This window comes from Enterobacter sp. kpr-6 (assembly GCF_900116015.1).
In the GTDB taxonomy this organism is placed as follows: Bacteria; Pseudomonadota; Gammaproteobacteria; order Enterobacterales; family Enterobacteriaceae; genus Enterobacter_D.
Genome location: NZ_FOYH01000001.1, coordinates 575441 through 617443, shown reverse-complemented (window position 1 = coordinate 617443; position 42003 = coordinate 575441). Strand labels below are relative to the sequence as shown.

General features: G+C 53.7%; 40 protein-coding genes, 1 tRNA gene, 1 other RNA gene and 1 pseudogene (1 of these 43 running past the window's edge). 27 read left to right on the top strand and 16 right to left on the bottom strand.

Features of this window, described 5'->3' with window-relative positions; genetic code table 11:
- Positions 1–239: hypothetical protein (locus BM373_RS21640; RefSeq protein ID WP_218159460.1), on the top strand; the 239-nt coding region annotated here is incomplete at its 5' end.
- Here the strand turns inward: BM373_RS21640 and BM373_RS02825 are convergent.
- Together BM373_RS02825 and BM373_RS02820 are read right to left on the bottom strand one after the other, a co-directional pair.
- Complete coding sequence (locus BM373_RS02825) at positions 231–710, bottom strand: transposase (protein ID WP_371261076.1); 480 nt, start codon at positions 708–710, stop codon at positions 231–233. The two genes, BM373_RS21640 and BM373_RS02825, sit on opposite strands and share 9 nt — an antisense overlap.
- A gap of 333 nt (positions 711–1043) precedes the next feature.
- On the bottom strand, positions 1044–1376 hold the full coding sequence (locus BM373_RS02820) for an EmrE family multidrug efflux SMR transporter (RefSeq protein WP_090459191.1): 333 nt from the start codon (positions 1374–1376) through the stop codon (positions 1044–1046).
- Between the two features lie 301 nt (positions 1377–1677).
- Here BM373_RS02820 and BM373_RS02815 point away from each other — a divergent pair.
- Together BM373_RS02815 and BM373_RS02810 are read left to right on the top strand one after the other, a co-directional pair.
- Positions 1678–1765: transfer RNA gene (locus BM373_RS02815), tRNA-Ser, on the top strand.
- Between the two features lie 213 nt (positions 1766–1978).
- Positions 1979–2113, top strand: a non-coding RNA gene (locus BM373_RS02810) — RtT sRNA.
- 71 nt (positions 2114–2184) lie between these two features.
- Here the strand turns inward: BM373_RS02810 and BM373_RS02805 are convergent.
- Positions 2185–3114 carry a LysR family transcriptional regulator gene (locus BM373_RS02805; RefSeq protein ID WP_090459189.1) on the bottom strand — a complete coding sequence of 310 codons (930 nt, stop codon included), beginning with the start codon at positions 3112–3114 and terminating at the stop codon, positions 2185–2187.
- A 232-nt stretch (positions 3115–3346) separates the two neighbouring features.
- On the opposite strand from BM373_RS02805, the gene BM373_RS02800 reads away from it, so the two are divergent.
- The 3 genes from BM373_RS02800 to BM373_RS02790 all read left to right on the top strand — a co-directional run bounded on the left by BM373_RS02800 (position 3347) and on the right by BM373_RS02790 (position 7893).
- Positions 3347–5008: a glycoside hydrolase family 13 protein gene (locus tag BM373_RS02800; RefSeq protein WP_090459186.1), complete on the top strand. Its 1662-nt coding sequence runs from the start codon at positions 3347–3349 to the stop codon at positions 5006–5008.
- Positions 4995–6410, top strand: coding sequence for a PTS transporter subunit EIIC (locus tag BM373_RS02795; protein WP_090459184.1), 1416 nt, complete (start codon positions 4995–4997; stop codon positions 6408–6410). The genes BM373_RS02800 and BM373_RS02795 overlap by 14 nt, the downstream gene beginning before the upstream one ends.
- A gap of 70 nt (positions 6411–6480) precedes the next feature.
- Positions 6481–7893 (top strand): sucrose-6-phosphate hydrolase, encoded by a 1413-nt coding sequence (locus BM373_RS02790; protein ID WP_090459181.1) that lies wholly within the window; start codon positions 6481–6483, stop codon positions 7891–7893.
- Between the two features lie 70 nt (positions 7894–7963).
- Here the strand turns inward: BM373_RS02790 and phoH are convergent, their stop codons facing one another.
- From phoH to putP, 5 genes are all read right to left on the bottom strand, one after another.
- Positions 7964–8752, bottom strand: a complete 789-nt coding sequence (gene phoH, locus BM373_RS02785; RefSeq protein ID WP_177220114.1) for a phosphate starvation-inducible protein PhoH — start codon at positions 8750–8752, stop codon at positions 7964–7966.
- 542 nt (positions 8753–9294) lie between these two features.
- Complete coding sequence (efeB, locus tag BM373_RS02780) at positions 9295–10578, bottom strand: iron uptake transporter deferrochelatase/peroxidase subunit (RefSeq protein WP_090459176.1); 1284 nt, start codon at positions 10576–10578, stop codon at positions 9295–9297.
- Between the two features lie 4 nt (positions 10579–10582).
- A complete protein-coding gene (efeO, locus tag BM373_RS02775) occupies positions 10583–11710 on the bottom strand; it encodes an iron uptake system protein EfeO (RefSeq protein ID WP_090459173.1) in 1128 nt (375 codons plus the stop codon).
- 55 nt (positions 11711–11765) lie between these two features.
- Positions 11766–12599: an iron uptake transporter permease EfeU gene (efeU, locus tag BM373_RS02770; protein ID WP_090459170.1), complete on the bottom strand. Its 834-nt coding sequence runs from the start codon at positions 12597–12599 to the stop codon at positions 11766–11768.
- A gap of 229 nt (positions 12600–12828) precedes the next feature.
- Positions 12829–14337 carry a sodium/proline symporter PutP gene (gene putP / locus BM373_RS02765; RefSeq protein ID WP_090459168.1) on the bottom strand — a complete coding sequence of 503 codons (1509 nt, stop codon included), beginning with the start codon at positions 14335–14337 and terminating at the stop codon, positions 12829–12831.
- 417 nt (positions 14338–14754) lie between these two features.
- On the opposite strand from putP, the gene putA reads away from it, so the two are divergent.
- Both putA and BM373_RS02750 read left to right on the top strand, forming a co-directional pair.
- On the top strand, positions 14755–18702 hold the full coding sequence (putA, locus tag BM373_RS02755) for a trifunctional transcriptional regulator/proline dehydrogenase/L-glutamate gamma-semialdehyde dehydrogenase (protein WP_090459163.1): 3948 nt from the start codon (positions 14755–14757) through the stop codon (positions 18700–18702).
- Positions 18703–18788: 86 nt separating this feature from the next.
- Positions 18789–19184: a lysozyme inhibitor LprI family protein gene (locus BM373_RS02750; protein ID WP_090459162.1), complete on the top strand. Its 396-nt coding sequence runs from the start codon at positions 18789–18791 to the stop codon at positions 19182–19184.
- Here the strand turns inward: BM373_RS02750 and rutR are convergent.
- On the bottom strand, positions 19181–19819 hold the full coding sequence (gene rutR / locus BM373_RS02745) for an HTH-type transcriptional regulator RutR (RefSeq protein WP_090459159.1): 639 nt from the start codon (positions 19817–19819) through the stop codon (positions 19181–19183). The genes BM373_RS02750 and rutR overlap by 4 nt on opposite strands.
- A 277-nt stretch (positions 19820–20096) precedes the next feature.
- Between rutR and rutA the strand changes: the two genes are divergently transcribed.
- From rutA to rutF, 6 genes are read left to right on the top strand one after another with little or no spacing between them, the layout of a single operon-like run.
- The gene (gene rutA, locus BM373_RS02735; protein ID WP_090459158.1) at positions 20097–21188 is read left to right on the top strand and encodes a pyrimidine utilization protein A; all 1092 of its coding nucleotides are present in this window, start codon (positions 20097–20099) and stop codon (positions 21186–21188) included.
- On the top strand, positions 21188–21886 hold the full coding sequence (gene rutB, locus BM373_RS02730) for a pyrimidine utilization protein B (RefSeq protein ID WP_090459156.1): 699 nt from the start codon (positions 21188–21190) through the stop codon (positions 21884–21886). The genes rutA and rutB overlap by 1 nt, the downstream gene beginning before the upstream one ends.
- Positions 21887–21889: 3 nt before the next feature.
- The gene (gene rutC / locus BM373_RS02725) at positions 21890–22276 is read left to right on the top strand and encodes a pyrimidine utilization protein C (protein ID WP_090459154.1); all 387 of its coding nucleotides are present in this window, start codon (positions 21890–21892) and stop codon (positions 22274–22276) included.
- A gap of 4 nt (positions 22277–22280) precedes the next feature.
- Positions 22281–23096: a pyrimidine utilization protein D gene (rutD, locus tag BM373_RS02720; RefSeq protein WP_143102611.1), complete on the top strand. Its 816-nt coding sequence runs from the start codon at positions 22281–22283 to the stop codon at positions 23094–23096.
- A complete protein-coding gene (locus tag BM373_RS02715; protein WP_090459152.1) occupies positions 23093–23683 on the top strand; it encodes a malonic semialdehyde reductase in 591 nt (196 codons plus the stop codon). Before rutD ends, BM373_RS02715 begins: the two co-directional genes overlap by 4 nt.
- 9 nt (positions 23684–23692) lie before the next feature.
- A complete protein-coding gene (rutF, locus tag BM373_RS02710) occupies positions 23693–24193 on the top strand; it encodes an NADH-dependent FMN reductase RutF (RefSeq protein WP_090459150.1) in 501 nt (166 codons plus the stop codon).
- Here the strand turns inward: rutF and BM373_RS02705 are convergent.
- The 4 genes from BM373_RS02705 to BM373_RS02690 form a co-directional block, all read right to left on the bottom strand.
- Positions 24190–25116 carry a DMT family transporter gene (locus tag BM373_RS02705; RefSeq protein WP_090459148.1) on the bottom strand — a complete coding sequence of 309 codons (927 nt, stop codon included), beginning with the start codon at positions 25114–25116 and terminating at the stop codon, positions 24190–24192. The genes rutF and BM373_RS02705 overlap by 4 nt on opposite strands.
- A gap of 146 nt (positions 25117–25262) precedes the next feature.
- Positions 25263–27401: a lysine decarboxylase LdcC gene (locus tag BM373_RS02700; RefSeq protein WP_090459146.1), complete on the bottom strand. Its 2139-nt coding sequence runs from the start codon at positions 27399–27401 to the stop codon at positions 25263–25265.
- Between the two features lie 3 nt (positions 27402–27404).
- Complete coding sequence (potE, locus tag BM373_RS02695) at positions 27405–28730, bottom strand: putrescine-ornithine antiporter (protein ID WP_090459144.1); 1326 nt, start codon at positions 28728–28730, stop codon at positions 27405–27407.
- Between the two features lie 91 nt (positions 28731–28821).
- The gene (locus BM373_RS02690; RefSeq protein WP_090459142.1) at positions 28822–29088 is read right to left on the bottom strand and encodes a helix-turn-helix domain-containing protein; all 267 of its coding nucleotides are present in this window, start codon (positions 29086–29088) and stop codon (positions 28822–28824) included.
- 193 nt (positions 29089–29281) lie between these two features.
- Here BM373_RS02690 and BM373_RS02685 point away from each other — a divergent pair, with 193 nt between their 5' ends.
- The 3 genes from BM373_RS02685 (at position 29282) to BM373_RS02675 (ending at position 31730) form a co-directional block, all read left to right on the top strand.
- Positions 29282–29827 (top strand): helix-turn-helix domain-containing protein, encoded by a 546-nt coding sequence (locus tag BM373_RS02685; RefSeq protein WP_090459139.1) that lies wholly within the window; start codon positions 29282–29284, stop codon positions 29825–29827.
- A gap of 115 nt (positions 29828–29942) precedes the next feature.
- Positions 29943–31445, top strand: a complete 1503-nt coding sequence (gene lysS, locus BM373_RS02680) for a lysine--tRNA ligase (protein ID WP_090459137.1) — start codon at positions 29943–29945, stop codon at positions 31443–31445.
- Positions 31446–31466: 21 nt separating this feature from the next.
- Positions 31467–31730: a hypothetical protein gene (locus BM373_RS02675; protein ID WP_090459134.1), complete on the top strand. Its 264-nt coding sequence runs from the start codon at positions 31467–31469 to the stop codon at positions 31728–31730.
- A 103-nt stretch (positions 31731–31833) separates the two neighbouring features.
- Here BM373_RS02675 and BM373_RS02670 read toward each other — a convergent pair whose 3' ends face one another.
- Both BM373_RS02670 and BM373_RS02665 read right to left on the bottom strand, forming a co-directional pair.
- Positions 31834–32010, bottom strand: coding sequence for a con-10 family general stress protein (locus tag BM373_RS02670; protein WP_090459133.1), 177 nt, complete (start codon positions 32008–32010; stop codon positions 31834–31836).
- A 254-nt stretch (positions 32011–32264) separates the two neighbouring features.
- Positions 32265–32783 carry a 2-oxo-tetronate isomerase gene (locus tag BM373_RS02665; RefSeq protein WP_090459131.1) on the bottom strand — a complete coding sequence of 173 codons (519 nt, stop codon included), beginning with the start codon at positions 32781–32783 and terminating at the stop codon, positions 32265–32267.
- Positions 32784–33055: 272 nt separating this feature from the next.
- Here BM373_RS02665 and BM373_RS02660 point away from each other — a divergent pair, with 272 nt between their 5' ends.
- From BM373_RS02660 to BM373_RS02645, 4 genes are all read left to right on the top strand, one after another.
- Entirely contained in the window at positions 33056–33952 is an 897-nt protein-coding gene (locus BM373_RS02660) for an SDR family oxidoreductase (RefSeq protein WP_090459129.1), read from the top strand.
- Between the two features lie 112 nt (positions 33953–34064).
- The gene (locus BM373_RS02655) at positions 34065–35258 is read left to right on the top strand and encodes a zinc-dependent alcohol dehydrogenase (RefSeq protein ID WP_090459126.1); all 1194 of its coding nucleotides are present in this window, start codon (positions 34065–34067) and stop codon (positions 35256–35258) included.
- 89 nt (positions 35259–35347) lie between these two features.
- On the top strand, positions 35348–35965 hold the full coding sequence (gene wrbA, locus BM373_RS02650) for an NAD(P)H:quinone oxidoreductase (RefSeq protein ID WP_090459124.1): 618 nt from the start codon (positions 35348–35350) through the stop codon (positions 35963–35965).
- Positions 35966–35983: 18 nt separating this feature from the next.
- On the top strand, positions 35984–36211 hold the full coding sequence (locus BM373_RS02645) for a YccJ family protein (RefSeq protein ID WP_090459122.1): 228 nt from the start codon (positions 35984–35986) through the stop codon (positions 36209–36211).
- Positions 36212–36247: 36 nt separating this feature from the next.
- Here the strand turns inward: BM373_RS02645 and agp are convergent, their stop codons facing one another.
- The gene (agp, locus tag BM373_RS02640; protein WP_090459120.1) at positions 36248–37489 is read right to left on the bottom strand and encodes a bifunctional glucose-1-phosphatase/inositol phosphatase; all 1242 of its coding nucleotides are present in this window, start codon (positions 37487–37489) and stop codon (positions 36248–36250) included.
- A gap of 175 nt (positions 37490–37664) precedes the next feature.
- On the opposite strand from agp, the gene BM373_RS02635 reads away from it, so the two are divergent.
- The 6 genes and pseudogenes from BM373_RS02635 to BM373_RS02610 form a co-directional block, all read left to right on the top strand.
- Positions 37665–37904, top strand: coding sequence for a DinI family protein (locus BM373_RS02635; protein ID WP_090459118.1), 240 nt, complete (start codon positions 37665–37667; stop codon positions 37902–37904).
- Between the two features lie 176 nt (positions 37905–38080).
- Positions 38081–39691, top strand: coding sequence for an FAD-NAD(P)-binding protein (locus BM373_RS02630; protein ID WP_090459116.1), 1611 nt, complete (start codon positions 38081–38083; stop codon positions 39689–39691).
- Between the two features lie 240 nt (positions 39692–39931).
- Entirely contained in the window at positions 39932–40261 is a 330-nt protein-coding gene (locus BM373_RS02625) for a hypothetical protein (RefSeq protein WP_090459114.1), read from the top strand.
- A 32-nt stretch (positions 40262–40293) separates the two neighbouring features.
- A pseudogene (locus BM373_RS02620) lies at positions 40294–40740 on the top strand (HpcH/HpaI aldolase/citrate lyase family protein); the annotation flags it as partial.
- 234 nt (positions 40741–40974) lie between these two features.
- A complete protein-coding gene (locus tag BM373_RS02615; RefSeq protein WP_090459971.1) occupies positions 40975–41778 on the top strand; it encodes an ABC transporter ATP-binding protein in 804 nt (267 codons plus the stop codon).
- A gap of 19 nt (positions 41779–41797) precedes the next feature.
- Positions 41798–42003: the 5' end (the start) of an ABC transporter substrate-binding protein gene (locus tag BM373_RS02610; protein ID WP_090459113.1), read on the top strand. The gene runs 751 nt beyond the window's last position; the window shows 206 of its 957 coding nt (coding positions 1–206); its start codon is at positions 41798–41800; its stop codon lies off the right edge, out of view.

Below are 42003 nucleotides of genomic sequence, written 5' to 3'. Positions count from 1 at the left end.
AGGGCGAGCGAAGCGAGTCAATCCCCTCCTCACCGCCATATTTAGAGAAGAGCCCGCATGAAAATGCGGGCTTTTTTGCATCTGCGCTCAGGGGGGATGAGAAGCCCCGACCGGGGTTTGACAAAATCATCACACTTATTTTTCAGTACAATTATTATTTATTGTCAAATCAAAAAAACATCAGCACTATGATTCCTTATCATATACATAGCGTGATGACAAATTATCAGTTAAGTTAAAATAGCATATACAATGGAGGAAAGAATTATAAAAACAAACACCCAACTCAATCTATAAAATACATTATTTGCTCCACGCCCTGACCGGGAAAGAAAAACATTATCACTTGATATAAATTTTCCAGACACCTTACGATAACGAACAATATAATAAATACAATGACCCGGCATGAGCAATGTGAATAGCACACCAGCGGCCTTATGCGAAAAAATCGTCAGCAACAAACTCGCGATGATAATACCCAGATAGACTATTGCAGCCGTAGATTCCATTTTTTCTAGTTGATTTCTAACGACATTATCATGTAACTCTTTCCAGCGACGAAGTGTGCTAACACTAAACCCATATTTTTCGCACAGTTTTTTATTAGGCACGCCATCTTTAGCTTGCCGAAGAAATTCTGTAATTTGTTCATCTGTAAAGCGCTTTCTACTCATTGACGTCATTCCTTCGCAATCAATCTTTAACATTTTCTGTAATACTCTTTATTTTTAGCGTAATAGAGTTTGATGCCTGTTGCTCTGTGTTTTTCACCGTGGAACGCTTTCCTGAGGTATTTTGGCCAAAAACGATGCGATATTACCGTTCCATCGGATATGCGCTAAGCTCTTTTCATCCCGCATTGGAAACTCTTATTGATTTTTTGTTTAGCCTTTGCAGTTGCCGGACTGCACGGTGTTTTAACAAATCAACAGGGGTTTTGATAACTGGCTCAAAGTTGAAAGCTTTCCGAAACCTCCAGTCTCGCTGGAGGTTTTCTATAGACAAAAGCCCGTATAAAAATACCGGCAAAATTACACTTTTTAATGCGCCGAACTCTTCGACCAGAGATTAATCACCAGTACGCCGGCGCAGATCAGCGTCATACCCACAATGGCGGGAAGATCCAGTTTTTGCCCGCTTAAAAGCCAGGCCGCAAGGCTAATCAGCACAATTCCCGCTCCCGACCAGATAGCGTAGGCCACCCCGGTGGGAATATGGGAAAGCGTCTGGGAGAGCAGATAAAACGCCGCGCAGTAACACACGATAGTCACGACGGAAGGCCACAGCCGGGTAAACCCTTCCGAGTATTTCATCACCGTTGTACCGACGACTTCAGCGACGATCGCGGCACCTAAATAGATATATGGATTCATAGCTCTCCCCTGAATACGCATAACTTATTATTTTTCATGGTCATAATAAGTTAGCTTCACGACGAATAAATGACAGTTCAGAATGCATTTTTCTGACGATAAGGTCAAAGGCAGGTGTGGATAGCGGGCTTATCCCCTCACCCCAGCCCTCTCCCCAGGGGAGAGGGAGCGGTCCGTGCTCTGCTGATTGTTCATTGCGTAACCGAACGCGCAAGGACGCATAAAATCTGCTTGACCGTTTTAGCTCAACTCCCTATAGTAGCGCCCCGTTGCCCCCTACGGGACGGCAGCAAAACAATATGGTGAGGTGTCCGAGTGGCTGAAGGAGCACGCCTGGAAAGTGTGTATACGGCAACGTATCGGGGGTTCGAATCCCCCCCTCACCGCCATATTTAAAGAAGAGCCTGCTTGAAAATGCGGGCTTTTTTGCATCTGCGCTCAGGGGGGATGAGAAGCCCCGACCGGGGTTCGACAAATGCGCCCGCGCATTTGGACAGCTGACGAGCCTGCGAGGAAGCTGCCCGCAGGGCGAGCGAAGCGAGTCAATCCCCCCCTCACCGCCATATTTAAAGAAGAGCCCGCATGAAAATGCGGGCTCTTTTTGCATCTGCGCTCAGGGGGGATGAGAAGCCCCGACCGGGGTTCGACAAATGCGCCCGCGCATTTGGACAGCTGACGAGCCTGCGAGGAAGCTGCCCGCAGGGCGAGCGAAGCGAGTCAATCCCCCCTCACCGCCATATTTAGAGAAGAGCCCGCATGAAAATGCGGGCTTTTTTGCATCTGTGCTATTAATACATTCACCAATAATTTAAATGATATTTTTATTTTCAAGCTGCTGAAGCATCATTTTTTGCACTTGTATTACGTGAGGGGCATCTATTTTCTCGCGTAAAATATATACGCCCACGATATTTTTCTGTCCTTGTTGTGTGCCTTTTAACGGGATGATGTGGTGAGCGGCAAAATAATCCGCCATACATGCCGGGTATGACTGCAGCACGGCGTCCGAATGATTCAGCATATCAATTGCCGAGACTAACGAGTTGGTCGACCAGACCACCTGCTCTGTCAGATGCAGCCGGTTTCTGCTCAATTTCTGTTGCTGTACATCCTCGACAATTTGCCGGTAGCGTTTCTCATCCGGTGTTAACTTCAGGTGAGGGAAATCCAGTAGTGCTTCCGGCGTCACCTTCTGCCCGCATAACGGATGCCCGTCTCGCGCGAACATGCTGTCCGTAACGGTGAAAAGGGGATGAAAATGAATCCCGACTCGTGGGTTAAGCCCGTGGATTTCATGACCGATAAATAAATCGATATCCCCACTTAACAGGAGATCGATAAGCCGGAGATGATTTCCCAGGTCGATATGAATGTTTACTTCCGGATGGAGCATTCGGTAGCGGTTAAAACAGTCGCTAACAAACAGATGCCACCAGGCATGGCCGGTGCCGATGCGTAAATTATGCGTTTGCCTTTCCTTAAAGGATTCCAGTTTTATCAGGGTATTGCTGTAAATGCGCTGCATCATCTGCGCCTGTTCAAGCAGCAGATCGCCATACTCCGTCGTTGTCACTCCGCTGGCCGTCCGTTCAAACAACGGTATGCCCAGCCTTGCCTCCAGTTTTTTCATGTTTTGCGTCAGTGTGGGCTGGCTCAGATGCAATTTTTTTGCTGCATGACTCACATTTTTAAGCAAAGCGACTTCGATGAACTGCGCAAGAATTTTATCCACGGTCACAATTCTCCCCAATGATATAGGTTTTGCCTATATCGTAAGGCAGAAAATCAATTTCCAGCAATGCCCAACATTCGATAATGTACGCAGCAGATCCCCTCATCTGTCTTTTACCGCTATATCAACAGGGACAGATCGCCAAATAACTATTCATACAGTGATTAGTTTAGCCGCTAACAGGACTTTAGCGTGCAACCAGAAAGATAGTTTTAATTTAAGAGTGCCGGTGGTATACATGAAACCCAATAAATGGTGGTCAGAAAGCGTTATCTATCAAATTTATCCTAAGAGCTTTTATGACTCTGATGCTGATGGCGTGGGTGATATTCGGGGGATAATCCAGAAACTGGATTACATTAAAATGCTAGGCACCGACATTATCTGGTTATCCCCAATAAACACGTCGCCTTTTATAGATAATGGTTATGATATTAGCGATTATTACTCCATCTCTCCCGTTTTCGGTTCGATGAGTGATTTTGATGAATTGCTCGCCGAGGCAAACAAGAGACAAATCGCCATAATGCTTGATATCGTTGTTAATCACACGTCAGATCAGCATTACTGGTTTCAGGAAGCCAAAAAATCACGTCATAATAAATATCGTAATTATTATATCTGGCGGGATGGTGTTAATAATGGTGCGCCTAACGATTTGAGTTCTAACTTTGGTGGTTCTGCCTGGGAGTATGATGAGACAACCGGACAGTATTACCTTCACTTTTATAGTAAACAACAGCCCGACTTAAACTGGGAAAACCCTGAAGTCAGAAAAGAAATATGGGCAATGATGAATTTCTGGATCAACAAAGGGGTGAAAGGATTCAGATTAGATGTTATTGATCTTATAGGAAAAATACCCGATCTGGAAATTAAAGAAAATGGTCCGCAGTTGCATGCCTATTTACAGGAAATGCACCAGAACGTGCTGGACGGTAAGGATATTGTCACCGTTGGTGAAACGTGGGGGGCTACGGTGGATAACGCCAGCCTTTATTGCGATCCGCGACGTAAAGAACTGGATATGATTTTTCAGTTTGAACATATGCAACTGGACAAAATTGCGGGTAAAAGTCGCTGGGACATCAAACCCCTTGACCTGTACGAACTTAAAGATGTGATGAGCCGCTGGCAACGTGCACTGCAAGTTAATGGCTGGAATAGTTTATTCTGGAATAACCATGACTTACCGCGCATTGTGTCCCGCTGGGGGAATGACGCTGACTGCCGCATTGCAAGTGCTAAAATGCTGGCGACATTGCTCCACGGCATGAAGGGCACCCCCTATATCTATCAGGGGGAAGAAATTGGAATGACAAATTTCAGACCTCGCACGCGTAAAGATTATATTGATGTTGAAACAAAAGGAATTATTCGCGAACGCCTGGCGTCTGGCTTTGATGAAGCAGCGCTTGATCACGCATTATATTTGAAAGCGCGTGACAACGCGCGAACCCCTGTGCAATGGGATGCCTCGCCTAACGCGGGTTTCACCGCCGGAATACCATGGATGAAACTCAATGAAAACTATCCATTTATTAATGTTCAGCAGTGCCTGGACGACAAAAACTCTGTCTTTTATCACTATCAAAAATTGATCGCCTTACGAAAAACGGAGCCGTTATTTATTACCGGCGAGTATGAACTGATATATGAAGATGACCCGGATATTTTTGCCTACTACCGAAATGGCACCGATGAATCTTTATTAATCATTTGTAATTTTCATAATGTCACTACACAGTTCTCTCTTACAGACAATAACATTCACGAATGCTCTTGCCTGTTAAGTAACTATAAAAAACCAGAGGGCGACGTTTCCCGTTTAACGCTACGCCCTTATGAAGCCATTATTTATAAAATCAAATATAATGGAGTAAACGATGTCCAGTCATGACGTACTTAAAACAACTCAGGCATTAGTTTCTTTTCTGGGAGGTAAGGAAAACATTATCGAGGCTTCTCACTGTGCAACGCGACTGCGCCTGGTACTGAAAGATGAGTCTATTGTTAACACAGAGGAGATCACCCAATTACCTCTGGTAAAAGGTCAGTTCAGCAATGCCGGGCAATACCAGATAATTATAGGCACAGGTACAGTAAATCAGGTTTATAAAGAGTTTATCAGGGTGACAGGACTCGCCACCAGCACGACTGGCGATGTAAAGAAAGCATCGTTACAGAAATTAAATCTCTTCCAGCGGCTAATTAAAGCCATTTCAGATGTTTTTGTGCCTATTATTCCGGCACTGGTGGCGGCAGGTTTGCTGTTAGGTATAAATAATATTCTCACGGCACAGGGTATTTTTTATCAGGATGAATCGTTAGTTCAGCATTTTCCCGCGATAACCGGACTCGCTGATATGGTTAACACCTTCTCAAGCGCGGCGTATATTTTCTTACCCATACTCATCGGATTTTCTGCCACTGCATCCTTTGGTGGCAATCCTTATCTGGGTGCCGTCGTGGGGATGATTATGGTTCATCCCGCATTATTAAATGCGTATTCCTACGGAGAAGCTTTACTCAGCCATAATGTCCCCTTCTGGTCCATTCAGGCATTACATATTGAAAAGGTGGGCTATCAGGGAACGATTTTCCCTGTTCTGGCGGCATCATGGATTTTGGCTACTCTGGAAACGCAAATAAGAAAAGTGATCCCTGAGATTCTGGACAGCATCCTGACGCCCCTTTTATCCGTTTTCATCACTGCTTTCCTGGTGTTCTCTGTCGTGGGCGGCGCGTTACGCGCGGCGGGAGACAGTTTAGCGCATGGCCTGATTTGGTTATTTGAATTTACGGGTGTGATTGGCGGTGGCTTATATGGTTTTGTGCTTTCACTGGTTAATATGACCGGATTACATCACAGCCTGTTGCCTGTCGATATCCAGATGATCGCCGCCGGAGGATCGTTATTGCTGGCCCTGGCCGCCTGTAATAACGTCGCTCATGGCGGTGCCGCGTTAAGTGTGATGCTCCTGACGCGTGATAAAAAACTCAAAGGCATGGCATTATCATCAGGCGTCTCCGCTTTCCTCGGCATCAGTGAACCGGCGATGTTTGGGGTTAACCTTAAACTACGCTTCCCTTTCCTGTGTGCGATGATCGGATCGGCACTGGGATGCGCTTATTCTATCCATAAACATATTATTAATATCGCCCCCGGCCCGGCAGGTTATATTGGATTTTTATCAATAAAGCCTGTTGATATGGTTAATTTCTTTGTGGCTACCACTATTTCACTGATTGCCACCTTTACGCTTTGTTTTATTATCGGCAAATACAAGAAGCTCGAATAATCACGACAGCGAACGGTACCGCAAACTCCCTTTTAGTGGGCAATCTGGATTAATGACACGCGGATTCTGAATGATAAATTCACAAATATCGTTGCCCGCTATTTTGTTAGCGGTTATGCGGGGGCAACCCAAAGCGCAACAGGATGCGCACTATCCTGGCTGGCATCTGGCCCCGGTCACGGGGTTAATGAACGATCCGAACGGATTTATTCATTTTAATGGCCGGTACCATTTGTTTTATCAATGGAATCCGCTGAGTTGCCAGCATCAACATAAATGCTGGGGCCACTGGAGTTCAGAGGATTTGCTCCACTGGCAACATGAGCCTCTGGCGCTGATGCCGGATTCCGACTATGACCGAAACGGCTGTTATTCAGGCAGCGCAATAGACGATCATGGCCGGTTAACGCTCTGCTATACCGGTAATGTGAAATTTGATGAGGGTACGCGTACCGCCTTCCAGTGCCTTGCCGTGCAAAATGCGGAGGGCCGGTTCGAAAAGCAGGGCCCGGTTATCGCCCTGCCGGAAGGCTATACCGGTCATGTGCGCGATCCTAAATTGTGGCGTTGCGGACAACACTGGTACATGGTGTTAGGTGCCCAGGATCTTGGGCGACGGGGAAAGGTTTTGTTATTTCGTTCAGCGGATCTCAGGGAGTGGGAGAACATGGGCGAGATAGCGGGCAGCGATACTGGCGGCCTGGGAGCCGCGGGCTATATGTGGGAATGCCCGGATTTATTTACGCTTGGCCATCATACTTATTTACTCTGCTGCCCGCAGGGCCTGCCACAGGAACCGCAGCGCTTCCTTAATACTTATTCCAGCGCCTACCTTAGCGGCAAGTTTGACGAGCAAACGCTCACTTTCCAGCACGGCCCGCTGCATGAGCTGGATGCCGGTTTTGAATTTTATGCGCCTCAGACAACCCTGACGGCAGACGGAAGACGGTTACTGGTCGGCTGGATGGGCGTCCCGGATGGCGAAGAGATGAGTCAGCCTACAATTGGTTATGGCTGGCTCCACCAGATGACCTGCCTGCGTGAACTTTCCTCACGTAATGGAAAACTTTATCAGCAGCCGATTGTGGAATTACAGGCACTGCGGGGCGACATGCAGACGTATGAAGGGAGTGCAAACGCCGCACCGTGGTTATCTGCACAACGTCTTGAACTTAGGGTGGAGAGCAGTGGCGGAATAACGTTGAACTTTGCCGACACGCTGATTCTGGAATGGCAGCAGGACCAGCTACGGCTTGCCCGGCGTAGTCTGCATACCGGTGAATGGCTAGTTCGCTACTGGACAGGCGCGGTACGCGGACTTCACATACTTTGCGATCATTCCAGCGTGGAGATTTTTATAAACGATGGCGAAGGAGTGATGAGCAGTCGCTATTTCCCGACGCAGCCAGCGCTGCTCACTTTTAGCGGAGATAACCCTCTGCGCGCCCGCTACTGGTCACTGCGTGCCTGCCCCGTTGAATAATCTTGCCTGAACGCCCGGTGAATAAAACCAAAGCCCGGTTTCCCGGGCTTTGTCATCATGTTTATTACGTTCAATAGTACGCTTGCAGCGTGCGCTGGCAAAGAGCCGAACGCACGCAGTCATCTTTGGTAAAGCGTACAACACCAATCATCTCATCTTCCTCAAAACGTGCCAGCGCATCGCTCAGGCCGGACTGGACGCCCGACGGCAGATCGCACTGGGTGATGTCACCATTTACGATGACGGTCACGTTCTCCCCGAGGCGAGTCAAAAACATCTTCATTTGCGCAGCGGTCACGTTCTGAGCCTCGTCAAGAATGACGACCGCATTTTCAAATGTACGTCCGCGCATATAGGCGAACGGCGCGATTTCCACCTTACCGATCTCTGGTCGCAGGCAGTATTGCATAAAGGACGCGCCCAGCCGTTTCAACAGCACGTCATAGACGGGCCGGAAATAGGGAGCGAACTTCTCCGAGATATCACCGGGCAAGAAGCCGAGATCTTCGTCGGCTTGCAGGACCGGTCGGGTGACTATGATCCTCTCCACGTCCTTATGGATCAGAGCCTCCGCCGCTTTCGCTGCGCTGATCCAGGTCTTACCGCATCCGGCTTCACCGGTTGCAAAGATAAGCTGTTTACTCTCAATTGCATTCAGGTAGTGCGCCTGAGCTTCGTTACGCGCTGCGACTGGAGAGGTATCCCGGCTGTCCCGCGCCATGCCAATTGCTTCTACGCCACTCATCTGCACAAGCGAGGTGACCGACTCTTCTTCACGTTGTTTGTGACTGCGTGAATCCCGTCTCAGCACACGTTTTGCTTCACGACGAGCTTTGATCACTGCTTTTTGTCTTCCCATGGATCGCACCTTGAGTTGTTGGTTTACATCACACGCGTCACTGTCGACGCGATTATGCGCACGAACGTCTGAGGTTTGGCTTCCTTGTAAGCCATGACTTGCCTGACAAAATGACGCAACAAAACGACCGCCAATGTCATCTGCTGCATCGGTATACACAAGAATTGTTGGGGAGGAGGAAAATTTAACGGCGAGGAAATCGCTGGCGGTAGAAGAGTTACCGCACCGGGCTTTGCGGGATGTTTCAATGCGTTGTCCAGTACAGGACGTTACCATTCGCGATCTCCATTGTGAAACTCATCACTGCCGGGAACTACGACTGCTGCTTTAATTACAACAAAAATTATCAAAAATGCAACATCATATTTACGAAAAAGTAACGCAATACCTCACCCTTTTACTTAGGGAAGTTTCTGACATTTATATTACAGAAATATAACAAGGGCTTGCCCATACAAAAAAATGATGGTTAAAAGCGCGAAAAAGTGTGAGCAAATACATCAGGCGCGTACACCCTGCCGTTGCCGGCAGAGTGTGACGATTCAGGCTTCAAGCAGGGATTGCGCGAGGTAGTGTTTTTCGTCCACCACGCCCGGTAAAACAAAGAAATAACCGCCGCCGATGGGCTTGATGTACTCCTCCAGCGCCTCGCCGTTGAGCCGTTTTTGCACCGTCAGAAAACCCTTTTCCAGATCGTGCTGATAACAGACAAACAGCAATCCCATATCCAGCTGCCCGGCGTTGGTGACGCCCAGCGAATAGCTGTAGCCACGACGCATCATCAGGCTGGACTGCGTCTGCGGCGTGCGCGGATTCGCCAGCCGGATATGGCTGTCGAGAGCGATCACATCGCCATCCGGGTCGCTGGCATAATCCGGCACGTCGTGCTCTTTCAGCATCCCCAGCGGCGCACCGCTGTGCTTGTTGCGCCCGAAAATCGTCTGCTGCTCTTTCAGCGGCGTGCGATCCCAGAACTCAACGTGAAACTGAATGATGCGCACTGCCTGATAGCTGCCGCCACGGGTCCACGCCGGTTCATTCTGATCGGCACTGACCCAGACCACCTCCTGCATCAGCTTATCATCGCGGCTGTCCGGGTTGCCGGTGCCATCTTTGAAGCCAAGCAGATTGATCGGCGTCTCTTTGCCTTTGCTGCGCGCGGCGTGATCGGAGATAAACCCTTCGCGCTTCCAGCGCACGCTGAGCAGATCGGGCGTGTACTTGATGATGTCGCGCAGCGCATGGATCACCGTATCGCCAGTGTTGGCGCAGATCTGCAACAGCACGTCGCCATGACAAAGCGCCGCGTCCAGCGAATCATTTGGAAAGCGCGTCATCTTTTCGAGTTTTACTGGCGCATGGGCGCTTAAACCAAAGCGCTCATCAAACAGCGATTTGCCGAGCGAAACGGTAATGGTGAGATTATCCGGGGCAATGAATTCCCCCAGGATGCCGGAATCCATTGGCGGCATACGCGGATTAGGCGTGTCCGGCGCGGGGCCGCCCGCGGTCAGAAACGCAATGCGCTGCGTGAGCAGACGGAAAAGACGCTCCAGTTCGGCTTTATCGCTGGCCAGCACATCGAACGCCACCAGCATCATTGACGCCTGTTGCGGCGTCAGCACGCCCGCCTGATGAGGACCGTAAAACGGCTGCTTTTCCATTCGCGCGTCAGGTGAAACGGTCCCCGGTGCACTGACCGGTTTTGCCGCATGCGCGACCGGGCAGCCCCCGGTGAGCGCCAGCGCGCCTCCCAGCGCGCCAATACTTTTCAGCAAACGACGACGCGAGGGTTCACTCACGCCGTATTCTTCATCTTTTTTCATTCATCTAGTCCAGACCGAGCACGCCACGCAGTTGCGCCAGATCTTCTGCCAGGGTAGTAATCGGCCCTTTAAGCGCATTACGGTCAGCGTCGGTCAGCTTGTCATAGGTTTCGAAGCCCTCTTTAGTGCGATATTTCGCCAGAATGGTATCGACCTTTTTAAAGTTGGCATCCACTTTCGCCAGTAACTCGCTGTTGTTCTTTTGCAGTTGCGGACGCAGTAAATCCACGATCTTTTGCGCGCCGTCAACGTTAGCCTGGAAGTCCCACAGATCGGTGTGGCTGTAGCGATCTTCTTCGCCGCTGATTTTGCTGGCGGCGACTTCTTCAATCAGGCCCGCCGCGCCACCCACCACTTTAGACGGCGGGAAAGCCAGCTCGCTGATGCGTTTTTGCAGTTCCAGCACATCGGTGTTGAGCTGTGCGGCGTACTGTTCCATGCCTTTGGTGGAGTTGTCGCCAAACAGCGCTTTCTCCAGGCGGTGGAAACCGGTGAATTTCGGATCGGCCGCTTTCTGCTCATAATCATCTTCGCGGGCGTCAATGCTGCCGTCGAGATCGGAGAAGAGTTCAGCAATCGGCTCAATGCGCTCGTAGTGCTGGCGCGTCGGCGCGTATAGCGATTTGGCTTTTTCGATATCGCCCGCTTTCACCGCGTCGGTAAAGGCTTTGGTGCCGGAAACCAGCCCTTCCATCTCTTTGGTGACATAAGCTTTATAATCGGTAATGGGTCCGGTCAGGCTTAAGAGAGCGTTGCCCTGCGCGGCATCGCCCGTCGCATCGCCTTTGACGATCAGCTTGCCTTTCGGGTTGGTCAGCAGGCCACAGGTCATGTCATATTCACCTGGCTGCAAGTTGGCGGTCAGTTTTTGACTAAAACCAGGGGCGATGTTCTCGCGCTCTTCCACCACCATTACGCCTTTGAGGATCTCCCACTCCAGCGCTTTCTGGCTGTGGTTGAGGATCACAAACTGGGTTTTACCGGCGTTGACCGTGACGGTCATCGGTTCACACTGTTTGTCTGTCACGGTGACTTTAACCTGAGGAATATCCGCAGCCCCGGCGCTCATCGCGCAGGAGAATAAGGCTGCGATACCAGCCTGCAAAGCAGTACGACGATATTGTATGGCCATGACCTTCCCTTTAATGAGTATGTTGTAACTAAGAAAGACAAATTTCCCGTCAATGCTAAGGCGTCATGCGCGATGGCTGAACGCCCGAACGCGGCGGCAGCGCGAACAGCACCAGCGCCGGGATCAAATAGATAAACCACACCGCCACTTCGCTGACGCTTGGCGTTTCCTGATAGCCGAAAATCCCCTCCAGCAGCGTACCCAGCAGGGTGTGCGTGCTGAGGGTATTGCTCATATCAAACGCCACGTTCTGGAAATAGTTCCACAGGCCCGCTTCATGGAAAGCGCGGATCGCACCGGCGGCAAGGCCTGCTGCAACCAGTAAAATAAACAGGCTGGTCCATTTGAAAAAGGCCGCCATGTTCAGACGCACGCCGCCCCAGTAAATCAGAAAGCCCAGCACGACCGCCGTGGCGAGGCCTGCCATTGCCCCCACTGGCGGCCAGATGCCCACATCCTGCTGAAACGCCGCCAGCAGGAAGAACACCGATTCCAGCCCTTCACGCGCGACAGCGAAAAACACCATGCCGATCAGCGCCCAGCCGTGGTGATTGCCTTTTTGCAGAGCGTTATCCACCGCCTGCTCCAGTTGCACCTTCACGTTGCGCGAGACTTTACGCATCCAGAACACCATCCACGTCAGGATCACCACCGCGATGACCGCGACGATACCTTCGAACAGCTCCTGCTCTTTTTGCGGGAATTCACCGGTGGTTTCGTTGATCAGAATGCCCAGTCCGAGGCAAAGCGCGGCGGCGAGAAATACCCCGATCCACATCACGCCCAGCCAGCGCCCGCGCCGGGTGCGTTTCAGGTAGCTGGCGATCAGGCTGACAATCAGCGCTGCCTCAAGTCCTTCACGTAACATAATGAGAAATGGCACAAACATGCGTAAAAAACCCTTAAATGTTAATCGCTGTCAACGGATGCAAAGAAACGTAAAAATAGAATGATAGTGATTATCATTACGACGAGACGAAACACAAGGAAAATCTGATTCGAATAATCACAGGATGTAAACGGTTAGCGGGGTAAGGAAAAGCAGGTGCGAGATGGCTGGACAATAAAACGGCGGGTTGCCCCGCCGTGAGTCAGAGTGAAACGTGGATCAGCGAAGGTTATTTCGCTTCTAACGCCGTTTCAGATTTGTTGTTGTAATGCGCATCAGCATCAGCAAAACGCTGCTGCATCGCCGCTGACGGCGCTTTACCCAGCAGGCTGAAGACCACAATACCGATGCTGCCGAAAATAAAGCCCGGAATGATTTCATACAGGCCAAGCAGTGCATAATGCTTCCAGACGATCACGGTTACCGCACCGATAATCATCCCGGCCAGCGCGCCATTGCGGGTCATCCGCGACCACAGCACGGAGAACAGGACCACCGGGCCAAACGCTGCGCCGAAGCCTGCCCAAGCATAGCTCACCAGACCAAGCACACGGTTTTCCGGATTTGCCGCCAGCGCAATCGCCACCAGCGCGACCACCAGCACCATCACACGCCCAACCCAGACCAGTTCCGTCTGACTTGCGCCTTTACGCAGAAACGCCTTATACAAATCTTCGGTGATCGCGCTGGAGCACACCAGCAACTGACAGCTCAGGGTGGACATCACCGCCGCCAGAATTGCCGACAGTAAAATCCCGGCGATCCACGGGTTAAACAGGATTTGCGCCAGTTCGATAAACACGCGCTCGGCGTTCTGGTTCACCGCGCCCGCCTCTGCCGGGTTGTTATTGAAGTACGCAATGCCGAAGAAGCCGACTGCCACCGCACCTGCAAGACAGAGGATCATCCAGGTCATGCTGATACGACGCGCATGGACGATGGTGTGGTGGGAATCCGCCGCCATAAAACGCGCCAGAATATGCGGCTGACCAAAGTAGCCCAGCCCCCAGCCCATCAGCGACACGATGGCAACGAAGTTCAGCCCTTTCAGCATATCCACGTTTTCGATGCTTTTTAGCTTGATCACTTCCAGCGAATCACCAAACCCGCCAACCGAAATAATCACCATCACCGGCGTCAGGATCAGGGCGAAAATCATCAGGCTCGCCTGCACCGTATCCGTCCAGCTCACGGCCAAAAAGCCGCCGATAAAGGTATAAGCGATGGTGGCTGCCGCCCCCGCCCAGAGTGCGGTTTCGTAGCTCATGCCAAAGGTGCTTTCAAACAGACGCGCACCGGCAACGATGCCGGAGGCACAGTAGATGGTAAAGAACAGCAGGATCACCAGCGCGGAAATAATGCGCAACAGGCGGCTTTTATCTTCAAAACGCCCGGTGAAATAATCCGGTAACGTCAGCGCGTTATTGTTGTACTCGGTATGTACACGCAGACGGCCCGCGACCAGCTTCCAGTTGATCCATGCGCCCAGCGTCAGGCCGATGGCAATCCAGCTTTCAGAAATCCCGGAGATGAAAATCGCGCCAGGCAGCCCCATCAGCAGCCAGCCGCTCATATCAGAAGCCCCTGCCGACAGCGCGGTCACAAAGGGACCCAGGCTGCGCCCGCCAAGAATATAATCGTCAAAGTTTTTCGTCGAACGCCACGCGACAAAACCTATCAGGATCATGCCAAAAATATAAATTAAAAACGTCACCATCATTGGTGTGCTAATTGCCATTCAAAGATCTCCAGAATTATTTATCGGCAAAAATACTTGCCGCGTGCGCCCTTTCCGGAACGGGGAAAAGCGTCACTCTTTATGGGGCGACCGTATCCTGCCGCAAGCGTTGCTGAACCACAATCGATTTAACACAGCATTTACATCAAATTCATCCCTGATTTCTGCATGTTTTCCTGGAGGTTGCACTCGCTCACATTTTTTTTGGTTGCACCTTAAAAAACTGTTAAGCGCCGCATAATTCCTGGCGCTCCGCATAACGGGTGATTCCTTTTTCGGCGTTACCTGTCATTAACAATTCAGACATTTTTGAGCTTGCAAGCCAGGTCACATTTAACATGGTTGCACAAAGTTGCAACATGCTGGATAGTCGGCTAATCAAAAAAGTAATCCAACAGAATAAAGGGAGTACGGAAGATGGCTGCCACCACCATGGGGGTTAAACTTGACGATGCCACGCGCGAAAGAATTAAATCAGCGGCGACGCGAATTGACCGCACGCCGCACTGGTTAATTAAACAGGCCATTTTTAATTATCTGGAAAGACTCGAAAATGACGAGCCGCTGGCAGAGATTGCGGCAAGTGGTGAGATCGAAGAGACGACCGCGCCGGTTGAAGAAAACCACCAGCCGTTCCTCGACTTTGCTGAACATATTCTGCCGCAGTCGGTGACCCGCGCCACCATCACCGCGGCGTATCGCCGCCCGGAAACCGATGCGGTGCCGATGCTGCTGGAGCAGGCGCGCCTGCCGGAGCCGGTGGCCAGCGCCGCGCATAATCTGGCGTACCAGCTTGCCGAAAAATTGCGTAACCAGAAAACCGCCACCGGGCGTGCTGGCATGGTGCAAAGCCTTTTGCAGGAGTTCTCCCTCTCCTCGCAGGAAGGCGTTGCGCTGATGTGTCTGGCGGAAGCGCTGCTGCGTATTCCCGATAAAGCCACCCGCGATGCGTTAATCCGCGACAAAATCAGCAACGGCAACTGGCAGTCGCACATTGGCCGCAGCCCGTCGCTGTTCGTTAACGCCGCCACCTGGGGCCTGCTGTTTACCGGGCGTCTGGTCTCCACCCATAATGAAGCCAGTCTCTCCCGTTCACTGAACCGGATTATCGGCAAGAGTGGCGAACCGCTGATCCGCAAAGGGGTGGACATGGCGATGCGCCTGATGGGTGAGCAGTTCGTCACCGGGGAAACCATCGCCGAAGCGCTGGCTAACGCCCGCAAGCTGGAAGAGAAAGGCTTCCGCTATTCCTACGATATGCTCGGTGAAGCGGCCCTGACGCAGGCCGATGCCCAGGCCTACATGATCTCCTATCAACAGGCGATCCATGCCATCGGCAAAGCCTCCAACGGTCGCGGCATTTATGAAGGACCGGGGATCTCCATTAAGCTGTCGGCGCTGCACCCGCGCTACAGCCGCGCCCAGTACGAGCGCGTGATGGAAGAACTTTACCCGCGTCTGAAATCCTTAACCCTGCTGGCGCGCCAGTACGACATCGGCATTAACATCGACGCTGAAGAAGCCGACCGGCTGGAGATCTCCCTCGACCTGCTGGAAAAACTCTGCTTCGAGCCAGAACTGGCGGGCTGGAACGGCATTGGCTTCGTGATCCAGGCTTACATGAAGCGCTGTCCGTTCGTGATCGATTACTTGATCGATCTCGCGACCCGCAGCCGTCGCCGCCTGATGATCCGCCTGGTAAAAGGCGCGTACTGGGACAGCGAAATCAAGCGCGCGCAAATGGAAGGCCTGGAAGGGTATCCGGTTTACACCCGCAAGGTGTACACCGACGTTTCTTACCTCGCCTGCGCCAAAAAACTGCTGGGCGTGCCGAATTTGATCTACCCGCAGTTCGCCACCCACAACGCCCACACCCTGGCGGCGATTTATCAGCTTGCCGGGCAGAACTATTATCCGGGGCAATATGAATTCCAGTGCCTGCACGGTATGGGCGAGCCGCTCTACGAGCAGGTGGTAGGCAAAATCGCCGACGGCAAACTCAACCGTCCGTGCCGCATTTATGCCCCGGTCGGCACCCATGAAACGCTGCTGGCTTACCTGGTGCGTCGCCTGCTGGAAAACGGCGCGAACACCTCGTTCGTTAACCGCATCGCGGACACCACGCTGCCGCTCGACGAACTGGTGGCCGATCCGGTTGCCGCCGTCGAAGCGCTGGCAGCGAAAGAAGGCGCAGCCGGGCTGCCGCATCCGAAAATCCCGCTGCCGCGTGAACTGTACGGCAACGATCGCCTGAACTCTGCGGGTCTGGATCTGGCGAACGAGCACCGCCTCGCCTCTCTCTCCTCCGCCCTGCTCAACAGCGCCCTGCAAAAATGGCAGGCCACGCCGATGCTGGAAGCGCCGGTGGCTGACGGCGAACTGACGCCGGTGATCAACCCCGCCGAGCCGAAAGACATTGTGGGATATGTGCGTGAAGCCACCGCTGACGAAGTGGATCAGGCGCTGGAAAGTGCCGTCAACGCCGCGCCGATCTGGTTTGCCACCCCGCCGCAGGAGCGGGCCGCGATCCTCGAACGTGCCGCGATGCTGATGGAAAACCAGATGCAGCAACTGATTGGCATTCTGGTGCGTGAAGCCGGGAAAACCTTCAGCAACGCGATTGCCGAAGTGCGCGAAGCGGTCGATTTCCTGCACTACTACGCCGGTCAGGTACAGCACGATTTTGATAACGAAACGCACCGCCCGCTGGGTCCGGTGGTCTGCATCAGCCCGTGGAACTTCCCGCTGGCGATCTTTACCGGACAGATTGCCGCCGCGCTCGCCGCAGGCAACAGCGTGCTGGCGAAACCCGCCGAGCAGACGCCGCTGATTGCCGCGCAGGGCATTGCGATTTTACGTGAAGCAGGCGTGCCGCCGGGCGTGGTGCAGCTTCTGCCCGGCCTCGGTGAGACGGTGGGCGCGCAGCTTACCACCGACGATCGCGTGCGCGGCGTGATGTTTACCGGCTCCACCGCCGTGGCGACGCTGCTGCAACGTAACCTCGCCACCCGCCTCGATGCGCAGGGTCGCCCGACGCCGCTGATTGCGGAAACCGGCGGCATGAACGCCATGATCGTGGACTCCTCCGCGCTCACCGAACAAGTGGTGGTGGACGTCATGGCCTCGGCGTTTGACAGCGCAGGCCAGCGCTGCTCGGCGCTGCGTATTCTCTGCTTACAGGATGACGTGGCCGATCACACGCTGACGATGCTCAGAGGCGCAATGGCCGAATGCCGGATGGGGAACCCCGGACGACTTTCGACCGACATCGGCCCGGTGATCGACGCGGAAGCCAAAGCCAGCATCGAAAAACATATTCAGGCGATGCGCGCCAAAGGCCGCAAGGTGTTCCAGGCGGTGCGCGATAACCGCGAGGATGCACGGGAATGGCAGAGCGGCACCTTTATCGCGCCGACGCTGATTGAGCTTGAGAGCGTCGATGAGCTGGAAAAAGAGGTCTTTGGCCCGGTGCTGCACGTGGTGCGTTACCGCCGCGATACCCTCGGTCAGCTTATCGACAGGATCAATGCGTCCGGTTACGGCCTGACGCTGGGCGTGCACACCCGCATCGATGAAACCATCGCGCAGGTCACCGGCAACGCGCACGTCGGCAATCTGTACGTGAACCGCAATATGGTTGGCGCAGTGGTGGGCGTACAGCCGTTTGGTGGCGAGGGGCTTTCCGGCACCGGACCGAAAGCGGGCGGGCCGCTCTATCTCTATCGCCTGCTGGCGAACCGTCCGGAGAATGCGCTCGCGGTGACGCTCGCCCGTCAGGACGGCGGTAACGCAGTGGACGGGCAGCTGAAAACCCTGCTGACGCAGCCGCTGACGGCGCTGACCGACTGGGCGCAGAACCGCCCGGAACTGCACGCCCTGTGCCAGCAGTATGCGCAGCAGTCGCAAAGCGGAACGCAGCGTTTACTGCCCGGACCGACCGGGGAGCGCAACACCTGGACGCTGATGCCGCGCGAGCGGGTCGCCTGTATCGCGGATAACGAGCAGGACGCCCTCACCCAACTGGCGGCGGTGCTGGCCGTGGGCAGCGAAGTACTGTGGCCGGACGATGCGCTGCATCGCGATCTGGTCAAACTTCTGCCGCAGACGGTCGCCGCGCGTATTCAGCTTGCGAACCCGGAGACGTTAGCGACGCAGCCGATGGACGCGGTGATTTTCCACGGCGATTCCGACAAGCTGCGCGTCTGGTGCGAACAGATTGCCGCCCGCGACGGGGCGATAGTTTCGGTACAGGGCTTTGCCCGCGGGGAGACCAATATCCTGCTGGAACGGCTGTACATCGAGCGCTCGCTCAGCGTGAACACCGCAGCGGCAGGCGGCAACGCCAGTCTGATGACCATCGGCTAACCCGCTGAAAACACGCCCGGCGGCGCACGCTTGCCGGGCACATCAGATCCCTGTAGGCTTTTGTTTTAACCTGTGTGGGAGACACTATGAAACGCTCAACCTTCCTTCTCGCCACCCTGCTGCTCAGCGCGCCCGCTCTTGCCGATGAGTGCGACAACGCCACGACCCAGTCCGACCTTAATCAATGCACCGCCAGCCAGTATCAGGCCGCCGATAAAAAACTTAATGACACCTACCAGACGGCGATAAAGCGGGCGAATAAACCGCAGCGCGACCTGCTGCAAAAAGCGCAACAGGCGTGGATCACCCTGCGCGATGCAGACTGCGAGTTTGTCAGTTCAGCCACCGAAGGGGGCAGCGTGCAGCCGATGGTTCATAACCAGTGCCTGCACGACAAAGCCGTGGAGCGCGAAGCCTGGCTCGCCTCGCTGTTGCAGTGTGAAGAAGGCGACCTCAGTTGCCCGCTGCCGCCGGGGAATTAACGTACGCGAATGCCTTCGACGATCATCCGCTGGACGTTATCGACCGTGCGCGCAAAGAAGGCCTCATCGGCCAGCGTCGCGCCGGTGACCGCCTCCACCTGAGTGGCGAAATCGGCGTAGTGCTGGGTGGTGGCCCAGATCATAAAAATCAGATGATGGGGATCGACGTCCGCCAGTTTACCGCTGGCGACCCATCCGGCGATGATCGCCGACTTCTCATCCACCAGCGTTTTTAAATCCCCCGTCAGTTCAGCTTTCAGCAGCGGCGCACCCTGCAACATTTCCAGGCAAAACAGCCGGGAAGCCTGCGGGTGATCCCGTGACACAGTTAACTTCAGGCGGATGTACTCTTTGATGGCGACCAGCGGCGTAAAGTCTTCACGAAAGGCTTTCAGCGGCGCAAGCCAGATGTCGAGGATCTGGCGCAACACGGCAATATAGAGCGCCTCTTTTGACGGGTAGTAATAGAGCAAATTGGTTTTTGATACCCCGGCCTGCTCCGCCACCTGCTCGATGCGCGTGCCGTGAATACCAAACTGTGAGAACAAACTCAGCGCTGCCGTCAGGATCGCGGCTCTTTTTTCACTGACCGCCTGCGAGCGCTTACCGGTTTTCTTCCCCGTATCCTGCTTCATCTATTCACTCCCTTTATCAATGCCCAGAGCATAGCAAATCTCCCTGCCCCACACGACGGAATGCTCTCTGAGCGTGCATAAGCGCCTGCTTTTTGTGCACTGAATTTGACCAGACAGTCCACATTTTAGCGCCAAAAAAGCCAACCTTTAATTAACACGTTAATAACATTGCAGTTTTCAAACCTGGCATCGCCTTTGCAAATTCCTCCTGCGAGGCTTACGGAAATGCAGGATGCAGCGCCACGACTGATTCTCCCTAATTGATGCGAGGTACGTGATGAAAATTGGTGTTTTCGTTCCGATTGGCAACAACGGCTGGTTGATCTCCACCCATGCGCCGCAGTACAAGCCAACCTTTGAGTTGAACAAAGCCATTGTGCAGAAGGCCGAGCACTATCACTTCGATTTTGCGCTGTCGATGATCAAACTGCGCGGCTTCGGCGGCAAAACCGAGTTCTGGGATCATAACCTGGAGTCGTTCACCCTGATGGCGGGGCTGGCGGCGGTGACCTCGCGGATCCAGATTTACGCCACGGCCGCCACGCTGACGCTACCCCCGGCGATCGTGGCGCGGATGGCCTCCACCATCGACTCAATTTCCGGTGGTCGCTTTGGCGTCAACCTGGTGACCGGCTGGCAAAAGCCGGAATATGAGCAGATGGGCCTGTGGCCGGGCGATGACTATTTCAGCAAGCGCTACGATTACCTGACTGAATATGTGCAGGTGCTGCGCGATCTGTGGGGCACCGGCAAGAGCGATTTCAAAGGCGAGTTCTTTACCATGAACGACTGCCGCGTCAGCCCGGTTCCCGCCTCGCCGATGAAGGTGATCTGCGCCGGACAAAGCGACGCCGGAATGGAATTTTCCGCGAAATACGCCGACTTCAACTTCTGCTTTGGCAAAGGGGTTAACACGCCCGCCGCCTTCGCACCGACCGCCGCACGCATGAAAACCGCCGCCGAAAAAGCCGGACGCGATGTGGGTTCGTATGTGCTGTTTATGGTGATCGCCGATGAAACCGACGAAGCCGCCCGCGCGAAATGGGAACACTACAAAGCGGGTGCCGACGAAGAAGCCCTCTCCTGGCTGACCGAACAAAGCCAGAAAGATACCCGCTCCGGCAGCGACACCAACGTGCGCCAGATGGCCGATCCCACGTCTGCGGTCAATATCAATATGGGTACGCTGGTCGGCTCTTACGCCACCGTTGCCCGCCTGCTGGATGAGGTCGCCACCGTCCCCGGCACCGAGGGCGTGCTGTTAACCTTTGATGATTTCCTGGAAGGCATTGAAGCCTTTGGCGAGCGCATTCAGCCGCTGATGCAGTGCCGCGCCGCGATCCCTGCTCCGACGCGGGAGGTGGCCTGATGATTACTTTTTCTGCCCGCCCGGAAGCCGTGACCTTAAAGCCGGAACAGAGCGCCCTGATCGTGATCGACATGCAGAACGCCTACGCCAGTCCCGGCGGCTATCTCGATCTCGCCGGGTTTGATGTCTCCGCCACCCGTCCGGTGATTGAAAATATCAAAACCGCCGTCAGCGCCGCGCGCGAAGCGGGCATGACGATTATCTGGTTCCAGAACGGCTGGGACGATCGCTACGTTGAAGCGGGCGGCCCCGGCTCGCCCAACTATTACAAATCCAATGCGCTGAAAACCATGCGCAAGCGCCCGGAACTTCAGGGCACGCTGCTGGCGAAAGGCGGCTGGGATTACGAACTGGTGGCGGAACTGACGCCGCAGCCCGACGACATCGTGCTGCCCAAATCGCGCTACAGCGGCTTTTTCAATACCCCACTCGACAGCATTTTACGCAGCCGGGGCATTCGCCATCTGGTGTTTACCGGCATCGCCACTAACGTCTGCGTGGAATCCACCCTGCGCGACGGCTTTTTCCTCGAATACTTCGGCGTGGTGCTGGAAGACGCCACCCATCAGGCTGGTCCGGCGTTTGCGCAACAGGCGGCGCTGTTCAACATTGAAACGTTCTTTGGCTGGGTGAGCGACGTCAGCACCTTCTGCCAGGCCCTGCAACCCGCCACCACTCACCTTGTGACTGAGGAATAACCTATGCCAAAACAGGTCATTATCCCACCGGGCACCACCACGCCCATCGCCCCGTTTGTGCCCGGAACGCTCGCTGACGGCGTGGTGTATGTCTCCGGCACCCTGCCCTTTGATAAGCAGAACAACGTGGTGTTTGTTGACGACCCAAAGGCGCAAACCCGTCACGTGCTGGAAACCATCAGGAGCGTGATCGAGACGGCGGGTGGCACCATGGAGGACGTGACGTTCAACAGCATTTTTATCACCGACTGGAAAAACTACGCCGCGATTAACGAAGTGTACGCCGAGTTTTTCCCCGGCGATAAACCGGCCCGCTTCTGCATTCAGTGCGGGCTGGTGAAACCGGAAGCGCTGGTGGAAATCGCCAGCGTCGCCCATATCGCTAAGTGAGGTCATGATGCAGCTTTCCATTGCCGACGCCCCCTTTCCCGACGCGCCCGTGGTGGTGCTGATCGCCGGACTGGGCGGCGCGGGCCACTACTGGCAGCCGCAAATCCCCGCGCTCTCTGCCCGTTATCAGGTGGTGAGCTACGACCAGCGCGGCACCGGCAACAATCCGGCGGTGCTACCGGCGGATTACAGCATGGCGGCGATGGCTGCCGAACTGCATACCGCGCTGGCTGAGGCGGGCATTACGCGCTATTGCGCGATCGGTCATGCGCTGGGGGCGCTAATGGGGCTGCAACTGGCGCTGGATTATCCGCAGTCGGTCAGCGGGCTGGTGCTGGTCAACGGCTGGCTGACGCTGAACGCCCATACCCGACGCTGTTTTCGTACCCGCGAGCGGTTACTCCATGCGGGCGGCGCACAGGCGTGGGTCGATGCGCAGCCGCTGTTTTTATACCCGGCACAGTGGATGGCCGAGCGCGCGCCGCGTCTGGAAGCCGAAGATGCGCTGGCACTGGCGCATTTTCAGGGCAAAGACAATCTGCTGCGCCGCCTGAGCGCCCTGACGCAGGCGGATTTCTCCCGCCGTGCCGGGGACGTGACCTGCCCGGCGCTGATCCTCTGCTCACGCGACGATCTGCTGGTGCCCTGGCAGTGCTCCCGCGAGCTTGGTGAGGCCCTGCCTGACAGTGAACTGGTGGTCATGGACTGGGGCGGCCACGCCTGCAACGTGACCGACAGCGATACCTTTAACACCCTGTTAATCGACGGGCTGGCAACGATGCTGCCCGTTAGCCAATCCGCAGTGAAGGAGATGATATGAGAGACGCGGTCAATCCCGACGCGCTGGCTGCGCTGTTCACCCAGGCCCGCACCCATAACGGCTGGCTGGCAAAGTCAGTCAGCGACGAGACGCTAAAGGCGATTTACGATCTGCTGAAAATGGGGCCGACGTCGGCGAACTGCTCGCCTGCGCGGATTGTGTTTGTGCGCACCCATGAGGGGAAAGAAAAACTGTGCCCGGCGCTCTCCAGCGGCAATCTGGATAAGAGCATGACTGCGCCGGTGACGGCAATTGTGGCCTGGGACCCGCTGTTTTACGACAAACTGCCCGCGCTGTTCCCCCACGGCGATGCGCGAAGCTGGTTTACCCAAAGCCCGCAACTGGCGGAGGAAACGGCTTTTCGCAACAGCTCCATGCAGGCGGCGTATCTGATTTTTGCCTGCCGTAGTCTGGGGCTGGATACCGGGCCGATGTCCGGCTTTGACCGCAATAAAGTGGATGCCGCCTTTTTTGCCGACAGCGGCTGGAGGAGCAATCTGCTGATTAACATTGGCTACGGCGACGCGGAAAAGCTGTATGACCGCCTGCCGCGCCTGGACTTTGACGACGCCTGCACGCTGGCCTGAGGAGGCACAATGGCAATTCCCGATAAACAGACGTTTCGAGATGCGATGGCCTGCGTGGGCGCGGCGGTGAATATCATCACCACGGAAGGTCCGGGCGGTCGCGCCGGGTTTACCGCCAGCGCTGTGTGCAGCGTCACCGACTCGCCGCCCACGTTGCTGGTGTGCCTCAACCGCTCGGCTTCCGTGTGGCCGGTATTTAACGCCAATCAAACCCTGTGCGTGAACACGCTGGCGGCAGGTCAGGAATCGCTGTCCAACCTGTTTGGCGGTAAAACGGCGATGGCAGAACGCTTTAGCGCGGCGCAGTGGACAAGCGGAGAAACCGGCAGTCCGATGCTTATTGGCGCGCTGGTTAACTTCGACTGCCGCATCAGTCAGGTGGTCAGCGTGGGGACGCATGACATTCTCTTCTGCGACATTGTGACGATTGCCCGCGACGCGACGCCGGAGGGACTGGTGTGGTTTAACCGGGGCTATCACGCGCTGGCGCACCCCGCTCCCCGGCTTTAATCCGGCTGGTTTTCCGGTTTATCAGGCACCTGTGAGGGTGCCTGTTTCTTTTTGAATTTAAGCTCGCTCACCAGCACGCCCAGCACGATAAACGCGCCGCCAAGGAGCGCCAGCAACGGCAGGCGTTCTCCGGCAAGGCGACCAAAAATGCCCGCCCAGACCGGCTCGCCGGTGTAAATAATGGTCGCACGTGTAGGTGACACGCTGCGCTGCGCCCAGTTCATCACCACCTGAATAATCGCGCTGAAAATGCCCAGGCCCACCGCTACAAACAGCAGCCCGTTCGAGATGGGCGGTATGGGCTCGCCGGCGGGCAGCATGGCAAAAAATGCCACCAGCGAGGCGGTTGCCAGTTGGATCACCGTGACGCGGCGAATATCCACTTTCCCGGCCCAGGCGCTGATGAGGATAATCTCTGCGGCCACCGCCACCGCACACGCCAGGGTGATAAGCTCGCCTTTGCCCAGCGCCAGCAAATTGCCTTCCGGCCCGGCGAGTAAAATCAGCCCGGTAAATGCCAGCACAATCCCGATGCAGGACATCAATCCCGGCATTCTGCCCAGGCACAGCCATTGTAGTAAGGGCACCAGCGGCACGTACATGGCGGTGATAAACGCCGATTTACTGCTGGAGATGGACTGTAATCCCCAGGTCTGCATCCCGTAGCCTAGGGCTATCGAAACGCCGATAGCCACGCCCGCTTTGATTTCAAGCCAGGTCACACCGCGCAGCACCCTGATCGACATCAGCCCCACGGCCAGCGCCGCCATCGCAAAACGCAACCCGACAAAGAAAAACGGGCCGCTGAGGGTAACGGCATACTGGACCGCCAGAAAGGTGCCGCCCCAGAACATGGTGATCAAAATAAGCAGCGCTTCCTGCGGCTTGACGGAGAAGGCATAGCGGGAGAAAAAAGAGGCCATGTGACAACCTGTTAAGAAAAGAGGGTTGTAGTCTGCGGTGATGTCCGCTCAGGTTCAACTCGTCAGGCAAAAAAAACCGCCGGGCGATACCGGCGGCGGCACGAGGTGCCATTAAATATCACAACGGAGCAAAAGAGTGAGAGGGTTTAGTCTTTAATCACCTTCACCGTATAGCGTCCATCTGCCTGACGATATGCGCCGTGGATGTCGGTTTCAAAACCGGGATACCAGGCCCCGATTTCACACAGCATTTGCAGAAACTCAAGCGTGGGCCGGTTCTCTTCCGCCAGCATTTCGCCTGGCATAACCAGCGGCACACCGGGCGGGTACGGCAGGATCATGTTGGCGCTGACGCGACCAATCATCTCCTCCAGATAGACCTCCTCGATCTCGCCATGCAGCTCTTTCTGGAAGGCATGATGCGGGTTCATCACCATTGCCGGCAGCGTTTCAAAGGCGCGGAACATCAGCTCAGGTAAATCATGCTGACGGATCAGCGTATGGATACCCTGAGCCAGTTCCTGAATGCGCATGTTTTCATAAAACGCGGGCTGGCAATGGTATACATCCGGCAGCATCTCTTTCACCGTGGCGTTACGGTCATAGTCGCGCTTGAAATGATTCAGCGCGCGCAGCAGCCCCAGCGCTTTGGTTTTATTGATGCCGATGCTGAATAAAAACAGCAAATTATACGGGCCGGTTTTTTCCACAATGATGCCGTGCTGATCCAGGTATTTCGCGACGATAGACGCCGGGATCCCCTGCTCTTCCATTTCACCGTGGCGATTCATCCCCGGCGTCAGCAGCGTGACCTTTATCGGATCGAGATACATGTGGTTATCATCGATGGCGTCAAAGCCGTGCCATTTCGCGCCTGGCTTCAGGTTCCAGCACTCTGGCGCAAGTTCGGCCTCGTCCGGCTGCCAGACGTCAAAGAACCAGCCCTCAACGCCCTCGCGAATACGTTTGACCTCGTGGCGGAAACGCAGCGCGCGCTGGATGGCGTTGTTGATCAGGCGCTTCCCGGCGTTGCCTTTCATCATCGCCGCAGAGGTTTCAATTGAGGCGACGATACCGTAATGCGGCGAGGTGGAGGTGTGCATCATAAAGGCTTCATTAAAGGTTTCTTCTTCCACCTCCCCTTTAATGTGGATCATCGACGCCTGCGAGAACGCCGCCAGCAGTTTGTGCGTCGACTGCGTTTCGTAAATCACCTTTCCGGGAACGCGATCGCCGCTCATCCCGCACAGTCCTTTATAAATCGGACTGAAATTGGTGTAAGGAACCCAGGCGGAATCAAAATGGATCGACTTCACGTCGAGCGTCTGTTTGATGTAGTCCGTGTTATAGAGCAGGCCGTCGTAGGTGGAGTTGGTGATCACCGCATGCACCGGCCAGCTTGCCCCCGGCGTCTGCTTCACTTTTTGCGCGATGGTTTCTTTCTGGAATTCACTGCGCGGAATACCGCCGAGAATGCCCCATGCATTGCGCGTCGGGCGTAAGTAGAGCGGCGTAATATCGCTCATGATCATCAGGTGGGTGAGCGACTTGTGACAGTTACGATCAACCAGAATGGTGCTGCCGACCGGCGCGGCATACATACCGACAATTTTGTTAGCGGTGGAGGTGCCGTTGGTCACCATATAGCTGCGTTCGGCATTAAAGGTTTCGGCAATATAGCGCTCGGCTTCCCGGTGCGGCCCGGAGTGATCCAGCAACGACCCCAGTTCACCCACGGAGACCGAGATATCTGACTTCATGGTGTTGGCACCGAAAAAGTCATAAAACAGGCTACCTACCGGGCTTTTCTGGAATGCGGTGCCCCCCATGTGCCCCGGCGTACAGAAGGTGTATTTCCCTTGTTCGACGTAATTAAATAGCGCTTTGGTAAAGGGCGGTAAAATCGCGTCGAAATAGGCTTCCGTACCGCGCTTGATCCGGTCGGCAATTTCACTGCCGGCGTAGAGTTCATACTCGAAAAAATTCACCGCCAGGCCGAGATCGTGAATATCGATATTTTTTAATGCGTGCCTGTCGGCAAATGCATACATCGGCAGCTTTTCATTAAGCGCGGTAATTTGTTTGGTCAACTGGAGATTGTATTTCGCCCAGTCGAAAATAACGCCGCAGACCTGAGCATTGTTTTCAATAAGCTCCAGCAAATCGTCGGTGTCATGAGGATAAATCACGCGGTAGTCCTGCGCTTCCAGCGTATTTTGCAGCTCGTGAATGGGTGCTTCTTTAAACAAGACATCCATATGATTCATGATGGCTATCGTTTTCATATCTTATCCCTGATAAATGTTTTCCGCGGTCTTGTCTTGTTTCTGAATAAACATGCCCCAGAAGGTCCAGCCGGAGAACGTGACGAGTGCGCCAAGCATCATGGCTTCTTCACCGGAGGCGTAGAGGGCGTAGAAGCTGTACACCGTACCAACGAAGGCAATCAGCACATTGGCTTTTGCCTGCCCGATATGCACCCCGGCGAGACGCTGCATCGGTACCAGTGCCGCCATGGAGAGCACGTAAGGCACCAGGTTGGTGACCACGGCGAGATTGACGAGGCTGTTAAATTGCTTGTTGAGTGACGGGCTGATGGTCATCAGAGCCAGTAAGGTCTGGATGATACCGAGGATCACCATCCCCACCAGCGGCGCGTCTTGTTTCGTGACCTTTGAGAAAATCTTCGGGAAATAACCGATATCGGAGGAGGACTTGAAGACCTGAGCGACCGTGAACTGCCAGCCTAACAGCGACCCGATACAGGCCAGCGCCATCAGGAACATCACCACATTGCCGACCGTAGGGGTAAACATGGTGGCGTACGCCAGACCGAAAGGCGCGGTGGAGTGCAGCAGATCCAGGTTAGGCACAATACCGGCAATGACGTTCGTGGAGAGCACATAAATAACGGCGCATACCAGCGTGCCGCCGAAGACGGCGATCGGCACGTTTTTCTGCGGGTTTTCCACCGCGTCCATGTTAGCGCAGGCGGATTCCAGACCGAGGAAGGCCCACAGCGTCATGGAGATGGAGGTAGAAATCGCCGAGAAGAAGTCAAGATTATTGGGATTCCAGGCGCTGATATAGAGTGAAGGACTAAACCAGAACCAGCCGATCACGCACAGTCCAACCACGGGGATAATGACGCCCCACACCGTGACCGAGCCAATTTGCCCGGTGATTTTAGCGCCGCCGAAATTACAGACGGTGGTGATCCACAGCACGACAATGGTGGCGAGACACACGCCTACGGGCGAGAGATTTGCGCCAAATAATACGCTGCCATAACCGACGGCGGAAATGGCAATTGCGATATTGGCAATTAACAGACTGATGGCGTAAGTGTAATTGGCAATAAAGTTTCCTGATTTACCAAACGCATATTCGGCGTACCCGCCCATGCCCCCGCTTTTGGTGCTAAATAATCCACATTTTGAAAAAGCCCAGGCTAATGCCAGTGAACCCAGCGCGGTAACCAGCCAGGAGAGAATTGACATTGTTCCAACTTCAGCAAGTTTGGTGGGAAGCATAATAATGCCTGACCCCAACATATTAACGGCAGTTAATATAGTCAGGTGCATAACTCCCATTTTATTTCCGGGATTGCTCATAGTTCCATCTCTTAATAATGAAGAATGACTCTCTGTAATTTTTCTAAAACCAACGGATGATATTTTTTAACGCCAGGACATCAGAGACTCCTTACTGATTGACGGTATTTGCGGGATGAGAGGTTGAAGCGCGCTGCGCATTGAGATAACGGCTGGGCCAGATCTTTTCCGGGGCGACGCCAAGCGCGTCTGCGATGATGCGTTCGGCTTTGGGATAGGCGCGGGACAGCGCATTTTTGAGCGTGTCGGGCTTCAAACCAGAGCGAACCGACAAGGCGCGAATGGAGACTCCCCGTTTATGCAAGGCCGCAACGATATCGATGCGGTTCCAGTCAGCAGGCACTTCATTTGTGGTCATAATTCAATTAACCTCATTATTTACCCCATGGGATTACGCCATGGAGTGAATTCAATGTGATAACAGCGGCGCTAGAATTGATCTCTTTTGAGATAATAAAAAGCCCCTGATTACTAAAATGCGGCTTCTTTCGCATTTTTCCTGATCCCAATGTAAATCAATTGCATTGTTGTACGACTCTGGATGGAAGACGATGAACAACGAAAATCAGTCTGTGGATGGGGGTGAGCAGGATGGGTTACTTGCCGATCGATTACGGACGCTGATTGGTTCCCGCAGCACGCGGGCAGCGGCTAAGGCATGGGATCTCTCTTACTCGACGTTGAATAATTACCTCAACCGTGGCACTGAACCTTCACTGAGCGTGGCCCGGCAAATTGCAGAACGTGAAGGGGTTTCGGTGGAGTGGCTGGCCTGCGGCGACAGTAAGGAGACGCCCATCGCGCTTGATGAAGAAAGAGCGCAGTGGCATGTGAAATCTCAGCCCGCCCCTGTCTCTGACCCGCTGGAGTTCGCCTGGTCAATGGTGTTTAGCTCGCTGGATAAGAGCGAGAAAGAAGCGCTGCTTAAGCTCATTCATAAAGAAGGGATTCAGGGGATTTTGTATCAGTCCCGGCTGCGCGCCGATTTTGTCCAGCAACTCAACATGTTGACCCCTGCCGAACGCGAGCTTTTTTATACGCAGGCCAGCGGCCTGATGAGCGCCATTCAGCAGGCCAGTCGCGCCTCAGAGGATTAAGCTGAGAAGGTATGGAGATCATTTTGATCTCCATTAAGATCATTTTCTTGCTTTATTGCGTACACTGGACGTAAAGTGGCTGTCAGCTATCACTGTCAAAGAGGCTGATAAAAGTATGGAAACTCCACATAACGAGCAGACGCTGGGCGATGAGTTCAGCGTGCGTATGCAGAAACTGGCGCTGTTAAGCCGTAACGGTAATGCTTTCCCCAATGATTTCCGCCGCGATACCACTTCCGATCGTTTGCATCAGCTTTACGATGATTTCAGTTCTGATGCGCTGCGTTCGCATAATATTACCGTGCGCGTGGCGGGCAGGATGATGACCCGCCGGGTCATGGGTAAGGCCTCGTTTATTACGCTCCAGGACATGGGCGGGAAGATCCAGCTTTATGTCACCGCGAAAGGGATAGGCGAGCAGGCTTACGAAGAGCATCTGAAGATGTTCGATCAGGGCGATATCGTTGGTGCCTCAGGGGTGTTATTTAAAACCCAGACTGGCGAGTTGACCGTTGAATGCAAAGAACTTCGCCTGCTGACCAAAGCAGTGAAGCCGCTGCCGGATAAATTCCACGGCCTTACCGATCAGGAACGGCGCTACCGTCAGCGCTATCTGGATCTCATTGCGAATGAGAAAACGCGCGACACCTTCCGTATCCGCTCGAAAATCATGTCGGTGATCCGTACCTTCATGCAGGCACGGCAGTTTATGGAAGTCGAAACGCCGATGATGCAACTCATCCCCGGCGGCGCGTCTGCCCGGCCGTTTATTACCCGCCACAATGCGCTCGATCAGGATATGTTTTTGCGTATTTCGCCGGAGCTGTACCTCAAGCGGCTGGTGGTGGGCGGCTTTGAGCGGGTCTTTGAGATCAACCGTAATTTCCGCAATGAAGGGATTTCCCCGCGTCATAATCCTGAGTTCACCATGATGGAACTCTATATGGCCTATGCGGATTACAACGATTTGATTGACCTGACCGAATCGCTGTTCCGCCAGGTCGCGCTGGAGGTGACCGGCGGCACTCAGATTGTCTACGGTGACTGGGCGTTTGACTTCGGAAAACCGTTTGAGCGCCTGACGATGAAAGAGGCCATTGTTAAGCATGGCAAAGGCATCACGATGGAGGAACTTGGCTCGCCGGCACTGACCACGGCGCTTGCGGAGCGGCTGGGGATCGTGATTGAGGCAAGCTGGGGGCACGGGCGCATTATCACCGAGATTTTCGATGCCGTGGCGGAAAGCGAGCTTATCCAGCCGACGTTTATTACCGAATACCCGGCGGAAGTCTCTCCCCTCGCCCGCCGCAGCGACGCAAATCCTGAATTTACCGATCGCTTTGAATTCTTCATCGGTAGCCGGGAGATCGGCAACGGTTTCTCCGAACTGAACGATGCAGAAGATCAGGCGGAGCGCTTCCAGGAGCAGGTGGCCTCGCGAGATGCCGGTGATGATGAAGCGATGTACTACGACGCGGATTATGTCACCGCGCTGGAGTACGGATTAGCGCCTACCGCCGGGCTGGGCATTGGCATCGACCGGATGGTGATGCTGTTTACCAATTCGCCTACGATCCGCGATGTCATCCTGTTTCCGACGCTGCGTCCGGTTAACTGAGCAGCAAACAGGGGGCGCGCTTTGTGCCATGTCATTCTGCATTTCAGCCGCAAAACAGGCTGCATGTGCAGCCTGAATGAACACGGTGAGTTCATCATTGCGCTGGTGCTTTCAGCATGTACTGCCAATGAGGGTGATTTACTGGTCGGGGACAGCAGTTGTGCCGGGATGGGCGAACTCTTTAACGCCGCGCAGGATGTCATGCTGAATGTGGATATCCTCTACCGGACGCGTTCGGAAGTGTATGCGAGAACACTGCTGCGCAACTTACTGGCGAATCATTGAGACGCAAATTTTGGGCAAAAAAAACCGCCGGAGCGATCCGGCGGTGGGACTGTTGTGACGGGAATAGATGACTATTGCGCCATCACACTACCATGCAGCTACGCTAGCTGTTACGGCTGCTGCCATGGCTGTTTTTGCCCCCTTTTTTACCCGCTTCGGATGCGCGCTGCGGGTCATTTTTAAAATTGCCCCCACTTTGCTGGCCACCTTTACGACCTGCTTCTGATGCTCGATCACGGTTTTCAGCGAAATTACCTGAACCACCACGATGGTTTGCCATTTCTGACCTCCAGAATTGTTAAACATTAGACATCATACTGCATTAAGTAAAAGAGGTTCCTTTCACTTCACGGCGTTGATGAAAGAACCTGTATTGCCGCCGCGTGAAATTAAGCTTAGTAAAATCTGGTTATCCGGCCAGTCAACCGCAATATTCTGCAACAGGAAATCAGCCAAACGGGTGATATTTTTACACTGTAATTAATAAGCCCTTCTTATGACTGAGAAAAATATCGCGGTTGAAAATGTGACATTTTACGACATTAATTTATCGAGTAATTCACCCAGCGCGAACGTCACGGCCTGATCCAGAACCTCTTCACACTCGCCGCCAAAGCGTTTGACCGCGGTTTCGGTGCGATCGTCAAAGCTCCAGCCAAACCAGACCGTACCGGCCGGGGTGCCGTCTTCCCCGTCGTCCGGCCCGCCATAACCGGTAATGGAAATAGCGATATCCTGCTCTGCACGCTGACGCGCACCCTCGGCCATTTCGCGGGCGACTGCTTCACTCACCGCCGTGTGCTCTGCCAGTGTCTCGCGCGACACGCCCAAAATATGCGCTTTGGCGTCATCATTAAACGTCACAAAACCAATGCCAAACCACTCCGGTGTATTCTCAGCGGCGCAAAGCGCGGAGGCCAGTTTTCCACCGGTGCAGGATTCGGCGGTGGTCAGATGTAAATGACGACGCATCAGTAATTCACTGAGATCGCCGGTAATTTGCTCAAGCGAGCGGTGCTCAAAATAGACATCAGTATGATTTTCCACAGCCATAATATATCCCGCCATTTCTAAGATGATTGTTGTTAGAAAGCATAGTCTTAATTCCGCCAGCCTGTATTAATGCTTATCGGCTCTGCTTTAGATAATTCCTAATTTTAAAATTATTTGATACAAGCGACATCTTTCTTCGTAAGCCTAATATCGCCCTCTGGCGGTACATTCTCTTACTTAATTAATTTCCTTTGTCCTTATCGCTTTCACAGAAATAGCCATTGATGTTCTATGCTTGAATACTGAATCAAGTCGCTACAGAGGAGAAAAGTATGAGCAGTAATAAAGATATTATTCCGGAACACATTAAATCGTACCCCACTCCCCCCTTTGAGCGCCAACTGCAACCCTTCCCTGGACTTGCCTGCAAACTGAAACCCCGTCCTGACCATGGCGAGACATCCTATAAAGGGAATAATCGTCTGGCTGGCCGTAAGGCGCTGATTACCGGCGGGGATTCCGGTATCGGTCGCGCCGTTGCTATCGCTTATGCGCGTGAAGGGGCCGACGTTGCCATCAACTATCTTCCCGCTGAAGAAGAAGATGCGCGTGAAGTGATCGAGCTGATTGAAGCCGCAGGCCGCAAAGCCGTGGCAATTCCCGGTGATATTCGTGATGAAAAATTCTGTCAGACGCTGGTAAATCAGGCGGCGCAAGAATTGGGCGGGCTGGACATCCTGGTGAACAACGCGGGTCGCCAGCAGTTCCGCGAACACATACGTGATTTGTCGACCGAGGATTTTGACGCCACGTTTAAAACCAACGTCTATGCCCTTTTCTGGATCACTAAAGCCGCTTTAGAGCATTTGCCGCGCGGGGCGTCGATTATTAACACCTCATCCGTCCAGGCTTATGAGCCGAGCAAGACGCTGATGGATTATGCCCAGACCAAAGCCTGTATTGCCGTCTTCACCAAATCGCTGGCACAGCAAGTGGCTGAAGAAGGCATCCGGGTTAATGCCGTCGCACCAGGGCCGTACTGGACGGTGTTGCAGGCATGTGGCGGACAGCCGCAGGAAAAACTGGAGCAGTTTGGCGCGTCTGCACCGCTTGGCAGACCGGGACAACCGGCAGAAATTGCCGGGATGTATGTGCTTCTGGCCTCGGATGAAAGCAGCTACTGCTCCGGCCAGGTCTGGTGCTCAGATGGCGGTACGGGCACGCTGTAAAGGCTGTCAGTCACTGTGACTGGCGTTTTTCATGATATGGACTTTTCCGCCGCCGGGGAGCTTCTCTCCCCGGCTTATTGCGGTGAGGTTATCCAACGCAGGAAGATATCTGATGAAAGCACTCACGTACCATGGCCCGCATAAAGTTAGCGTTGATAACATGCCCGATCCGTCTATTGAGGCGGGCGATGACATTATTTTGCGGGTAACGGCCACGGCTATTTGTGGATCTGACCTGCATCTTTATCGCGGCAAAATTCCCGGCACCGGGCATGGCGATATTTTCGGTCATGAATTTATGGGTGAAGTGGTCGAAACCGGTAAAGATGTCACTGCGGTTGCGAAAGGCGATCGGGTAGTTATTCCCTTTGTGATTGCCTGCGGCGACTGCTTCTTTTGCCATCTGCATCAATATTCCGCCTGCGAAAATACCAACAGTGGTAAAGGCGCGGCCCTGAACCGCAAAAGCATTACGCCTCCGGCAGCCCTGTTTGGCTACAGCAAACTGTATGGCGGCATCCCCGGCGGTCAGGCCGAATACGTCCGTGTGCCGAAGGCTAACGTCGGCCCGTTTAAAGTGCCTGACACTCTGCCCGATGAAAAAGTGCTGTTCCTTTCCGATATCCTGCCGACAGCCTGGCAGGCGGTAAAAAACGCCGAGATCAAGCAAGGTTCCAGCGTAGCCATTTTTGGCGCGGGCCCGGTCGGACTGCTGTCTGCCGCCTGTGCGCGTCTGGCGGGTGCAGAGCAGATTTTCATGATTGACCATAACGACTACCGGCTTAATTTTGCCCAGCAGCGCTATGGCGTGATCCCGATTAATTTCGATCAGAATGACGATCCTGCCGCGTGGATCATTGAGCACACCCGTAACAATCGGGGTGTCGATGCGGTTATCGACGCCGTGGGCTTTGAAGCAAAAGGTAGCCTGACTGAAACTGTCTTAACCAATCTGAAGATTGAAGGCAGTAGCGGTAAAGCGTTGCGTCAGTGTATTGCTGCGGTACGCCGGGGCGGTATTGTCAGCGTGCCGGGCGTGTATGCCGGTTTCATTCACGGCTTTATGTTCGGCGATGCGTTCGACAAAGGACTGACCTTTAAAATGGGCCAGACGCACGTTCATGCTTTCTTGCCGGAACTGCTGGAACTGATTGAGGGCGGGCATCTGACGCCTGAAGAGATTGTGACTCACCATCTGCCACTCGAAGAGGCGGCACGCGGCTATGAGATCTTCGAAAAACGGCAGGAAGATTGCCGTAAAGTGATCCTGGTGCCGGGCATGGCAGCCGCGCGGGCGACCATTTAAATCCATGGCAACACGTGCTGCCTGAAGACATCTGAAAGCGCGCGTGTGCTACGCTTTTTAAAGGCTTAACGCAACCTAAGGGGTGAGAGATGGAAGGAACGGAGCGCAAAAACGTTAAAATTCTGGTGCTGTACTATTCCATGTATGGACATGTCGAAACCATGGCACAGGCGATAGCGGAAGGCGCGCAAAAAGTCAGTGGCGCTGAAGTGGTCATTAAGCGTGTGCCGGAAACCATGCCGCCGGAGTTATTCACCAAATCAGGCGGTAAAGCGCAAACTGCACCTGAAGCCACGCCGCAGGAACTGGCGGACTACGATGCGATTATCTTTGGTACACCGACGCGTTTTGGCAACATGGCGGGTCAGATGCGCACTTTCCTGGACCAGACGGGTGGCCTGTGGGCCTCGGGCGCATTGCGCGGCAAAGTCGCCAGCGTCTTTAGCTCGACCGGTACCGGCGGCGGCCAGGAGCACACGATTTCATCCACCTGGACCACCCTTGCCCACCATGGGATGCTGATTGTGCCCATCGGTTATGGGGTCAAAGAACTGTTTGATATTTCACAGGTTCGCGGCGGGACACCTTATGGGGCGACCACCATTGCCGGTGGCGATGGCTCCCGCCAGCCCAGCGAAGAAGAGCTGGTGATTGCCCGTTATCAGGGCGAATACGTGGCAGGATTTGCCGCGAAGCTAAAAGCCTAACTGTTAAAGGAGACATTTATGCCGACTTCAGAATCAAAAGCACACCGTGTAGGAGAATGGGCAAGCCTGCGTAATACCTCTCCGGAGATCGCAGAAGCCATTTTTGAACTGGCTGATTATGACGAAAAAATGGCCGAGCAGATTTGGGAGGAAGGTAACGATGAAGTGCTGATCCGCGCCTTCGAAAAAACGGATAAAGATTCGCTGTTCTGGGGCGAACAAACTATCGAACGTAAAAACGTCTGATCTGCCTCCCCCGCCGCCCGGCGGGGGAGTTCTGTTTTACTCTTTGGCGACCGACTTAATCACCGCGTTAAATTTATCAATGGCGCAAAATCCTTCTGCATCCACCGGGCAGCCTGCCAGTTCAAGCGTCACGCGCTGCGGGGGCGATTGCAGGGTGAGCACATCAGCATTACGCAATTGCTGCGTACTTTGGTAGACGTATTCAATTTTCATCAGTTCACGATTACCGGTGGTGTCATGCCAGCGCTGGAAGACTATTTTGCCGCCAATCGGCGTGCGCTCATATTGATCGTGTAACTGATAGGGCTTGAAGTCGAGTGCGGTCAGCAATGACGCAATATTGGAGTCATGCCCCACCATCAGCGTCACTTTTGCCGCTTTAGCGGTGTCATTCACCAGCACGTTTCCGATATAGCCAATCAGCGGGGCCGCGACATTACGCGCCACTTCCGGCGAGGTAAAGAGCGAATCCTGATAGCTGTTTTTCAGCTTCGACAGCACGCGCCACTGCTGATCGGTTTTGATCTCTCCCCAGGCCACCTGATCCATCGGGAAGCCCTCGTAATATTGCAGGGTGAAGGCATCCACCAGCGAATTACCCACTTTCAGCGGCCCGGATACGCCTGGCTCCTGCTGGTATTTAGCGCTAAATGTATCCTGCGCGCCGGTAAGCGAGCACTGCTGCTTCTCTTTGCAGGCCGGTGCTGCCTGATAATCGGTGATTTTTTCCAGCAGCTGATAGCTTTCGTTTAGCTGAAACTCTTTGCGTTTAGTGTTCATCGCCTGCACAGCCTGCTGATCGAAGGCGGCAGAATCATCGGTGATCACCGGGTTAAACACCGGGTCCATGGTGCCCATTTTTTCCTGGTGATGGACGGGCACATCGCAGCCCGGAAACGCGCCGGTAATAAAGAACTGGGCGGTCGCCACGGTGCGTTGCAGGCTGTTGGCATAGGCATAGACGCTATTGCCGGTCGGACATTCGCCGGAAGTCACCAGCTTCTGCTCTGCCAGCCACTCGCGCATGTAATGCCCCATGTAAACTTCGAGCACGCCGCCCTTGGTGGTGAGCTGCCCGCCGGGCACATCCCACTCCGGCCATTTATTGGGTGTGGACTGTTCCAGTACGCTGCCGTTATTCGCCAGCGGCGCGCGCAGATTGTGGCGGCTCATGATCAGCACCTGCTCAAGCTGGTACCCCTGCGGTGCCGTTTGCGCCTGCGCGAATGCCGGGAGCATCGCCAGCGCCGTCCATATTGCCAGTTGTGTTTTTTTCATCCTGCGTTCCCCTTCCCATCAAAGAAAAAGTAAGTGTGACAGATTTATGACGCTTTACCTGAAGCGCTCACGCAAACTTTGCACCTGGTTACAGAACGGCGCATTTTTACCTGGCGGGAACGGCGTTTTCTCTTTATAGTAACGCCTGTATAAATAAACAGTTCCCGGAGGAAATGTGTTTGTAGAGTTAGTTTATGATAAGCGTAACGTAGCCGGTCTGCCTGGCGCGCGTGAGATCATACTGGAAGAATTAACCCGCCGTGTGCACCGCATTTTCCCGGACGCAGATGTGCGCGTGAAGCCGATGCAGGCCAATGGTCTTAACAGCGACGCCAGCAAAAGCGATCGCGAGAAGCTCAACAGAATGCTTGAAGAGATGTTTGAAGAAGCGGATATGTGGCTGGTTGGCGAGTAATTACGCAAATCCACTCTGCTACGGATAAGATCTTTTATCTCCATGACGCAACGGCCATTTTAAACCACACTTAAGGCAGCATGTGCATTTCCCACAGGGATCTGACCTGCACTTAAGAGTGAGCTTAAGCCCCGGCAGATAAAGGGGCGATATAACAATAATGACCGGTGAACAGCATGAAGAAAATCGCGATTGTCGGTGCAGGCCCGACGGGAATTTATACCTTTCTTTCACTTTTACAGCATGGAGAGCCTCTGGCCGTCACTGTCTTTGAACAGTCAGCTGAGGCCGGTGTCGGCATGCCCTACAACAATGCTGAAAACTCCAGAATGATGCTGGCTAATATTGCCAGTATTGAAATCCCCCCCGTTTTTTCAACCTATATCGACTGGCTGCGAAGCCTGAGCGACGAGCATCTGGCGCGGTATGGCGTTGAGGCTGCGTCCCTGCACGTCCGGCAATTTTTGCCGCGCATTCTGCTGGGCGAGTATTTCCGCGATCAGTTTTTGCAACTGGTGGCGCGGGCCAAAGAACGCGGCTTTGAGGTGAACGTCAAGGAATCCTGCCAGGTCACGGATCTGGAGGCGACCGCCGATGGCGTGAACCTGTGGATGCAGGATAAACCGACACCGGAAGCCTTTGATCTTGCCGTCATTGCCACCGGGCATGTCTGGCCGGGTGAGGAAGAATCCACGCGCTCGTTCTTTCCCAGTCCCTGGTCCGGCTTGATGGAGGCGAAAATTCCGGCGTGTAAAGTGGGGATCATGGGCACCTCCCTGAGCGCAATCGACGCGGCAATGGCCGTGGTGGTACAACATGGCGCTTTTTATGAATCCGATGACGGGCAGATGCATTTCAGTCTGGATAGCGGAAGCGAGGCGCTGAATATTGTGCTCATGTCCCGCTCCGGGATCCTGCCGGAAGCCGATTTCTACTGCCCTATTCCTTATGAACCGCTGCGCGTGCTGACGCAACAGGCGCTGGAGCGCGAAATCGCGGCCGGGAGCACAGGCCTGCTGGACAGGATTTTCCACCTGATGGTGGCTGAAATTAAACAGGCCGATCCGCAGTGGTGTGAACACATCAAGCTGAATAATCTGGATGCCGACAGTTTTGCCAGCGCCTGGTTTGCCGACAGGCATCAGCACGATCCCTTCCGCTGGGCGCTCTCCAATCTGAACGAAGTCGAACGCAACAAGCGCGATCGACGAACGGTGCCCTGGCGCTACGCGATTCTGCGATTACATGAAGTGGTGCAGGAGTGTGTGCCGCATCTGGATGAAGAGGATCGCAAGCGCTTTGATGTCGGCCTTGCCCGCGTTTTTATTGATAATTATGCGGCGATTCCCTCTCAGTCTATTCGCCGGTTACTGGCGTTGCGTGAAGCCGGGATCATCAGCATCCTTGAGCTGGGCGCAGAGTATGAAAAGGATGTGCAGGCGCATCAGACGGTTATTTGCGCACAGGAACAGCGTTATACCTTCGATGTTTTTATCGATGCGCGCGGGCAGCGTCCGCTAAAAACCAACGACCTGCCGTTTCCGTCGCTGCGTAAACAGCTTGAAGCGACCGGGGAAGAGATCCCGGAAGTGGACAGTCATTACACGCTGCGGGAACCGGCGTGCGCTCGCGGGCGCATCGCGTTCGGCGCGCTGCCCTGGCTGATGCACGATCATCCCTTTGTTCAGGGGTTGACCGAGTGCGCGGAAATTGGCGCTGCGATGGCAAAAGCGCTGGCGCAACCAGCGGCTTATTCCCGTAAGCGGCTGCCGTTTATTGACGTGTAATTTTTGTAAACCAGGCGCGGCGTTATGCGCGCCTGGGAAAGTCATATTCGGGCGCTGCGCCAACCTGTCAACTTGTAATTGTTTGCCTTAAATACTTAAAATTTAATGTAGTTAATATCATTAATTTTAAAAGCCACGCAGCCTGTTTGTAATTTACCCCTTTTGTCATCAATGAAATAATACTTCGCTTTATTATCCGTGAAGAAATGCATTTCACATGCAGCAGGGGTTTAAGTCAGCGTGAAAAAATCAACGATCGGCGTTATTCTTTTTATATTATTCTTTTTTCTGGAGGGCATTGCATTATTAGCTCTGGGGAAAGCGCTCAAAGATCCGCACTCAATTGCAGCAACAATATTAATATTTTCAACGAGTTCAGGAATAATCATAATGTTAGCCCTATGCACTGGAATAATTTTTAGTGGCAGACCCATTGATCCTGTTACTCAAAAGAAACAATCCATGCTTATGACAATACTGGAAAAATTAAGATTAATGGGGTGCTTTCTGTCACTTGTTTTTATTAATTTTGAATTGCTGGGGGGAATTTATTTATTACGTCAGGGATAAAAATATATTGTCATAATGCTTCTGGCGAAGAAAACGATCTGATGAACATCGTTTCATTGCGCCGCCCGCGCAATCTGACGCTGTATGACAGCCCGATGGGATATGTCATCAAAATGCTGGTGGCTATTTTTGGTCCGCTGGATTTTGCCCTGACCGCACCTGTTTGCGAGCACATTGACGATCAGGATGTGATGGCGCGTGAGTTATCGCTGGATATCGCCCACGGTCTGGTAGGAAAAACGGCTATCCATCCCACCCAGATTGCCATGATTGAAAAGGCGCTGATGGTTGCGCCCGGTGAACATTCAGACGCGCTGCGTATTCTTAATTCAACTCAGGCTGTGTTTAAGTCGCAGGGTGCGATGTGTGAACCCGCCACCCATCGTCGGTGGGCAGCGAGCGTCCTTGAGCGCGCGCGGGTGTATGGCATTCTCACCGAACAAAGCCCCGACGGAATCAGGCTTATGCCTGTGTCATAGGAAAAATCATATCGCCATGCCCGTTTTTATCTCTGCCTGAAAGATAAAAACGGGAGCCTCTTTGCCGTCCCTCTCCTCCCTGAAGCAGTGGATTTGACACGCCGAAATGCTATGTTATAACATCAACAAAGTCTGTCAGGGATCGTCCCTGATCAGGCCACGGGCATCTTCCTGCCATGGGCGACATGGATTAAGGAGATTTTCATCAGGAACACGGTCGGATTACTGAATATGATGTCATCCACATTCGTCCCGCGCACTTCCGATATTATTCTTAGCGTTAATATCCGCTCATTACTGTCTCATCCCGCAGAGCCACATTCTGGCACCATTCATTTTACTGTCAGTAAAGGGGAGTCGCTGGCTATCATTGGGCCTAATGGTTGCGGTAAAACGACGTTGCTGCGGGCTATTTTCGACGGCTCAACACATCTCAACGGGAATATCACATTACAGGGAATACCGATGTCATCGGTAACACGTCAGCGACGCGCAAAGCAGATTGCCGTCCTGGCGCAGAATGATATTCCGGACCTGCGTTTGACGCTTGAAGATTATGTCGCACTGGGGCGTATTCCCCATGCGCAGGATCTCCCGCATAGCGATCATCATGCTATTACAGAGAATGCCATTAAAGAGACGGGTTTATTAACGTTGCGTCGGCGATCGTTATCAGCGCTTTCAGGTGGCGAAAGGCAGCGGGCAGCGATTGCGCGGGTGCTGGCCCAGACGCCGCATTTACTGCTGCTGGATGAACCCACCAATCATCTTGATCCGAGCGGGCGCGTGGAATTGCTTTCGCTGGTGAAAAGCAAAGGCATTGCCGTCGTGGCGGTGTTGCACGATCTCCCTCTGGTTGAAAATTTCGCAGACCGGGTACTTATTCTCTCTCACGGCAGACAAGTTATTTGTGATAAGCCCGCACGCGCGCTGTTATCGAAATATCTTTATCCGGTATTTGGCCTGACGAGTTTTACCGTACCCCACCCTCAAACGGGAAATGCGTTACGCATTTTTGAAGTTCCACATACCGCTTAAAAACTAACAGAGAATGATAATGAAAAATTTATTTATGGGCCTCGCCGTGCTTATTTCTGCCTGTACTGCGAATGCGGCACATTTTCCGGTCACGATAGAAAGTTGTGGCGTCCCGCTTACCTTTAATAAGCCGCCAGAAAGAGCCATTATTAATGATCTTAATATGTCGGAAATGGCCTTTGCCCTGAATTTGCAGGATCATATCGTTGGCCTGACTGGTATAAG

Bases quoted from the DNA above. Each gene is read 5' to 3' on its own strand.
- lysS (WP_090459137.1), top strand. From the start codon at position 29,943: ATGGAAACTCCACATAACGAGCAGACGCTGGGCGATGAGTTCAGCGTG.
- BM373_RS02665 (WP_090459131.1), bottom strand. From the start codon at position 32,783: ATGGCTGTGGAAAATCATACTGATGTCTATTTTGAGCACCGCTCGCTT.
- BM373_RS02645 (WP_090459122.1), top strand. From the start codon at position 35,984: ATGCCGACTTCAGAATCAAAAGCACACCGTGTAGGAGAATGGGCAAGC.
- putA (WP_090459163.1), top strand. From the start codon at position 14,755: ATGGCTGCCACCACCATGGGGGTTAAACTTGACGATGCCACGCGCGAA.
- potE (WP_090459144.1), bottom strand. From the start codon at position 28,730: ATGAGCAATCCCGGAAATAAAATGGGAGTTATGCACCTGACTATATTA.
- BM373_RS02800 (WP_090459186.1), top strand. From the start codon at position 3,347: ATGAAACCCAATAAATGGTGGTCAGAAAGCGTTATCTATCAAATTTAT.
- efeB (WP_090459176.1), bottom strand. From the start codon at position 10,578: ATGAAAAAAGATGAAGAATACGGCGTGAGTGAACCCTCGCGTCGTCGT.
- BM373_RS02715 (WP_090459152.1), top strand. From the start codon at position 23,093: ATGAGAGACGCGGTCAATCCCGACGCGCTGGCTGCGCTGTTCACCCAG.
- BM373_RS02685 (WP_090459139.1), top strand. From the start codon at position 29,282: ATGAACAACGAAAATCAGTCTGTGGATGGGGGTGAGCAGGATGGGTTA.
- rutB (WP_090459156.1), top strand. From the start codon at position 21,188: ATGATTACTTTTTCTGCCCGCCCGGAAGCCGTGACCTTAAAGCCGGAA.
- phoH (WP_177220114.1), bottom strand. From the start codon at position 8,752: ATGGGAAGACAAAAAGCAGTGATCAAAGCTCGTCGTGAAGCAAAACGT.
- BM373_RS02615 (WP_090459971.1), top strand. From the start codon at position 40,975: ATGTCATCCACATTCGTCCCGCGCACTTCCGATATTATTCTTAGCGTT.
- BM373_RS02655 (WP_090459126.1), top strand. From the start codon at position 34,065: ATGAAAGCACTCACGTACCATGGCCCGCATAAAGTTAGCGTTGATAAC.
- putP (WP_090459168.1), bottom strand. From the start codon at position 14,337: ATGGCAATTAGCACACCAATGATGGTGACGTTTTTAATTTATATTTTT.
- BM373_RS02795 (WP_090459184.1), top strand. From the start codon at position 4,995: ATGTCCAGTCATGACGTACTTAAAACAACTCAGGCATTAGTTTCTTTT.
- BM373_RS02820 (WP_090459191.1), bottom strand. From the start codon at position 1,376: ATGAATCCATATATCTATTTAGGTGCCGCGATCGTCGCTGAAGTCGTC.
- BM373_RS02660 (WP_090459129.1), top strand. From the start codon at position 33,056: ATGAGCAGTAATAAAGATATTATTCCGGAACACATTAAATCGTACCCC.
- rutF (WP_090459150.1), top strand. From the start codon at position 23,693: ATGGCAATTCCCGATAAACAGACGTTTCGAGATGCGATGGCCTGCGTG.
- BM373_RS02630 (WP_090459116.1), top strand. From the start codon at position 38,081: ATGAAGAAAATCGCGATTGTCGGTGCAGGCCCGACGGGAATTTATACC.
- agp (WP_090459120.1), bottom strand. From the start codon at position 37,489: ATGAAAAAAACACAACTGGCAATATGGACGGCGCTGGCGATGCTCCCG.
- efeO (WP_090459173.1), bottom strand. From the start codon at position 11,710: ATGGCCATACAATATCGTCGTACTGCTTTGCAGGCTGGTATCGCAGCC.
- rutR (WP_090459159.1), bottom strand. From the start codon at position 19,819: ATGAAGCAGGATACGGGGAAGAAAACCGGTAAGCGCTCGCAGGCGGTC.
- BM373_RS02700 (WP_090459146.1), bottom strand. From the start codon at position 27,401: ATGAAAACGATAGCCATCATGAATCATATGGATGTCTTGTTTAAAGAA.
- BM373_RS02690 (WP_090459142.1), bottom strand. From the start codon at position 29,088: ATGACCACAAATGAAGTGCCTGCTGACTGGAACCGCATCGATATCGTT.
- BM373_RS02750 (WP_090459162.1), top strand. From the start codon at position 18,789: ATGAAACGCTCAACCTTCCTTCTCGCCACCCTGCTGCTCAGCGCGCCC.
- rutA (WP_090459158.1), top strand. From the start codon at position 20,097: ATGAAAATTGGTGTTTTCGTTCCGATTGGCAACAACGGCTGGTTGATC.
- BM373_RS02705 (WP_090459148.1), bottom strand. From the start codon at position 25,116: ATGGCCTCTTTTTTCTCCCGCTATGCCTTCTCCGTCAAGCCGCAGGAA.
- rutC (WP_090459154.1), top strand. From the start codon at position 21,890: ATGCCAAAACAGGTCATTATCCCACCGGGCACCACCACGCCCATCGCC.
- BM373_RS02825 (WP_371261076.1), bottom strand. From the start codon at position 710: ATGTTAAAGATTGATTGCGAAGGAATGACGTCAATGAGTAGAAAGCGC.
- wrbA (WP_090459124.1), top strand. From the start codon at position 35,348: ATGGAAGGAACGGAGCGCAAAAACGTTAAAATTCTGGTGCTGTACTAT.
- BM373_RS02670 (WP_090459133.1), bottom strand. From the start codon at position 32,010: ATGGCAAACCATCGTGGTGGTTCAGGTAATTTCGCTGAAAACCGTGAT.
- efeU (WP_090459170.1), bottom strand. From the start codon at position 12,599: ATGTTTGTGCCATTTCTCATTATGTTACGTGAAGGACTTGAGGCAGCG.
- rutD (WP_143102611.1), top strand. From the start codon at position 22,281: ATGATGCAGCTTTCCATTGCCGACGCCCCCTTTCCCGACGCGCCCGTG.
- BM373_RS02790 (WP_090459181.1), top strand. From the start codon at position 6,481: ATGATAAATTCACAAATATCGTTGCCCGCTATTTTGTTAGCGGTTATG.